This window comes from Streptomyces sp. NBC_01463 (assembly GCA_036227345.1).
Taxonomy (GTDB): Bacteria; Actinomycetota; Actinomycetes; order Streptomycetales; family Streptomycetaceae; genus Streptomyces.
In genome coordinates this window covers 8,852,806-8,909,282 of the sequence record CP109468.1, presented here as the reverse complement: position 1 = coordinate 8,909,282, position 56,477 = coordinate 8,852,806, and the positions used below count along the sequence as shown (strand labels likewise).

Genomic DNA, 56,477 nt, shown 5'->3' with positions numbered 1-56,477 from the left:
CCAGCCGAGGCGCGAGCGCGCCGCCTCTTCTCCCACCTCGGACAAGGGAAGGTCGATGCGGCCGGCGTGCCGGCCGGTCCGCTCTCACACCGGACTCAGTGCGAACGTTTCCGATACGGCACCGGCCAGTGCCACGGTGTCGGCACTCCCGGCCTGCTCCAGTCCATTCGAGCGAGCCGATGACTCAGGTGGGTCCGTCGGGACCCGCGCCTCCCGCAGATGCCGTCAAGAGCGGCCTAGGGTCACGCTCCGAACCGTCACGGCGGATCCCCGCCTGACAATCAGTCCGAGGAGGCCCTTCAGTGAAAGTGCGTCGTGCAAGCAAAGCCGGACTCCTGGTCGCCGTAGCGGCGGCAGCCACAGTGATGTCCCTCGCTCCGACGGCCGCCGCCGCCGCCGATCCGTCCTCGACCACGGTCCAGGCCACGCCCTCCTCGGCGACGGTCGGGCAACTGGTGACCCTCGACGCGACGGTGACCTGCAGCTCGGACCCGAGCGGCGGCCTCGGCGTGTCCTTCTTCGACGGACCGGATCTCCTCGCGACCGCACCCGTCTCCGCCGACGGACACTCCGCACTGACCACCGGTTTCACGGCCACCGGAACCCACACGATCACCGCCGCCTTCAACGGCGACGACGGTTGCAGCGCTTCGAACGACACCACCACTGTCACCGTGTCCCAAGCCCCGGCCCCTCCGGCCGACAATCCGGGCTGCCTGCTCTGCGGGCTGATCGGCTTCCACGTCGGGGACATCAAGAACGAGGTCAACGTCAACAGCCACAATGTGACGAGCATCGACAGGTAGGGTCGGCCCACCGACTGCTGAACACGTGCGAGGGGTGCCACGGGTCCGTGGCACCCCTCGCACGTGTCCGTCGAGAGGTCCTGGGGTCGGCCTTCGAGCAGAGCCTGCCCGCATCAGGAAGAGCACCCGCCAACGCCCCATCCCTGCGCTCAGCGAGCAGCGGAAAGGTGCAGAGCCAGAGCGGGGTTCTGGAGCTGGCCGTTGGCTGTTGCACGTACCAAGCGGTAGGTCATCGCCTCATCGACGCCCGACAGCCGGTCAAGCAGCCATTCGCCGCACTGCCCTGATGCCACGGCGCCGATTTGTGTCTGCTAGTGAAGATCAAGGGCTTGCGGTGACCAGAGAAGCACGCGGCCGCGGTGTGGGAAGGGCGCCGCTCAAGCGCTGCGCCCACTTGTACTGGCAGCTCGATTTCATGCTGCTGTATGGCCGGTTCGAGATGAAGCGGGCACTGGGTCCCCACTAGCCTCACCACGGATTCTCCGTGCTGGACGCCGGCGAGACCACGGATAGGGGGTACGTCCTGACCGGCCGCCAGATCGGTCTTGGCGTCGGGCCCGGCGCGGGCGGCGATCCGCCGCCGCGGAGGCCGTCGCGCCGCAGCCGGCGGAGTCGGGCTCAGGCGGCGAGGCGCCGCACCAGGTTGACAAGGGCCTCGCGCTGGGCGCCCTCCCCCGCTTTCGCGGCGGGGACCAGCATGCGGGCGAGTTGGGGCATGGTGAACCAGGATGCGACCAGCGAGATGACTGCATGCACCAGCTGGCCCGGGGGGATGTCCTGGGCCAGGACGCCGGCCTCCTGAGCCCTTGCCAGGGCGGCCACCTTCTCGACGTAGTGCTCGGTGCGCTCCGCCTCGGCCACGACGGGGCCCCGGCTCTGCAGGCCCTCCCAGGCCAGCAGGCGTACGAAGTGCGGGTGCCGACGGTGGTAGTCGAAGAGCCGGCCCGCGTAGTCGCCGAGGTCGGCGCCCTGGTCAGCGGTCAGCGGTACGGCTGCGGCGATCTTTCGCAGCTCGGATTCCAGTACCGCACCGAACAGTTTCTCCTTGTTGCCGAAGTACTGGTAGATCCGCTCCTTGTTGACGCCCGCCCGGGTGGCGACCCGGGCGACACGGGCCCCTTCGAGGCCGTGCTCGGCAAATTCGGCGACTGCGGCGTCGAGCAGGAGCTGCTTGGTGCGCGCTGTGTCCCAGACCATGCCCCGACGCTACCTCATTTCCAACCATTCGGTTGGACACCGATGCATCCGCATGCCAGACTCCAACCAACCGGTTGGAGATTACGGATCCAGCCGCGAACAGGAGGCATACATGTCCGCGAGCACTGCTCCCGCTGCCCCGTCCGTCCACCGCCGCGCGCTCATCACGTGGCTGGCCGTCTACCCGACCATCACCGTCGCCCTCAGCCTGCTCGGTTCGGTCCTCGGCGGCCTGGCACTACCGCTGGAGACGCTGTTCCTGACCGCGATCGTCGTCCCCCTGGCCGTCTACATCATCGTCCCGGCACTGATGAAGGCCAACGCCCACCTCACCCGCCGCTGACCTGCGACTTACCGCCGCACCGTGCCGACACCCGCGCCGGTGAATCCCAGGATGCACGCCACCGGCATCTACGGAAGGCTCACCGCCACCGTCACCACCTGTTTCGATGCGTGCCTGGTTGTTGCGGTACTTGCGGACGGTTGAGCAGCAGCAAACGGCGGCCGAAGAACGCTTTGCTTCAGGTCAGCCGCCGGGCCGGATGGCCACACCTCGGGCAGCGACACCCGGGACTCCGGCCCCCTTCGGGAGCTCGGACAGGTGGATCGGGTCGGGCCGGCTGGCCGACTGTCTGGCTGTCTGGCTGTCTGGCTGTCTGGCTGTCGGAGTACGCCTCAGAGCGCTCGGCCACGTTTGCAGGCGAACGTGCAGGCGAACGTGCCCGGCCGAGTACCACGGCATCGCACGGAGCAGGTGGCCCGGCAGCGTCACACTGGGCGCCATGACAGTAGATCGGCGGCGCCGGAAACTTGTGTGACAAAGCCGCGAGCCTTTGACACGATCGCTCGGCTGTCCTTCCCTGACGAGTTCTGGAGGAACGTCACGGCCGTCAATTACGAGCTTGCTCCGGCCTGGTTGCCGTGGTCTGCCGTCGATCCCGACCTCATTGCTTTCGACTGGGACGACGAGGAGGGCTCTCAGGTCGCCACAGTGATCGCCTCGATGGTCCCTCCTGCCGGTGCCGGGTGGCGGGAGGAACATCGCTTTACCACCGAGGTCACGGCGCTTCTGGCAGTCCGATACGGCCGATGGGCCTGCGGATGGCATTGGGCGGTCGGCGAGGGCGGTGGTGGTGGCGTCGTCACCAGTTGGTGCTGCACCTCCCATTCCGTGGGTGAGTCCGCAGCGACGGCCGCCAAGGTCGTCGCTTCACTGCTGGAGTGGCGCGACTGGTTGGAGGAGTTGGCCGAGCGGTTCGCGCAGTTGGCGCCGCCCGCCGGGGCGGATGCCGAGGACCGCAGCTGGCACTTGGAACGGGCAGCTGCCCGACTGGTGACGGTGGTCGTGGACCGCACAGGTGCCGAATGCGGCTGGTACGGGCTCTGCCACACGGTCCTGACGTGGTTCCTCTCTTCCATAGGCATGGGGCCGGAGAGAGCAAAGGAAGCGGTCGACGCCGCGATTGGTGGACGGTTCAAAAGCTGGACGGCACCGTCGCGGACCTTGGTCGACGCAGCGGGAGAGGATCTTGCCGTAGGCCTGACCGGTGAGCAGCCTTATCGTGACCGCTGACGCATTGGCTGCCTGGTGCCATGCCAGGAACCAGACCGACTGGGCTTCCGCGGTCGGTGAGACGCCGGCACCGGTCGAGGCGGCCGTGGACGGCCTCGGCGTCTGGTGCGGTGCAGGGGGCCGTTCCTCGAATCCGGCTCGAGGCGACCGATTGCTCGCGGCGCTGGCTCAGTCGCGCTCGGACGCTGCTCGTAAGTGCCCCTTGACCTGCGTGCTTCTGACTGAATGGCAGCGGCTCGTCCTTGGCATGCCTGAGGTTCGGTTCCGACGAGGCGATGCTTTCGCCAAGGGTGGTCGAGAACGCTACGCACTTACGCCGCACACGCAGCGGGACTTTGAGCGCTGTCTGCGCGAGAGCGCTGACCCGAGAGTCCCCCTGGCCTCCCGTGCGGCCCGCGCCTACCTTGACGTGGCCTTCTTTCACCCCTTCCCGGACGGCAACGCTCGCCTTGCCATGCTCACTCTCGCCTATGTCCTGGAACTGGAGGGAGTTCGGCTAGACCAGGCCGGCCCCTTGCAGACCACGCGTTACGCGGACGACGCCGCCGGCGCGGCAGACCTGGCTGCCCTGGTCTCCGTCCTCATCCGCTCGACCCATCACCGGGCAACCAGAGCCCGTCACTGAGAGAGCAACCTCCCATCAGGGTGCTCTTGAACAGTCCGGACGGAAGCTGAGCGGGTGCATTCGCCCCCGGCTGAATACGTTGATGCATACGCCAGCAGCGGTCCGCCCGTCGGTCCGGTACGAGCCCCGCGAGGTTGTCCGGCACGTCGGTGAGTTCACCTCGATCGAGGAGGATCCTGACGACGACGCTTCATTCGTCGCCCCGGACTTGCTCGCCGGGATACGGGATTGGCGGCGGTGGTCATGTCGTAGCGCTGTTCCTCTCCGGCTCATCGTCGGCTGCGAACGGACTGACGGTCGTGATGAGCTACGGCCTCAGCGCGGAACGAGCTGACTTCGACCCTGGAGTGGGCTTGGCATCACAACGGGCGGGCGCGGTCCGGCAGGTCCTGAAGATCACCGCCGCTCGTCGCTTCGTCGTCGGGCTGGATCATCCCTGCCCTGACAGTGGACACCACCTGCCTCAGCCCCTCTGACCGGTGGTGGCAACGATGACGTCGCCGAAGGACGCGGTGAGCGCCCGCGCGATCAGTTCGGGCAGTTTCGTCTTCCCGTCGTCCTCGGCCCAGCGCGTCAGCGCTGTATGCATCGCGGCCAGGCAGGCGCTGGTCGCCGCCTGCGTACGGAACACGGCGTCGGGGTCGGTCGTGCCGTCCCCGAGGGCGTCGACGATGGCCTGTTGCAGCGCGTACTGGCTGTCCAGATGCCGGGCTCGCAGCGCGGGCGTCGAGACCATGAGCCGCAGGCAATCCAGCAGAAATCGCTCGTTCGCCCCCGACCCGTCCCCGTCACCCCCGGTCAACACCGTGGCCGCGTCGACGAGAGCGCCGCCGACGCGGCGTACCAGCGGGTGCGTCACCGACGACGCGGCGACGCGTTCGGCGATGAGCTGGGCAGGGTACTCAAGGAGGACGAGGTCCTCCTTCGTGGGGAAGTGCCGGTACACGGTCATCGCCGAGACGCCGGCCGCCTCGGCAACCTCGGCCACCCTCACAGCGTCGTAGCCCTGTTCGGTGAACAGCCGCACCGCGTGTGCCTGGATCCTGCGCCGCGTCTCGGATCGCTGTCGCTCCCGCAGGGTCGGTTTCAGCTCAGTCATGTGATAGACACTACCTCAATGTTAGCGACTAACACTTTGATGAGGTGGGCGGCGTGAGCAGTCAGGCCGACAGAACGGCTCTGGTGACGGGTGCGTCGCGGGGCATCGGGCAGGCGACAGCGACCCGGCTCGCGGCCGAAGGGGCTATGGTCATCGTGCACTTCGGTACGGACGACAGCGGAGCGGCGGCGACGGTCGAGGCGATAGAACGCGCCGGTGGGACCGCCCAAGCCGTCCAGGCGGAACTGGGCGTGGACGGCGATGTCGAGACGCTCTTCACGGGAGTCGAGCGCGCCTTGGCCGGTCGGCCGCTCGACATCCTCGTCAACAACGCCGCAGCCGCACCCGTCGGCCCGCTCGGCGCAACGACCCGGGCGGAGTTCGACAACCTGTTCGCAGTGAACGTACGAGCGCCGTACTTCATCATCGAGCATGCACTGCCCCTACTGCGCGACGGCGGCCGGATCATCACGATCTCATCGGTGGCGACCCGGATGGCCAACTCCGCCCAGACGTCTTTCGCCATGACGAAAGCCGCAGTCGAGACGATGAGCAGAACCCTGGCCAACCAACTCGGAGGCCGAGGTATCACCGTGAACGCGGTCGCCCCCGGAGCCACCAGAACGGCGACCAACGGAGCCGTATTCGAAGTGCCGGGCCTCGCCGACCACATCGCCGGCCTGACGGCGCTCGGCCGGCTGGGCGGGCCCGGCGACGTCGCCGACGTGGTCGCCTTCCTCGCCTCCGACGCCGCACGCTGGGTCACTGGCCAGGTCATCGACGCAAGTGGTGGCCTCTTCCTCGGTCCACGCGTCTGATCGACAAGGGCAACGCGACGACAAGCGAGCATCGGACAGGACGTTCCCGACTCGGCCCCGACCCGGCGAGGCCCGCTGAAGCAAGTCCAGCAGCATGCGGCTGCGCTGCGTCGGTTCATGCCGCAACTGCTCACCGCTGAGCGTTCACAGCCCATTGCCCACTGGCGCCAGAGCTGAGCCGCGGACCCGGAGAACCTATGCGGTCGCAGCACTTGGGCTGCACATGACTGTCCGCCTCGCCCTGCCTTCCGGCAGGGGTTCCCAACGGCCCACTCTGCGTCAGTGTTCGGCGTTCAGGATCTCCCGGATGCGCGTTGCGTAGGCCCGGGGGTGGGTGGTGTTTCCGTTGTGACCGCCGGGAAATTCCTGCACTTCGCGACCGAGGAGCACGGCCAGGGCCGTCGCGGCCCGGTAGTCGAAGACGTTCCGCGCAGTGATGCGCCCGGCAGCGGGCACGATGCGAGTGCCGACGTCCTTCAGTGCCGCGATGTCGAGGGTGTCGTGGATGACCGCGGTGAAGTCGTGCCGGAAGAAGTAGTCGAAGTTCGCGGTGCGAGTGGCGTTGATCGGCTGAGGCGTCAGGTCGGGTTCCACGTCCTTGGCGGTGAGGTCAATGCCCAGGGTCCTGGCGATCTCCGGGAGTGCCGCGGCCAGGCCCTCGCGGAGGTAGAAGTCCTGAAGCGCGGCGAGTTCGCGCTCGTGACAGACGCGTTCGCCCTCCGGAAGCAGGCGTGGGGCGACGGGCTCGTGAGCGATGAGGGTACGGATCTGCCCGGGATACCGGACGGCCGCATGCATGCCGATGACGGCTCCGAGACTGCAGCCGAGCATGAGGGCGGAGTCGTCGGTGAGAGAGGCCAGCAGGCGATGGACGTCGTCGGCGTGCTCGGTCAACGTCGCGCCTTGGCCCGGGGTCTCGAGCCGGCTGCGGGACAGGCCGCGGCGGTCGTAGGTGACCACGGTGTAGCAATCGGCGAGCTGGGCGACCAGGTCGATGGTGCGGTCGGCGTCACCCTCTCCGCTCTGCGAGATGAGCAGCAGCGGGCCGGTTCCGCGGACCTGGTAGTGCAGAACTGCGCCAGGGACGGTGAGCGTGCCGGTGGTGTCGGGCATGACGGTTCCCCCTCTATGGGCGGCAGACTCTCCGCCGCGTCTGCCAACCAACATAATCCATCGAACTAGATACATCAATACAGATGAATCTGTTTCGATGTATGTTGAGCGTGTGGACGGAGTCGAACTGTTCCTACTGGGACGCACCCTGATGAAGATCGGCGAGGAGGCCCTGCCCGAGCCTCCTGGCGGCGCTCGGCGTTATGCGGGCAGCGCCCGGCTGGTGCTGATCGTGGCCAGCGACATCGCCGCTCATCCCGATACCGCCGTCGGTGAGATCGCCGCCCGCACCGGCCTGCCGCAGAGCCAGGTGTCCACCGCCATCGCCAGGCTCAAGGAGGCCGGTTCGGTGCAGACGGCTCCGGATCCCGTCGACCGCCGCCGGGTGCTGGTGCGTCAGGCCGCCGAGGTGTCCGAGCGGGTGGCGCAGGTCCGCGCCGCCGGTATCGAGGAAGCCCTCACCAGCGCGCTGGGATCTGATGAACCGCGGCGGCTGACAGAGGTCTCGGAGGCGCTGGATGTACTCGCCCGGAACCTCTTGCCGTCGTCAGCGGGTCCGGAGTCCCGCCGTGCAGACACCGCCGAACCACCGGAGTAGGGCCCCGGCTTCGACCAGGTGGCGGATAGCTCGCACCTCCTGACCAATCTGGCCCAAGCAGTCGAACGCGTCATCGGGCGGAATCGCGCCGACCTGAGACGCCCCCTCAGCGACCACGACGCTCGGCCCGACGAAGGCCCTCCCGGTGACGGTTCAGACCGCGGGGAGCTGGCTATCTGATCACTTGGCGGTGGTCCCGCCACCTGCCGCACCGGCTGTCCTCGTGGGCAGCAGCGGCTCCAGAACCGCCCACTCATTGTCCGTAAGGCTGCCCCTGCTGAGCATGACCAGAACAACGAGCCGCCCGATCGAAGAGGTACGTCCTTCAGCGAGCGAAAGCCCCCGGTCGGCGGCCCGGAAATGAGTTGTCCAGGCTGAGGAGCACTTGTTAGCTTCACGCCTGCGCGAGAGACGTGTGTTCAGCGGGACAGGGAGGTTGATGAATATGGCTGCCGTCGGCCGTCTTCAGCATGCCCTCGTCCGGCCCGCGCGATAGCAGAGCGCGGCTCGGGTCGTTCCAACGACCAGGAGAGACACGTGTCTTCCTCTTCTTCACCCGCTCACACCAATGTGATCACCAAGCGCCTGTTCCTGCGGCCCTGGACCACGAGCGAGGCCACTGCGGTCCTCGACGACACCAGGTCAACGCACTGGGCGGGCGACTTTCCCGCTGAAGGCGACCGTGTGGTCGCGGGCCTCTTCGATCAGCACCCCGCCTGGTTCGACGCATACGGCCACCGTCTGATCATCGAGCGCGAGAGCAGCTTGGTGGTGGGCTCGATCGGCCTGTTCTGGCCGCCCAGCGAGGGCGTTCTGGAAATCGGATACGGCATCGTGGCCTCCCGTCGAGGCCGGGGCTATGCCCCCGAGGCCGCCCGGGCCCTGGCCGAGTTCGCCCTCACCGCACCAGAGGTTCACACCGTGTTCGCCGATGTGGAACTGTCCAACCCGTCCTCGGTTCGCGTGCTGGAGAAGGCCGGCTTTCACCAGTGGGCCACCGAAGAGAACGCGGAGAACACGGCCCGGTTCAGGATCACGAGGCCAGACCGCTCACCGCGATGATCCCTGGGGCCCTGGGGCGATGCCTCCGGGGCCCCATCGTGTCGCGGAGCCACGAGACAACCAGCGTTGATCGGAGAGACAGGACCTAGTAGGGCTTTGTTAGGTGGTGTCGTAGGTCTGCCATGGGGTGGGTTGTCGGCAGGTGGGGCAGGTGCCGGTCCAGGTGGCTAACAGGTGCTGGAGGAGGGCCAGGGCCTGGTAGAGGGTCAGGCCCTGGCAGGGACTTTTGGGCAGGACCGCTGTTCGGTCAGGAAGAGGTGGGCGGCAGTCACGAGGGTGACGTGACGGTGCCAGCCGGTGAACGAGCGGCCCTCGAAGTGGTCCAGTCCGAGAGTCGTCTTCAGCTCGCGGTAGTCATGTTCGATGCGCCAGCGCAGTTTCGCGAGGCGGACGAGATCGCGGGCGGGGATGTCGGCGGGCAGGTTGGAGATCCAGTACCTGACCGGCTCGTTCTCACCTTCGGGCCACTGGGCGATCAGCCACCGCAGACCGATGGCACCGTCCGGGGCGGGTTTCGGGCGGCGGCCGGCGAGGCGGACCCGCAGGAACACGAAGCGGGCGGACATGGCGGCCTTCGAGCCCTTGCGCCAGGTGACCGCGACTGCCTTGTCACGTCCCGCGGCCAGGACGTGTTCGCGCAGACTGACCGGGCGGGTGCGGTAACGGGGCAACGGTCTGGGACCGAGCCCGCCATAAGGCGGCTCGTAAGGTTCAGCGGACTCGGCATGGGCTGTCATCTCGCCCTTGACCTGCAGGGCATAGGCCAGCCCGCGGCCTTCCAGACCATGGCGGAAGTCGGCGTTCGCCCCGTAACCGGTGTCCGCGACCAGCGCTGCCGGCCGTAGTCCCAGCGCGGCCAGTTCGTCGAGCATGTCCAGCGCCAGCTGCCACTTCGGGCGGTGATGCTCCCCCTCGGGGATCCGGCAGCAGGCCCGACGGTCCGCAGCCTCCGGCTGGTCCCAGCTGCCGGGCAAAAACAGCCGCCAGGACAACGGACACGACGCGGTGTCCGATGCGGCATGGATGCTGACCCCTATCTGGCAGTTCCCGACCTTGCCCAAAGTGCCGGAGTACTGTCTGGCCACCCCGGGCGAGGACGTGCCGTCCTTCGGGAACCCGGTGTCATCCACCACCCACACCTGCGGGCGGACCACCGCCACCGCCCGGCGGGCCAGCCTGGCGCGGACCTCGTTGACCGGCCAGGTCGATGACGTCATGAACTGCTGCAACTGCTGATGGTCCACACCCAGGCGTCCGGCCATCGGCTGCATCGACTTCCGGCGCCCGTCCAACAGCAGGCCCCGCAGATACAGCCCGCCCTTCACCCGCTGGTCAGCACGCGCCAAAGGCGCGAACACCTCCCCAGCGAACTCCTCCAACCGGCCCCGACACGACACGAGTTCATCTGCCCTCATACCAGCAGGAAACCAGCAGAACAACCACCTGCCTAGATACCTAACAAAGCCCTACTAGTGACCTGAGTCGGAGATTCGTCGTTGGTTAGGTGTGAGTCGTCCTGGACCGAAACTTGCGGCGTTGTCGGTAACTGATGCACAGCGGGCTGTGCTTGAGGGGTGGGTGCGTCGTCGCTCGACGGCTCAAGCACTGGCCTTGCGGTCGCGGATCGTGCTCGAGTGCGCCGAGGGCCACTCGATCGCGGAGGTGTCGCGCCGTCTCGGGGTCGTTCCCGAGACGGTCCGCACATGGCGTCGGCGTTTCCTGGACCGGGGCCTGGATGGTATGTGTGACGAGCCCAGGCCCGGTGTGCCGCGCAAGATCACCGACGCGGATGTCGAGCGGGTGATCGTCAAGACTCTGGAAGAACGGCCGGCGAACGCCACCCACTGGTCAACACGGTCGATGGCGCAGGCGACGGGGATGTCGCAGTCGGCGATCTCGCGGATCTGGCGGGCCTTCGCCCTGGCCCCGCACCGGTCCGAGACCTTCAAGCTGTCCACCGATCCGTTGTTCATTGACAAGGTCCGCGACGTGGTCGGCCTCTACCTCGACCCGCCGGAGAAGGCCCTCGTGCTGTGCGTGGACGAGAAGTCGCAGATCCAGGCCCTGGACCGGTCCCAGCCGGTGCTGCCGATGATGCCCGGGGTTCCCGAACGCCGCAGCCACGACTACATCCGCGCAGGCACCACCACGTTGTTCGCGGCCCTGGAGATCGCCTCCGGCAAGGTCATCGGCTCCCTGCACCGCCGGCACCGGGCCGCCGAGTTCAAGAAGTTCCTCGTCAAGATCGACAAGGAGGTGCCCGCGGAGTTTCAGGTGCACCTGATCCTGGACAACTACGCGACGCACAAGGCTCCGGCGATCAAGCAGTGGCTACTGGCGCACCCACGCTTCCACCTGCATTTCACGCCGACGGGATCGTCCTGGCTGAACCTGGTGGAGCGATGGTTCGCCGAGCTCACGCAGAAGAAGCTCCGACGCGGCGTCCACCGCTCCGTCCAGGCTCTCGAGCGCGACATCCGCTCATGGCTCGCCAACTGGAACGACAACCCTCGGCCCTTCATCTGGACCAAGACCGCCGACGAAATCCTCAACAAAGTCGCCGCATACTGCCAACGAATCTCCGACTCAGGTCACTAGGCAGCTTCTTTCAGATCACCTTGACCTCGATTGCGCCGCCATCAATCAGGGCTTCCTTAACGTGGCACACAGTTGCCTCGCCGATCGTGTAGCGACCTTTTGCCGGTGTTACGGTCGCACGGAGCCGGCCAGCCCGGCCGAGCCAAGGACAACGAGGGGGGAAGCGCCGTGGACGGGTACGCGAGTCCTTATCAGGTCTTCATCGACGTGCTCGCTCACCGGCACGCAGGTGGCCATCGACGGGCTCTGACCGGAGAGTTGATCGCTGCCTATGCGGAGCTGAACCACCTCCTGGCGCGCACCAAAGGAATGCTGGCAAGAGCGGTGTGGGCGGACTGCGGCGATGAGCTCGAGCGGTGCATGAGTCTCTACAGAAGCGCATGGATACGGTTCGTTGCGGTGGTCGGCGATGACTATCCGAACGGTGTGGACACCGTTCCCTCTTCGACGCTGGGCCCGGAGACAACGCAGGCATTCCAGGCAGCTGCAGACGGGCTCCGGGCCGCGCTCGACGTCCTGAGGAGGGAGTCCCACCTCCTCGGCTGTGAGAGCTGGGCGCGCTAGGCGTTGCCTTCCGATCATCGGATCGTTGATCTGATCGTGCAGTTGACCGATGCGCAGTGGGCGCGAATAGAGCCGTTGTTGCCGCACCGGACACCGAAGCGCGGCGGGCGGTGGCGCGATCACCGACAGGTGATCGACGCGATCGCGTGGAAGTTCCAGACCGGGTCGCAGTGGGTGCGCCTGCCCGCCGAGTACGGCTCGTGGAAGGGCGTCTACACCAGGCTGCGGAACTGGGCGATCGACGGCACCTGGGAGCGAGTCTTCACCGCCCTGCTCGCTCGGGCCGACGCCGAGGGCGACCTGGACTGGGTTGTCGCCGTGGACTCCACGATCGTGCGTGCGCACCAGCACGCGGCCGGGGCTCACAAAAGGGGGCACCGGCCGCCGATCCTGACCATCATGCGATCGGACGCTCCCGCGGAGGGCTGACCACAAAGGTTCACCTCGCCGCCGACAGCCACTGCCGGCCGCTGTGCTTTGTCCTTACTCCCGGCCAGGCCAATGATGCGCCGGCGTTTGAGCACGTCATGGCCGCCCTGCGCGTGCCCCGGATGATCGGCCGCCCGCGCACCCGGCCTCTCGTGGTCCTGGCAGACCGGGCCTACTCATCCCGAGCTATCCGGCAGCACCTGCGCAGGCGCGGCATCCGGCCGGTGATCCCGCAGCCTGCCGACCAGATTGCCAACCGACAGCGCAAACCCCGCAATGCGGCCGCCCGCCCGCCTTCGATCGCAAGGCATACAAGCAGCGCAACACCGTCGAACGCTGCATCAATCGCCTCAATAACTGGCATGGCCTGGCCACTCGCTACGAGAAGACCGCCACCGTCTTCCGAGCCGGACTCCATATAGCCGGCATCTTCATCTGGTCCGCCCGCTGATCCGAGAGAAGGGCCCTAGGCACTGTTTCTCGGATCTCCTGACGTGCGTGGGGTGTTGGGGTCAGGCTGTGTGTATGGGACGTGGTGATCTGACGAATGCGGAGTGGTACCGGCTGGAGTCGTTCTTGCCTCCTGGTGGGGCCCGCGGGGGCCGGTGGAGTGACCACCGTCGGGTGATCAACGGGGTGCTCTACCGGGTCCGGACGGGCGTGCAGTGGAGGGATCTACCGGAGCGGTTCGGGCCGTGGGAGACCGTCTACAAACGCCATCGCCGCTGGTCAGCGGATGGAACTTGGACGATGCTGCTGTCGCGGATCCAGGCGGCCGAGGACGCCGCGGGCCAGATCGACTGGGACGTCTCAGTGGACTCGACAGCTGTGCGGGCCCACCAGCACGCCGCCGGCGCGCGCAAGGCGACGGCGGTCGCGGCCCCTCAAAAGGGGATCGCTGGGGGGACGAAACAGGTCGATCCGGTGTTGAGGAATCTGACGGTCCGGCTGGAGGAAGTGGTCAGATCGGCGAGTGTCTGGGACGTTCCCGCGGCGGATTCACCACCAAGATCCACCTTGCCGCCGACGGGCGATGCCGGCCCCTCGCCCTTGTCCTGACACCCGGACACTACGGTGACGGCCCCCAGTTCGAGCGAGTGCTGGAGCAGGTCTCCGTGCCCCGCATCGGAGTCGGCCGCCCCCGGACTCGGCCCGACCATGTCCTGGCGGACAAGGCCTACACCTCTCGAAAGAACCGCCGTTACCTGCGGCGACGCGGCATCCGGCACACCATCCCCGAACGCCTAGACCAGCAGAGACACCGTAAGAATCGCGGTTCCCGAGGCGGCCGTCCCACCGGTTTCGACAGCGAGCGATACAAGAAGCGCAACACCGTCGAACGCGCAATCAACCGCCTGAAAGGCTTCCGCGCCGTCGCCACCCGCTACGAGAAACGCGCCTACATCTACCTCGGCACCGTCACCCTCGCAGCCCTCGTCATCTGGCTCAGAGCATGATCCGAGAAACAGTGCCTAGTTCCACGAACGCATCGAACGCGGCGGCAGCCTTCGCGCCATCGCACGCGACCTCCAGCTCAGCCGCGGCACGGTCAATCGCTTCACACGCGCCGCCGAAGTCGATGAACTCCTCGTCGCAGTCATCAACCGGCCTATCCTGATCGACGACTACCACCACTCCCCGCACCATCGCTGGACGGCAGACTGCACCAACGCTTCCGCGCTCCCGGGAGTCCCGGAGACCCGGAGACCGGGCTATCGCGGAGACGTCAACAGCGTCCGCCAGCACATCAAGCCCTACCGCAGCGGTGCGATCCCGCTACCCCCCCTGGCCCCACCCGGCCGTCCGCAGGGTCAGCGACTGGATCACGCGCCGGCCTGAACACCTCACAGACGTTGAGCGAAAGAGTCTCGACGAACTGTGGGAGCGGAGCCCGGAGCCCCGCGCCGGCGACGACCGGGGAAATACGCACACCGCCCGGCACTCATGATCCGCGAACGTCGCAGCGAACACCTGGCCCTGGACATCTGGATCGCCCACGTCGCCTCGACGGTCAACGAGAACCCCGGGCTCTGGCCAACGACATGCGATGCGAGCACGCAGCGGTCCAGGCCGTCCTCGCCATGACCTGCACCTCCGGGGCCACCGAAGGCAGTCACCAGGATCAAGTCACTGAAGAGACAGATGTATGGCCGGGCCAACTTCGATCTCCCCGACGCCGCTTCCTGCTCGCACCATGATCAAGAATGCGGTACCTCTTAAATCGATACAGAGCTAGAGAGTTGAGCCAGAAACACGACTCGTGGATGAGGCCACCCGGGCGCTAGGGTCAGCGAAATCGGATGGACCGGCATGGAATACGGAGTAAAAGTGATCAAGGGACTCGACCGGCTTGAGGTCATCACGCTCTTCGTCGAGGACGTCGTCGAGGCGAAGCGGTTCTACCAGAACGTCTTCGGCCTCGAGGTGATCTTCGAGAACGAGGACTCCGCGGTGGTCAAGCTCAGCAACACTCTGATCAACCTGCTGGTGACCGAGAACGCACCGACGCTGGTGGAGCCACATCCGATCGCAGCCCCGGACGCCGGCGCGCGACTGCTGCTCACCATCGAGGTCGAGGATGTCGACGCCGTGTGCGCCGAGCTCGTGGAGCACGGCGTGAGCCTTCTCAACGGTCCGACCGACCGCCCCTGGGGTCGCCGTACCGCCGCCTTCGCCGACCCCTCCGGCAATGTCTGGGAGGTTGCGCAGCTTCTCGCCGGTGAGTAGGCGGGACTCGGTTCAGTACCGCAGCACTGTGGTGCGGTACAGCAGCCTCTGACCGACATGCCGGTCAGAGGGCGTACGGGTGAGCATGGTCGCCTCGTTGCTCCACATCACCACAGCGCCCGCGCGCCACTGGTGGGGGTACACATACCGGTCGGCCGTCGCAGAGTCGTGAGACTCCTGGGGCAGCTCGACGCTCTCCTTCCGGTCAAGACCCACGATCCCGCTGATGATCATGCTGCCGAGTAGAAGCGACCTGCGGCTGACGCAAGATCCTCATTCCCCCACGCCTCGCCCACGGCAACCAGTCAACCTCGCCCTTCATGCCGGCCGGTTCGACACTCATCTTCGTCGTAGACCTGCGCGCCGTCGCACCCTGCAACCCCCCAGACACCCGCCGCACGGAGCCAAGCCGACACCGGAGTAACACCCGCCCACCGACGGACCGCGACACCACGCTGCCGCCTCTCGCGCTCGCCCGCCGGGACAGAACACGGACACCACGACACTCGCCCCCTTTGCTGATCCGGTCCCCCGGGGACCCAGACCGGCCCAACTGCGCGGCCATGGAACGAACTTCACCAGGGGACCAGTTCAGCCTGCCGCCCGCTCACCACGCCCCAGGCCCGGAGGCCGACCGTGGTCAAGCCGTCGGCAGGTGCACGGATTCCAGCCGGTTCAGACTCAATCGCCCACCACACCCGCACGGCCGGGATCCCTCGGAACCTCCCCCCTGGGCTCCGGCGGCCCGCACGCCGAAATAACGGCCGGAAGTCAGCTATTGGTGACGGGACGCGGCTTCCAGACGCCGCTCCATGTCAGTGTCGGCCAGGTGCGAGGGTTCGGGATCGCGGCAAGAGGTTGCGGAACACATCACGGGCGTGGCTGCCTGCCGGAGCCAGGAAGACGAAGAGGTGCTGGTCGGGCTCCGGCAGGGCGAGGGTCGTGTACGGGAAGGACTCGGCGCGCAGTTCGGGGTGGAGGATCTCCAGGAAACCCTCGCTGCGCATACCGGCGCGGTGCTGTTCCCACAGCGCGGCGAAGACCGGGCTGGCGGCGGAGAGACGGACCACCAGGTCGGTCAGCCCGCGGTCGCTCGGGCAGTCCGCATGGTGCGCGCGGAGTCCGGCCACCAGGTCGGCGCCGATCGAGTCGACCGCCTCGCGGTTGGCCGGAGTCCGCTCCCCGAAGGGGCAGCAGAAGACTTGCCAGAGCAGGTTCACCTGATGGGCGGGGCGGGTGTCCAGGCCGCCCAGCAACGCACTGGCCATCGGGTTCCAGGCGATCAGGTCGAAGCGGCGGTCCACGACAAAAGCCGGTGTCTCGTGCAGAGCCTCCAGCAGGACACGGGTGTTCACCGAGACGGCTGGCCGCAGCCGCGCGGCAGGAACTTGCTGGGTGTCCCGCGCGCCCAGGCCGGCCAGGCGGTGCAGGTAGACCCGTTCGGCATCGGCGAGCAGTAGGGCCTCGGCCAGGCCGTCGAGAACGGAGACGGTGGGCACTCGTTGGCGGCCCTGTTCGAGCCGGGCGTAGTAGTCAGCCGAGATACCGGCCCGCGCGGCCACCTCCTCGCGCCGGAGGCCGGGCGTGCGGCGGCGCGAACCGGCCGGCAGACCGGCATCGCCCGGGGCGAGGCGACGGCGACGGGCACGCAGGAAGGCTCCCAGCGGAGTGTCGGGCATGCACGAAAGGCTCCCACAGGCCAACTCCCCTATCCAGGACCTGGCGTTCCCGGGATAGCGCGACAGCTGACCGGGTGACCACTGGTCGCAGGAGGCAGTCGGCATCAGGCTCACCTCATGGGACTCCTCGACGACAAAGTCACAATCATCACCGGTGCCGGACGAGGCATCGGTGCCACAGCGGCACGCCTCTTCGCCGCCGAGGGTGCAACTCTCGTCCTCGCCTCGCGGACCGCGAGCGAGGTGGAAGCACTGGCCGGCGAACTACGTGCCGAGGGGGGAGCAGCAATCGCCGTAGCGGCCGACATCAGCACGGCGGAGGGCGCCCAGGCACCGGTCACAGCAGCACTCAAGGAGTTCGGAAGGCTGGACGCCGCATTCGACAACGCCGGCTCCGGCCCCTTCCCCGCACCGCTCGCCGAGCGTACGGAGGCGGAGTGGGACGCTGTCCACGGCGTGAACCTGAGAGGCAGCTGGCTGTGTCTGCGCGCCCAGCTGCAGACCATGGTCGCCGCGGGGCGGGGCGGTTCGATCGTCCTCAACAGCGGTGTCGGCGCTCTGCTGGGCGGATTCGGCGACGGCACCCAACAGGCCGCCAAACACGGACTGACCGGTCTCGTCAGAGCTGCCACCGCCGACTACGCCGTCCACGGCATCCGGACCAACGCCGTCGCCCCGGGCGTGGCCCGAACCTCGTCCACCGAGGACTGGTTCGCCGCAGGGCCCGAGTTCGAGGCAGCGGTCTCCCGTTCCGTGCCGTTGGGCCGCCCGGCCCGTCCGGTGGAGGTCGCCGAGGCCGCGGCCTGGCTGCTCAGTGACCGCGCCTCCTACGTCACCGGCGTCATCCTGCCCGTCGACGGCGGCACCACCGCGGCCCGCACCTTCTTGTGAGTGCCAGCCAGGGGCCAGAGTGGTTGGACGCCTCCTCATGCCCCTTGCCCTCATCGCGACCGCGTACCTGAACCCGGACGCGATACCAGCCCCCGCCGGCGGTGGCGGAGTCCCCGCCTCCTCCTCCACATCACCACCCCGCCGGACCAATCGCAGGTCTCCGCTCGTGCGGTAGACACTCACGTCCACCGCGGCCTCCCACTCCAGCGCTGGAGAAGTCGATTCCTCTGCACAGTGCTCGGTCGTGAGGCGAATCCAGCCGTGATGTCACACCCCACGGCCCGGACGTGGACGCCGAGCGCGGTCGGTTCGGCAACCAGTGCGTCGGCGCCATCCTCGGCCGGACCGCGTCGCGATGCCTGGCGCAATGGTCCTGCGCTGCGCTCCCGCCCAGATCCCGGCCGATGATCTCGCGGTGCATCAGTGCGATCGGTGCCGCCGGTAATGAGGCAACTGGGGGGGCTTCAGGTCGCTGCGGTCTCCTGAAACTGTGCGACGTGGCCGGCGTTCAGTTCCACGTGCCTGCCGGTGAAGCGGGTTCGCATGCGGCGGTCGTGGGTGACGACCACCACCGCGCCTCGGTAGCAGGCCAGGGCTCCTTCCAGTTCTTCGACCAGGACGGGGGAGAGATGGTTGGTGGGCTCGTCCAGCAGCAACAGGTCGACGGGTTCGCTGACGAGGCGGGCCAGTTCGATCCGGCGCCTTTGCCCGTAGGAGAGTTCGCTCATTCTCAGGCGCAGGTCGGCAGGACTGAACAGGCCGAGGGACAACAGCTGGTCGATGTGCTCATCCAGACTGCCCCCGCGGCCGTGGGCGAACGCCTGTGGGACCGTCAGGTCGGGCGGCCATGGTGTCTCCTCCTGTCTCAAGTGCCCGACTCGGCCCCGCGTGCGCGCTGTCCCCTCATCGGGCTGCAGCTCGCCCGCCAGCACCCGCATGAGCGTTGTCTTGCCGGCTCCGTTGGGCCCGGTGACCAGCAGCCGCTCCTCGCCACCGATCCGCAGCGAAGGTACGTGCAGCCGGTCCGCGACACGGATGCCGGTGAGTTCCGCCGCGGCCCGCGCGGTCTGACCGTCGGCGGTGGTCATCCGGGCGGCGAACACCAGTGGTTCGGGCGGCGGCGCGACAGGATTGTCCGCCAGCCGTTCGACACGCTCCTTCGCATTGCGGATACGGACCATCGCCCCGTGCCCACGGCCGCGGGCGCGGAATCCACCGTGGCCGACCACGGCAAGCGGCGCCTTGCGAGGGATCGCCTCCAACCGTGCCACGTTCGTGGCGGCCAACTTCTGATTGCGGGCCAGTTCCGCGCACCAGTCCGCGTATTCCTGCAGACGGCGCCGCCGCTCGGTGGCCTTGGCGGCAAGGTATCCGCCGTAGCCGTCGCCGTGACGCGTCACCCTGCCCTCGCCGACCTCCAGGATCGTGGTGGTGACCCGTTGCAGGAACACCCGGTCATGGGTGACCGCGAGCACCGTGCCGCGATGCTTCCGCAGGTGTGCCTCAAGCCAGCCCACCGCCTGGTCGTCCAGATCGTTGGTCGGCTCGTCCAGCAGGAGCAGCTCCGGCTGCGACGCCAAGGTCGAGGCCAGCGCCAACCGTGATCGCTCACCACCCGACAGCGTGCCCAGAGTCCGATCCCGAGCCACACCCGGCAGGCCGAGCCCGTGCAGGGCGATGTCCACCCGGGCGTCGGCTTCGTAGCCGGAGCGCGCCTCGTACTGGGCGACCATGTGGGCGTAGGCGTCCATCGCGGCGCCGAGCTCTACCCCCGTCAAGCCCGTGAGACCGGCTTCGGCGCGGTGCATCCCCGCTTCGAGTTCGCGCAGGTCGGCAAGAGCCAAGTCCACTGCGGCCTGGACGGTGGCCTCGGGGGGCAGGGCCAACGACTGGGACAGATAGCCAGAACCGCCTGGTGCGATCACGGTCAGTTCGCCGTTGTCGGGCCGGTCCTGCCCGGAGATCAGTCGCAGCAGGGTGGATTTTCCGGCTCCGTTGTCGCCGATGATGCCGACCCGCTCGCCCGGCTTGATGTTGAAGGACACGTCGTCCAGCACGACGTGGTCGTCGTAGCGGCGGGTGATGTTCTGAAGAGATAGCTGTGCAGTAAGCATTTAGTCCCCTGTTCTCGGCCGGGCCGATCGGCATGGGCGGACGGACGCATCCGTACATGCCGGAGACACTCCGCGGCACGCCGAACAGACGTCATCGCGAAAGGACCGGAAGCACGGATGAGAACGCGCGACGGCGGAGCCAAGCTCAACGCGGCCGCACGGGGACTATCACAGGGAACCCATGCGCAACACCGTAGATGGGTAATCCGTGTGGCTGCAAGCCGTTTCTTTGGTGAGGTGGTGGCAGAAGGGTGCAGCAACACAGCGGCGGGTGAACCCCCGCAGCGACCGACGGCGACGACAAGTACGAGTACTGCACCGGCGCTGACGGCATGGAAGGTCAGCCTCTTCGCCGGGAGGGCGGGTCCCGCCTCGCGTCCCCGTTGAGCTTGAGCGGCTCGTCACCGTCACCCAGCTCCTGGCCAGGCACCCGGTACAGCGGCCGTCCTCCGCCGGGAACGTACAGCGTCCTCAACGAGATCAACGACCGGCACTTCGGGACGGCACCACCCAGCCGTGGTCGGGACCGCGCGCATGAGGCTCAGGTCGACGAGGCGCAATCCGCAGCAGGCGCGATCACTCCGCTGCGCATCACCGCCACGTCGCGGATCCCACGTCGCGGAACTCGTCGCCCAGGACCACCTGGAGGTGGTCGAACGCTACAAGGGCCGACCGACGCTCGCCTCGGCTTCCGCGCGCGACCTCCACGACGCGCCGCCCATCCTCCGGCGCCGCACCCGAGATCAGTTGCATAGACGTCGCTTCACGGAGCCGGGTCTGGGCATCGAAGGCCATGGAGGCCGGCGGGGGTTGCCCAGCCGCGCAGTACGGCATCGATCGTCGAGCGGAACGCGGTCTCGGCTGCGGTGCCGTCGAGGGCGCCGGCGAGTTCGAGGGTCACGAGCCCGTGCAGGGCAACCCACAACGAGACGGCGATCAGCGTGGTGTCGCCCTCGAGGATCTGATCCGCCACGGCACGGTCGATCGCCGCGACGAGCGGTCGCACCGGGTCTCGGTCGCCGACCCAGGTCGACGGTACGAAGGACTGTGCGCCACCGAACAACACCGCGTACAAGTGGCGGTGTTCGCGTCCCCAGCGGCGATACGCCACGGCCAATGCGTACAGGTCCTCCAGGGCGGCCTCGGAGCCGGGAACGGCCGTCAGGTCCTGGAACAGGCCGGCGACCGCCTGGGCGCGCACCTCGCGGATCACTCCGTCCTTGCCCCGGAACAACGTGTACACCGCAGCCGTCGACGTTCCGGCGGCGGTGGCCAGCGCGCGGACCGTGACCGACTCCTGCGGGCGGGTGGCGAACATCTCGGTCGCGCACGCGATGAGCCGCTCTCTGACGTCGGCGTCGTTCGTTCTCGGCCTTCCCATGAAAACCAGTTTACCCATGCTGATAACATCGTTTCAAAACGTCGTTCCAAAACTCTGGGGAGATCATCATGCCGTCGTCCGCCATACGTCCCTTGCGCCTTGCCGGCCGCCTGCTGGCGGCCGCCGCCGCGGTAGTAGGGCTGGCCGCCTTATTCCTCGCGTTGCTCATCGCCACCGACGGCGCGGGATCGGGGTTCGCCGCATGGTCCGTGGCCGTCGGGATCGCGGTGGTCGCGGCGATGTGGCTGACCCGCGGCCGCTCCTGGCGGGCGCGGCTGGTGCCATTCCTGCCGGTCCTCGTCGCAGCGGCCCTGACCCTGTCGGTGTGCATACCCACCGTCCCCACAACGCGCCACCACCCGTCTGCCCTGTCGTTCGTGGCCACCGAGCACTGGCGCTTGTCCACCGGCAGCAGGGTCGCGGTGTACCACTACCCGCCCGCCGGCAACAGCTCCCGGCAACGCGTCCCGCTCGTCTACCTCAACGGCGGCCCGGTGCGCGGCATCTCAGTGCTCGACCACCGCTTTCTGCACCGGCTCGCAGGGCAGGGCTACGACGTGTACGCCTACGAGCAGGCCGGTGGCGGACGGAGCGACCTGCTGCCCATGAACGAGTACTCGATCACGCGGTCCGTCCACGACCTCGGCGCCTTCGTCAGCAAACTGGGCAAGGGCCCCGCCGACGTGCTGGGATTCTCCTCGGGTGCGGTCGTGCTCACCCGCGCGCTGGCCGAACCGGCCATCGCCGACCATCTGCACCGGGCCGTCATCGCCGAGCCGGGCCCAATGGACGGCCCCACCGCCCGGATGGCCGAGCAAAAGGGCCGGCCATCGGCCCGCGGCATCGCGCCGGCCATGACCGGGCCACGCTCCACACGCGTCCCGCGGTACGCCGTCGCCTTCGGCCTCATGCGGCTCGGACTGCTCAGCCCGGACAACGGGCTGGTAGGACAGGCGGAAGGCGACAACGCCTTCACCGCCGCCGATCTCGGCAGCGACACCGCGTCCGCCTACTGCGCGCGGGACGCGCACCGCATCCCGGTCGAGGACACGGAGCGGAACTTCTCGTTCAGCGCCGCCGCCAGCCTCCGCATCCAGCAAACGATCAAGGACTCCCCCTCCATCGTCCCTCAGCTGAGGCGGTCCCGGACACCCGCGATGCTGATGATCGCCGAGTGCTCCTCCCAGGTCCGGCAGTGGCAGACAACCGTCCTCGCGGACAACCCCGCCATCCAGCGGACCCAGTACATGCCCGGTGTCGGCCATCACATGTGGAACGGCCTGGATGAGAACGACCAACGAGCAGCAGCCGTCATCACCGCGTTCCTCCAGGACAAGCCCGCACCGTTGCCCGACTACCCGACCCGAGCTGACATCCCAGCCTTCCTCAGAGACCACAAGTAGGCGAGCAGGCCTTGGACGTCGCGCTCAAGCTGCAGGGACAACTTGGCGGGATCCACGGGCCAGGTCTTACCGGTAGCAGCGGCGACACCACGCATCTGCTGGCTGGTCAACTCACGTCGTTCCCTCACCACCACGGCAGGGCACGAAGCACCCCAGGGGAGCACTGGCCCGCGCACCGCCCACAGCCCGATCCGGTCAGCCTGGCACTCGACCAGTCCGGTGCACGGCCCCGGAACCTGCCGATCAGGCAGGACACCGCAGGCGGCGGGGCACGGTCGGCCGGCAGCCTCCGGCCTTCGACCGCGAGGACCACAAGGCTCAGCACGCAGTCGAGTGCGGGATCACCCAGCTGAAACGGGGCCGGGCGGTGGCCAGCCCACCCGGTTCGACAAGCTCGCGGTCCGTTTCGAAACAACCGTCCTCATCCCCGCGATCAACGAATGGCTGTGACCTGCCGGGGGTGTCGGTCCCGTATGTCATTCTGGCCGCGATCAGGTCAGCGGGCTGAGGGGAGACAGGGGCGATGAGGGCTGCGTACTACCGGGCCGAGAGCGAGAGCGGTGACCACATCGAGGACCCGTCCGAGGACGCGCTGTTCATGCTGATCGACGACCTCAACGCCGTGGACAATACCTTCGTCGTCATCCAGCCCGACGAGGACGACCCGGTCTGGTTCACCTCGGTCGCGGTCCTGGACGAGGGGGGCTATGAGGTCGTCCGCCGCGACACCTCCCGCCGGGAACACGACATCGCCGCCGCGACCAGCATCGACCAGATCGCCCGTGACCTCACCATCTGGATGGCCGCCCGCGACTTCCCCGGACGGCCATCCCAGCACACCGGCGACTTCTGAAACTCCCCCCTAGCCCCGCTCGCACTGACCGACCTCGACATCAACCGCTGACAGTTGATCAAGACCCAACGCAGTCAACCACCACCAGCACGAGAACCCGCGAGCCCTGCCGCACCAGCACCGTCGAGCAGAGGTTTCAAGATGGTGGATCTACGCTCCGGCCGACTGCCTGCCTGTCTGCCTGTCTGCCCTGCAGTGTGGTGCTTCATCTCCGTCGCAGTGCCTGGCGGAGCTGGACGCCAGGCCGGTCGCCGACTGTCAGTCGATGCCTTCGACGATGCGGAAGTCGCGCTCGACGCCGTCGGAGAGGGCGACCAGCGCCTCCTGGTAGGCCTCGCTCTCGCGTGTCGCGAGGGCCTGTTCAAAGCTGTCGAACTCGATCAGTACGGTGCGCTCGGCGATTCCGGCGTCCTGTGCGACGACCCGGCCGCCTCGGACGAGGAGCCGCCCGCCCCCGGCCCGGACGGCCGGACCGGCCAGTTCGTTGTAGGCCGCCAGTTTCTCAGGGTCGGAAATGGTGCGGTAGACACTGACCCAGTAGCCCTTGGGCATGGAACCTCCTGTATTCGAAGAGCACATCTGACTTCGTATTCGCGATTCGGTTCGGTCACACCCGGCGGCAGGTCGCCGGGATGATCCGGAGCACGAGCTGGTCGGCTGCAACCCTGCGATCGACCGTCGCAGGCTCGCCCCGAATGCCGGAGCGTGCAGTCGCGTCGCAATTGCGACGCTGGGATCCTGCGATTCGACCGAGGCGGCTGACTCGGTTTCTCAGGATGGGGAGATGCTCAGAAGCATGCTCAGATCCATGGCCGGCGCGCTGTGGGTCAGCGCGCCAATGGAGACGGCATCGACACCGGTTTCCGTGGCGGCGCGCAAGCCGTCCAACGTGATCGTGCCCGAGGCCTCCAACTTGATGTCTGAGTCGGGGGCCAGTTCGCGTCGAAGGCGGACGGCTTCGGCCAGCTGCGGCACGGTCATGTTGTCGAGCATGATCCATGACGGCTCGGCCCGCAGCGCTTCACGGGTTTGGGCGAGCGTGGCCACCTCCACCTCGATGGCCAGGGTCTTGCCCTCCGACGCCATGTTCTTGCGGACGCTGTCGATGGCGGCAGTGACGCCGCCGGCGGCCGCGATGTGGTTTTCCTTGAGGAGCACCATGGCGCCCAGGTCCAGCCGATGATTGTGCCCTCCGCCGGCGGCGACCGCGTACTTGTCCAGTAACCGAAGTCCCGGGGCGGTCTTACGGGTATCCAGGATGCGGACAGGCAGATCGCGCACGGCGGCCACATACCGATCGGTGAGTGTGGCGATGCCGCAAAGCCGCTGGAGAAGGTTCAGCACCGTCCGTTCGCCGGTGATGATCTGGTGTGCCGGGCCGGACACTCTCGCCAGGACGTCGTTGGCCTCAAGTCGAGTGCCGTCGGGCACCGATTCGTCGATCCGTGTCTCGTCGCCGATATGGGCGTAAACCTCGGCAGCCAGGGGCATCCCGGCAGCCAGGCCCGGTTGGCGGGTGATGATGACTGCCGTCGCCCATTGTCGCGGCGCGACGCTCCATCGAGTGGTGACGTCATCAGCGGCCGCGTCTTCGGACAGCGCGAGTGTCACGATGTTGCGCGCTGCCGTGTGAGGTAACTGCATGCGGGGTCCTCAGCTTCGGGTTCGATCGGATGGGGCATGCCGGTGATCGCGGCTCAGGCCGTTGCCGGTGCCGAAGACACACAGGCGTCCTCGGCTCCGACAGCGCCGGTTCCGGCGGCATCTGTGGCAAGGGCTCGGGTTTGACGGTCAATCACGGCGTAGCGGTACGACGCGTGCCTCCAGCCGGCTCCTCGATCGGGTCGGCCTCGGGCGAGCGGTGGGCATGGGCGAGTGCGAGTGCGTGGCCGGCCAGGGTCCTGATGGCCCCGCGCCGATGCCGACCAGCGCCGCCGTGGTGTAGGCGCCATCGCTCGGGAAAAGGGTGGTCGGTGCCGACGGCCACGACCGGCCACCCTTGGCGCTGCCCAGGGCGTACCCGCCGCTGCAGGCAACGTAGTTGACGCTCCTGGCGCTCGACGTCTCGCTCTTGGGGTGACGCCGGGCATGGCGGCCGCAAAGCTGCCGACGCCGAAGCCCAGCACTCCCCTGGCCACGAACAGCTCGGCCAGGTTGGACCGGCCGCCACAAAGAGGACGAGATCCATAACCGCCGAGGACGGCGCGCCGACCAAGGGCAAGGGCACGTCGATCCGCATCCGAGCCCGAGGCGTGGGCGTGACTGCGCCGAACCCCAGCACGCAGAACGGAACGAGGACCAGCCCCACCACGAACATGGAACGCCACGCGGCCAGGAAAGCAATGGCGGTGACGAACAGGCCGAGGCCATGGGCGGCGCGCACCCCGCCGAACTGGGTGAGCAGGCCGGCGAGGGGGTAGCCGACGCCGGCTCCGATGATGGAGACCACCGAGATCAAGGCGATCGTGGCCGCAATGCGCCGCTCGGGAGAATGATCGCGGACCACGCCCATCATCAGCGCCGTGAGACCGAGTCCCACGCCTTGGGCAGTCCTGCCGACAAGCAGCAACGCCAACAGCCGCGGGAACACGGTGAGCGTGCCGCCGACCACGGCGATCACCGGCGTGGCGAGAATCGTGGCCCGCCGGTGCGGACCGGCTCCGAGCCGGCCGAGGACGGGCGTGGCGACGGCACCTCTCAGCAGCACGATGGTCAGCGTCCACTGCGCGCTGTCGAGGGAGACGTGGAAGGTGGTTGGTCGCCACGCGGGTCATGAGCGGTGCCGCGAAACTGGCGACCGCCGCCACGACCAGGGCGACGAACATCAATGGGGGAAGCCAGCAGCCGCGTCTCGTAGCGCTCCTGGGCAGTGCTCATCAGTCGGTCCCGGTCGTGGCGGGGAGAAAGTCGGCGAAGCGGGGCGCGCCGGGCTCGTGCGGCACGCGCGTGGCGCGCGCGGCGAAACTGACGGCGTGGTACCAGCCGCACAGCAGAAGCAGATCGAGCAGCTGGAGCTCGTCGAAGGCCGACACGAGTTGTGTCCACAGCGCGTCATCGATGTCGGAACGCTCGTGCAGTGCGTCGACGGCGAGGATGAGCAGCCGTTCCCGCTCGGACGTCCAGCACTCGTCAGCGGGGTCGCCGTGCACCAAAGATGCCGCCTGCTCGCGGGTGAGCCCGACCCGTTCGCCGAACGTCATCATGTGCACGCCCCACTCGTACTCGCAGCCGCACAGCACGCATGTCCGGTCGATGGCGATCTCGCGTTCCCTCATGGTCAGGGTCAACTGTCGGCCCAGCTCATAGCGCCCCCATCCGTGCATGGCGCCGGCCAGCGGGAGGTTTCTTGCGAACATCCGGAACAGCCCGATCGGCGGCACGTCCCCGGGCATCATGCGCGCAAGCAGCGCGCCGGCGTCGTCGGTGTACGGCGGTTCCAGCAGGGCTATTCGCGGTACCGGCGCTTCCGTTGCGGGGAGCGCTTGGTCGATCTGTGTGGGGTGCGGCGGGCTGTGCGGTTCGCTGCGCATCATGCGGCGGGCCTTCCTGCACCTGCCGGTGCTTCCACTGCCAGTGCTTCTATTTTCGAATCACACTATGATGCTTCGAGAAACGAAGCGCAAGGAGAAGAGGGGAACATGGGAGGCAGAACACCGCGGCCCGGCCTACCGGTGCGGGGGTCCACATCGGGACGCCCCGTCATGGCAGCACTGGACCTGTTGGGGCGGCGCTGGACTCTGCGCATCCTGTGGGAGCTGAATCAAGCCCCGGTCGGTTTCCGCGAGTTGCAGCGCCGGTGCGAGGGCATGTCCTCCAGCGTTCTCAGCACCCGGCTCGGCGAACTGACCGACACCCGTCTGCTGACCCTGCGCGAGGACGGATATCAGCTCACCCAGCTCGGCGGGGACCTCATCGACGCCCTCCAACCACTGACCGCATGGAGCCGGCGATGGGCAGAGGAAACGGACGCCGGTCCGGCACAAGGATCACGGCACTGCGATGATGAGTAGGCATGATGCCGGTCAGGTTCTCGGCGGCGGGCTGCCAGGGAGTGGTCTCGTACGCCTTGAGTCAACTCACTCAGGGCGTAGGCGCCACACCAGCGCACTGGCACGTGTTCGGACACCAAGCACAGGCGTCCTTGATCTGCACGCGGCCGCTTCACAGTTTCGACGAGTCGTCGCGGTACCGCCGGCCACGCTCCTGATCGGCGCAGCTGTACCCCGCCTCGCCCGCTGCCTCGACAAGCACCCGGGCGCTCCAAGCGAGGGGCTTTCGCCGGAGGTAGGCCGGAAGCTCCTTGTCCCGGCATCGACCTTCGCGTGATTTCCGCGTTTCGAACCGCGCTTTCAGCAACAGGGCTTCGAGGAGCACCGGTCACGGCTGCGTCCTCTCACGGGACTCGGCAGCGGGTGCGAAGGGCGCGGATAACTGGATCCCAGGCCGGGGATTTGTGTAACTACTGCTATTTCGGCGCCAGTTGGCTGACCACCCACACCAAGGCTTCTACATCAGGAATGAGTTGGTCACGCTCAGCCATGCCATTCTGCCGGAACCCCTTGAGGCGCACGCGTCGCGCGGTACTCCGTTCCAGTTGCTCGGGATCCATGCCCCGTGACGTAGGGGGCCACGGCTGCAGTCGTGACAGGTCTCCCGTCGGGCCTCAGATACCACCCAGCTCTGGAAGGCAGGTGCCGTCGGCGGGCAAACGACGGCCTCCGCATCAACCTGACCCGTACTACCGAGCGCGCGTACGAGCCCGTGCGAGGATCTCGACGTGAACGATCTACGCTTCCGCCTCGCCGAGGCAACCGACCTTGCCACTCTCGTCCGACTTCGTGACGAGGCCGCCCACTGGATGCTTGCCCGAGGCATCACCGGCCAGTGGCAGCCCGGTCAGCTCGACGAGGATCATTTCCGCAGGGTCATGACCGGTGGTGAGATCTGGATCGCCGAGGCTGATGACCGTGTGGCCGGTGCGTGGGAGGTGTGGTGGGAGGACGTGGATGCCTGGGGAGCGCAGCCACCGGTGGCCGGCTATGTGCACCGGCTGATGGTCGACCGCAGCAACACCCAGCCGGGGACGGGACGGCTCCTGCTGCGGGCCGCGGAGCGCCGTATCGCCGCGGCCGGGCGGGCGTTCGTACGTTTGGACTGTTTGGCCGGCAACGCACGTCTGAACTCCTACTACCAGGACGCCGGCTACCAAGTCGTCGGCCACAAGGCCGGCAAGCCCCAGCCGGGCGGTGAACCCAAGTCGTTCACGCTTCTGGAGAAAGCATGCGGACCGGCCGCGGGTGCCCAGCGACCGCGGCCCGAGGAAGTAGACCTGCACTGAAGACGTTCACGACGGTAGAGGTCGGTTTGGGGCCCCGACAAAGGCGTGGGGCGTCGTGGCGGTGGGTGATGTGGCATGACGTGGCCCAGCGATGCTTCGTGGATGTCGTCGCATCGTTCCCCTCCGAATCCGGAGACGTCGGAAGCCGTGGGGCGCCGACAACCGTCCACGGCCGAAGCCGGTCGTGGACGGCGGCCCCTGCTACGCACGGTCGCTCCCTTCAGGAAGAGAGACGACGACCCGCCACTCCAGTAACAGCGTTCACGCAACTCATTGACAGCACCATCCGCACAGGGAACCATCCACCCTTGAGGCGGTTGACAACGTTGTCCAACGGAGGCTTCATGGGTTCGCATGAGCAGCAGAGTGGACTGTCGCGACGGCAGTTGATCCGGGCAGGCACTGTGGCGGGGCTGACCGCGGCAGGAGCGGCGGCCGGTTCGCCCGGTTTCGCTGCGCCCCGGAGCGCAGCGGGCGGGCGGCCCGCCATCGAGTTCGGCGGCGGCCAGGACCCGCTGCTGGGCGGGGCGTACCGGTCGGCGCTGAATAACCTGCTGGACATCAACACGGTGCCCTACGATCCTGCGCAGTACAACCAGACAGGACTGATGACCGACTCCCCCGGCACGTTCATCCGGGCCGGCGGGGGTTATGAGCAGCCGTGGACCCGGGATGCGTCGGTCAACTCGTGGAACGCCGCCAGCCTGCTGTCGCCCGACGTTGCCCGCAACACCCTGTGGGCGGTGTGCCGTCGGCAGGACGACGGCTCGCTGATCGTCCAGCAGGACAACCAGTGGTGGGACCAGATCGTGTGGGCGGTCGCCGCCTGGCAGCACTATCTGACCACCGGGGACCGGGAGTTCCTCAACGACGCCTACCAGGCCGCCGCCAACACCCTGCGAGCCGACCGGTCCCAGCACTTCAACGAGAAGTACGGGCTGTTCGAGGGACCGGCGTTCCTCCAGGACGGTATCGCCGGTTACCCGAGCCCGCCCTACGACCCGGGCAACACCTCTTCGTTCGTCCTCGATCACCCGGGTACGGACAAGATGATGTGTCTGTCCACCAACTGCCTCTTCCACGCGGGGTATCTGGCCTGCGCCGAGATGGCGGACGAGACCGGTGACCGGCGCTCGGCGGCCGGCTTCCGGGTGGCTGCCGCACGGCTGCGCACCGCGATCAACACCCGTATCCGGCGGCCCGGCACCGGTGGTTACGGGTACTTCATCCACGGCACGGGCGAACGGGCAGGCGGGTTGGAGACGTACCAGGAGGCCAACGGGCTCGCGTTCGCCGTGCTGTGCGGCGTGGCATCGCCTCACGAGGTGCGTGCACTGCTCGGCGCCACCCATCACGAGCCGCATGGCGTCGTGAACGTCTGGCCGCACTTCTCCCGCTTCGACGACGCCCATCCGGGGCGGCACAACGTGATCGTGTGGCCCATGACAGTCGGCATGTGGGGGCATGCGGCAGCGATCGGCGGCCGCATCGACCTGCTGGCGCAGGCGGTGACAGACATCGCCTCCCTGGAGCACCGCGACGGCCGCTTCTGGGAGATCCACAACGCCCGCACCGGCGCGGTGGACGGGGGCTGGCAGACCGGGCACCAATGGGACTCGCAGCCGGACCAGACCTGGTCGGCCACGGGCTACCTGCGGCTGATCCACCAGGGCGTGTTCGGCATCACCCACGAACGGGACCGCCTGCGGTTCGCTCCGAGCCTGCCGCCCGGCTGGGGCCCGGTCACCTTGAGCGGCCTGCCCTACCGCAGGGCGACGCTCGACATCACCCTCACCGGAGCCGGTCACCGCGTCGCCTCGTCCACGGTCGACGGCCGTCGCCGCACCACCGTGCCATCCGACCTGGAGGGGCGGCACCAGGTACACATCGAGCTGACCTGAGAGCGGCTGCACCCGACATCGATCGTTTGCACGCGTAGCGCGCACACAGCAGCAGTGCCGTAGGCGGTGTCTGATGGGACGTCCGAGTGGACGACGAAGAAGCGGTCCAGGCCGACGACGCGCAGAGTACGGGTGTGGGGCATGCGGCAGCGATCGGCGGCCGCACCACTGTCGAGGAAATCTTGCGCGCCGACGTCCCGGCCTCACACCTCTCTCCCGCGCTCTTCCCTCCGCTCCCCCGTCCTCGGCCGAGCTGCCTCTGGATGCGCCGCCACCGTCTGCCAGGCCATGGACATTCGCCAAGGGGTCGAGATCACGCCGCCGGTCATGAGTCCGGAGCCGTGACACCGATCGCGGTCGGCCGTCAGGATTACGCAGATCGCCCTTCGTTGACGTGGTCCGGGGCGGCCAGCGCTTCCAGGTAGGCGTCGAGGAGCTGGACCTGCCGCTGCGGCGGGAACACGGTCGGGGCGAACAGTGCCTGAACGACCAGGCCGAGAACAAACGACTGAGCCCCGGCCGCGACGTCCGCGGCGTTGCCCGGTGGCAGTTCGCCGAGGTCCTGGGCCGCGGCCACCCGATCGGTCAGTCTGTCGCGGCTCAGTGCGTACTTGCGGGCATGGTCGGCACTCAGATCGGGGTCGGCAAGCGCGGCATCCCAGGAGGACACCCAGATCCGGTTGCCGTCAGTGGCCTCGGGAGTCATCGGCAGGATGTCCAGCAGCGCATTCCTGAGGGCGGCCAAGCCCCTCCCCGAGTCCCGGCGAGGGCGGGAGAGCGTGCGTTGTTCGAGCAGGTCGAGGGCGTACTCCACCAGGGCCCGTTTGGTCGGGAAGTAGTGCGTGAGAAGGCCGGTGGTCGCACCGAGCTCGGCGGCGACGGCGCGCAGAGTCAGGCCGGCGAAGCCGCGGGCGGCCATCACCTGCCAGACAGCTTCGGAGACATCGCGTCTGCGTGCCTCGTGATCTCCCTTGGTGCGTGGCATAGCACCACGGTACATTCTCACAACACTTGTTATGCGAATGGGGAGGTCCTCATGTTCTCGTTGCCGCTGCGCGACGACGCCCACCTCGGCCCGCTGGAGGTCTGGCACGCCCAAGAGTTCGCCGAACACCTCGACCGGGCGCGTGAGCACATCCGTCCTTGGGTCGGGCCGTCCTTCGTCACCGACGACCTGGCCGGCGCGCGCGCCACACTCCAGCGGTATGCGGGATTCCAGGCGAGCGACGGTGCCCGCCTGTACGGCATCCGGCTGAATAGTTTGCTGGTCGGTGGCGTGATGTTCACCAGCTTCGACGCCGCCTTCGGCTCGTGCGAGGTCGGCTGCTGGCTGGAGCCTTCCGCCGAGGGCCACGGTGTGGTCACGCAAGCATGCCGCGCGCTGCTGGACTGGGCGTTCACCGTGCGGGGACTGCATCGGGCAGAGTGGCACTGCCGGGCCGACAACGACCGCAGTGCGGCGGTGGCCAAGCGGCTCGGCATGACGCTCGAGGGTGTGCGACGCGAAGCATGGCCCTATGAGGGCAGGCGCTACGACAAGCAGGTCTGGGCTGTCCTCGCTCCCGAATGGCGAGACTTGGAACGATGACCGGAACCGGCCTGGCCCGACGGTCATGCCGTCTGCCTGATCGGCGAACAACTGGAGACTCTTCGCGGGTCAGCGCGTGAACCGGTCTCCCCGGGGCCGCCCGCCGCACATGGGCGGCCCCAAGCCGGCATGGCAAACGCCTATCGCCCGGCTCCGACACTCAGCCCGGCATCGTCAGAGTGGGGGTGGAGAAGACTCGCTGTGAGTGAGGGCTGAGCCGTCACGTGCTCCGAACAGCCAATAGTCGGCCGGACACGACGGACATGCTCGCTGCTGCCGACTCCCGCCAGTCCGGATGCTCTTCGACACCGCCAGGCCACCCATGAGCCAGAGACATTCACCGACCCGCGCCTCTCGCGGCCATCGTCGACCACATCGCGTTCGGCGGCCACATCAGCGAGACCGGCACGGATTCACTGCACTCGCGAGCCGGATCAGCCGTTATGGCCTGCCGAGGGATCCGGCTGACCAAAACGAAAGATGAGCAATCGTCAAGGCCTGTGGATCAGATAGTCAGAAGAATCCGATCGTGTCCTTGAGGAGACGAAGGGATTTTGCGCGAGATGTGGCGCTGGCGCGCCTGGCCTTCTCTGCGTGCACGCTGGTGATTGTGACGCCCGCCCTTCCGGCCGAGTTCTCCGCGGGCGCCAGGTGGCCGCAGGCGATGAGTGCGCCGATACGGAAGAGCGCGATGTCCAGCTGGCGGGCGGCCTCGGGCTGGGACAGCCAGGCATCGTCTGCCACCCGGGGAACCGGCAGGAGCTTGGGGTAGCGGCGCTCGTCTTTAGGTGTCATCAGGCGGCCCCTGGTTCGGAGCGTTCGACGAGGTGACCGTTCTCGAAAGATCACCGAGGCGGACGCGCTGGCGAAACTGCACGGCGTCGACACGGCCGGCCGCGCAGTGGGCACCGCAGCGACCGTCGAACCATTCGCCGACGGCCACCTGATGGCGATCCTGGCCCACAATGTCGAGCACGACGACGACGAACCGACCAGGTCCAGGGCACAGCACATCCTCCAACCGTGCGCCTCGGCCTGGTCAGCGTTCGGATTCATTGGCTGATGCCCCGCCGTCACCAGCCGACCAGTTCGCCACAGCCACCTCGTCCTTGCGCAATCCCCACGACGGGGGGCCACCGGGCCCGGCCAGCACCTCCAACGTGAAGGGCGCATAGTCGTTGCGGCTCTCGCGCACCGTGAACCCTGCCGAGACCAGAATCGCCGTGATCGCCGCAAGCATCGCCTCCAACACGACTTGTTGATGGGAGAGCACAGGATCGTCCAGGAGGTTGTGCTTCACCGCCCGGAGCACACAGCTCTGCAGTCGTGCGCTGGATCTCCAGGCCACGGAAACCCCGCCCGCGTCGTCATCGAACGGGTCGATGGTGACCTCAATGCCTTGTGACAGCACCGTATACAGCCCTGGCGCGACGACCGGCAAGGCGGCGGCCACCAGTTCGTCCCGCACCCGGGCCGCGATGCGCTCACGCTCGGCCAGAACCTCAGCATCCACCTTCTCCAGCATCCCGGCACCCTACCGAGGGCTGCCCACGCCGATCAGAGAGCCCCTGCCCATGACCGACACCAGCAGCACCCTCTCCCCCATTGCCCGAGCCCAGCCGCGACCTCCTGTGCGGCTCTGGACGAGGCAATCGCGCTGACGCGCAAGCTCCCGCACATCCCACGCGCCTAAACGATGTCGTCCCGCTCGCCAAGGCCCAGCGACTCGCCCGCGAAGCCCGCCGGCGGCTCACGAGCATGAGCATCCTGAACACGGCAAGTTCGACCGAAGCTCGTTCACGGCGCCTACCGGGTATTGCCCTCGTCTAGATGAAGCTCAGGGAGGCGTCACAGAACAGCCGTCTCGCTGGCTGCAGAAGCTGCATCTCAACGGTTTGGACGTGGACTGGCACGAGTTCCGCCTTCCCCCCGCCAGTAGTAGGAGGCTGAACGTCGAACGGCGAGTCTGCTTCATCGCCGCCTCTGCGGTGTCCCGCCCTTCGGTGATCTCCACTCTCACGGCCGTCATCGTGGCGTATCTGTCGCCGGACTCGCAGTCGTGACCTACCTGAACATCCCCGATCCATCTCCCGAGGACCTCGCCAACAGGCTGCGCCGGACGAGCAGCGGGTCGCCTGGCCCGGTTCCCGCTCGTGCGATGGGTGCTCGCCCCGCGTACGACGTGGCAGGCGCGGCTCCCCCACCGAATTGGATGGGGGCATGTACGCCCGGACTGCCTGCGGGTAGTTGGATCTTGACGAGTCCGGCGGCCTGGCTTTCCGACCGGGGCTCAGGCTTCCAGGGTCGCCCTCTCCTCGGGCGCCCCCGTGCGGTGGGGCGGTACACCCTCCGCTCTCTGAAGGAGGACGTCATTGCCGTCGGCTCGAATGCTCGCGACGAGCCTTTGGAGTTCAGCCAGAGTGTCCTCCTTGAGGAGCGAAGGGTCCGTCTCAAGCATCAACGCAACCTGCTCCCCGATGCGCTGGGGTGTGAGATCGTCTGTCGCCTCCACCTCAACCGGGCCGTTCTCTCCCTCGTCCACGACCCTGGCGTTGCGCAGCAGCCGCAGCTGCCCGTCGCTGTAGATCCTGGCCGCCACCGCCGCGGCGAACCGCTGTCGCGCCTCTGCGCCGCTCATGACCTTTCGCCGATCCCGCGGAACGGTGATGGCATCCTGCAGATCTCCCGTCGCCTCTGCGCGGCGGTCGCTGACGCGGCTTCGCACGCTGGCCCACTTCGTCTTCACGGACGGGAGCGCCTGGCCGTTCCACTTCGTCCTCATCGCCGGAAACGCTTGTTCGGACCACCACTTCTTGACGTGGGGCGCGGCCTTCTCCGCCACTTTGAGACCGATTTGGAAGATGACCTCTGCCAGGAACTCCGCGTTCTCTCGACGCTCCTGCTCCAGGGCCTCCGATGCGTGTTGGTCGGAGTCGGGCCAACCGTGCGGGCACTCCACCACCGGGTCCGGCCCGTTCTCCTCCTTCAAGAAGATCTCGGCATGTCCCAGCTCGTTGTCGGGGTCGCGTGTCATACCGCGACGAGCACCTGCGGTCTTGCTCGACTGCAGAAGACGCGCGCCCTTCGGGACTCTGATGGTGGCGTCGAGCTCGTCGTACTCGCTGTTGTCCATGCCCCCGCCTTCGGCTTGTGGTCACCGCCCCGCGCATACCGTGAGCGAGCCGCTGAATACTCTACGTCCGGTCATCCGGCGGCTCACCTCATACGGACCGATAGCCTGGGTCAGCAGCAGCCGCCGAGTCCTCACGAGGCCACCGGCGCCGGTGTTCCTCGGCAACGCGTCGGGCAAACCGTGAACATGCGCTAACGGACCCAGGCGTCGGCGCCCGACCACCCACACAACTGCCCGCCCGCGTCGCCCCCTACAGATCATTCGGGCTTGAAGTTGCTCGTGGTGGTTTTCGGGAGGGGTTAGGTGAGCGGCTCCGCACACTCCGCGCGTCCGCCACCTTCCTGCCGCGCGGTGCTCCTCGGGCGCCCCTGCGACACGGCGGTGACAGCGAACTGTTTGTATCAGCGCGTTGATGACGCTTTCGTATCTGCACGAGCGCCACCCGATCCGCGGTGGCGCGCCGGCACCAGGGGTGGGATCAGCGTTGAGGAATACGTCAGGAAGACGCAGCAGACTGACGACAGTGCTGCTGGCGGGCGCGCTGGCCGGGTCGGCGCTGACGGCGGTTCCCGGTACCGCGTCCGCGGACCAAGGGACCGTTGCGGGGGCCGTGGTGCAGTCGGGCCCGGGTATGGAGCTGTCGGCCGCGTCGTTCACCCAGATGACGGTGGACGAGGCCAGCCAGCGCGTGTGGATCGCGGGCGACCGGGTCTACCCGGACGGGTCACGGGACGGCGAGCTGGTCGGACTGCTCTACGGGGGCGCCGGGCCCGCCGTCGCGAGCGCCCACATGGCTGCTCCCCTGTCCGGCGTAGCGGTGGAGCCGGACGGCTCGAAGGTCTACGCCGGGCAGTCGGACCACATCGCGAGCTACTCCCACTCCAGTGGTTACTTGTACCCCCTCGACCCGGTCCCGGCGCCGGCCGACGGCTGTGGGCGGGAGCTGGTGCACACCGGCGGGCGCCTGTTCTTCACCAGCCGGCCGTCCGCGTCGCCCGAGGGTTGCGTCGATGGTCTGGGCAGTATCGGCGTCGCCGCGACGGCCGACGGCGGCGAGGCCGAACAGGTCATGTATTCGAGCTCTCCCGTCCATCTCGAGGCAGGGCCCGGAGGTCTGCTGGTGACCGCTCCAGAGCGTTCATCCCCGACCGACGACCCCGACCTGGGGATCTACCGGGTGACAGACGGGGCGGACGAGGCGGACGGGAACCTGCTGGAGTTCCTGGGCGAGCGCCGGTTCGCCGAGGACGGCACCGGCCGGGGCATGGACTTCCGGGACGCCGACTTCTCCGCGGACGGCTCCGTCCTCGCGGTGGCCGACGGGGTCCGCGGAACCGTACTGCTCTCCAGTCAGGACGCCAGCTTCCTGGAGAACCACTACGCGCCGTTGCCGGAGGGTGTGACGCCCACGGCCGTCGCCTTCAGCCCGGACGGCAAGTGGTTCGCCCAGGGCGGCGCGGCATCGGGCGATGCAGCCGACCTGACCCTGGCCTTCGCCGACCCGTCGGTCGACCGCCAGCCGTTGCGCATCAGCTTCGAGGACGAGGCCGCGGGCCAACACGTCGTCCCCCGGGGCATGGAGTTCTCCGGGAACGGAGAACAGCTCTTCGTCGTGACGTCCAACCAGGAGGGCACGAAGTTCTGGCTGCACACGATTCAGACCCGAGAGGCCCTGGCTCCGTCGCGCTTCGTGGATGTGACGCACGGCCCGGCCGTCGCCGGAGAACCTTTCAGGGTGACGGGACGACTGGACCTGGACGGACTGGCACCTACCGAGGCGCCCCGGATCACGGTCCAGCGGCTGAACGGCTCGGAGGTCGCCGACCTGCCGCCGGTCCCGGTCGCCGAGGACGGGACGTTCGTCCTGGAGGACGTCCTGCCGGGCCAGGCCGGGAACGTGCAGTACATAATCGGCTATGCGGGTGACGAGGTGCACTACCTCTCGGAGCACTGGCTTGTGGTGGACACGGTCGAGGCATCGAGCACAGTGAACCGAAGCAGCCGGTAGCCGGGCCGCCGCGCGGCGGACTTCCTCGCGGCGGCCTTGCGGGTCTTGTCGAAGGTGACCGGCCCCGGCCGGCGTCCGAGGTGTTCCGGTCATCATCGGCACGATCCGCTCCGGACCGGGCCGGGCCGGAACCGTCGACAGGGCCTTCTCCCGTTCGGCCGATGTCCAGGCACTGTCCGCCGCGCAGTGACGAAAATCGGAGGCCGCCTCGGCGTTCACCGCTCCAGGCTTTCCGCAGTTCCGGGCCGGCCGTCCTCATCCCTCGGCAAACCCCCGGACGACCCTGGCGCGGCCGAGGGGCGTCACCCTGCAAGGAAGGTCGCTCTCGGGCATGCGAGGCGTGCCATTTCCTGTCGTCCACCCGCTGAATCGGAATCCGCCTAACGGCGGGTGAGGTGAGTGAGGGTGACTCCGTTGGGGAAGGCGGTGCGTTCGGCGACGTCGAAGACGGTGGGGTCGAAAGAGCCGTCGACCACCGCGACTCCGGTTCCGGCGATGACCGGATACGTCTTGATCAGGAGCTCGTCGATCTCGGACAACAGGGCACCCGCGAGCCGGCCGCCCCCGCAGAGCCAGATGTCCAGGCCGGCGGCCGCCTCCTCGCTCTTGAGTTCGCGGACCAGGCCGAGCGGGTCGCCCGGCACAACGGTGACGGCTGGGTCGGTGTCCGGTGCGAGCGTGCTGGACACGACGTACTGGCGCAGGTGTCCGTACGGGCTGGTGATCCCGTTGTCGAGGGCCGGACGGTAGGTGCCCAGGCCCATGACGACGGTGTCGAATCGTCGGTTGGGCGCGTCGGCGACTCCCACGGCCTCGCGATATGCGGTGGGGATCGTCTCCGGGTACAGCGCGTTCACCCAGGTCGAGTAGGCGGCGGCCTGCCTCTCGTCTCCCTGGGGAAAGAAGTCGAACTCACCACTGGGCCCGGCGATCCGACCGTCGAGCGAGATTCCGATGTAGTACACGAGCTTTCGCAAAGCGTTCCCCCACACGTAGTACTGTACTTGTAGTGGTTCGAACGTAGTACTACACCTGGAGTGGTGTCAATGGTGAGACGGAACGATCAGCGGCGCGCAGCCCTCGTTGACGCGGCAATCGAAGTACTCGCCCGGGAAGGCGCACGCGGCCTGACCTTCCGGGCCGTGGATGCCCAAGCCGGTGTGCCCGCCGGCACAGCGTCCAACTACTTCGCCAACCGTGACGACCTGTTCACTCAGGCCGGCGCACGCGTGTACGAGCGGCTCCAGCCCGACGAGGCCACGATCGCCCGCCAGCAGGCGGCCGGCCGTGACCGGGAGGCCTACGCGGAGCTGATGCGCGAACTGGTCGGCCGCGTCGCCTCCTTCCGCAACGGTTATCTCGCGCTGCTGGAACTCCGTCTGGAAGCCACCCGCCGCCCCGAACTGCGCAAGATCCTCACCGAGCGCGTCCGAGCCGACGTGGACGCCAACGTCGCCTATCACGAGGCGTCCGGCCTCCCCGGCGACACCACGGCGGTCAAGTTGCTCATGCTGACGCTGAATTGGCTGATCGTGGAACAGCTCACCCTGCCGGACGTCTTCACGGAGGCCGAGCGCGAACAGCTGGTGACGGCCGCAGTGGAGCGCATCGTCGCTCCGCATTAGCCTCCCGGACCCAGCCCGGCTCGAAGGCATCTGCGGTGGAAGTCAGCACCGGCTCCGGATCTCCGTACCGGAGGTTCACCCCGTCTCCGCCGTTCGGACAGGAGGTGGGCGAGCCGTGGGCCGATGGTCGTCGTCGCGGCGGGCTGCCGTAGGCAAGAGCAGGAGTCCGGCGGACGCGCAGAGGGCGGCGGATCACGTCGGCCGGTAGCACACTGAAGCAGCGCCGAAAGGCCTTCTGATCACTGCCGCTGCGATGATGGAGGCATGTCTGATGGGGAAGTCAGGGTGCCGGCGTCTTCGCGCGGGTACGCAAAGGGGCGGGCGCGCCGTGAGCAGATCGTGACGACGGCCGGCGAGGTGTATGCGGACGTGGGCTATCACGGCGCTTCACTGCGGGAGATCGCCAAGCGCGCCGGCATCAGCCACGTGGGCCTCCACTACTACTTCCCCAGCCGTGAAGCGCTGTTGGCGGCGGTGCTGGAGCGCCGGGACGAGGAGGACACCGCACGGCTCGGACCGAAGGAGTACTCCCCCACTGCGGCGGTGCAGCATCTGGTCGATCTGGCCGATCACAACGCCCGGCATGCGGGGATTGTGGAGCTGTACGCGCGTCTCGCGGCGGAGGCCTTCTCCGAGGATCATCCCGCGCACCAGTACTTCACGGATCACTACAGGACGACGCGGGAGTATGTGCACTCCGCGTTGCGGGAACTGGCGGATCAGGGGGCGCTGCGGGAGGGTGTCGATCCCCGTGCGGCGGCGACCGGGTTCGTGGCACTGATGGACGGGCTGCAGGTGCAGTGGCTGGCAAGTCCCGATGAGGTGGACATGGCCGGGGTGCTGCGTGCCCATGTGGAACTGCTCCTCAAGGAGCCTTCCGCGTAGTTGCGTGCAGGCGCCGCAGGAGCAGGAGGGCGACTGCCGCGGTGGCGACTTCACCGGCTGCCAGGGCGGTCCAGACGCCTGTGGTGCCCAGTCGGCCGAGTGTGGCGATCAGGGGCACCTTGATCAGGAGCAGGGTGCCGATGGAGATGAGGTACGCGGGTGCCGGGCGCCCCAGTGACTGGGCGTATGCCGCTACCAGGGGGCCGATTCCGGCGACGGTGAGGCCGATCGCGATGATCGGCAGTGCCTGCCCGGCGGCGGTGACGGTGTCGGCATCATTGAGGAACAGGCCGGCCAGGGGTCTGGCCAGAGCGGCCAGGGCGGCGGCGGTGAGCAGTCCGTACAGCACTGAGGCGATCAGCGAGTAGTTGCGGGCTTTGAGTGCGCGGCCGGGCAGTCCGCGGCCGGTGTTGTAGCCGACGATGGGCTGCAGCCCCTGGCTGATGCCGGTGTGCGGCATCATCACGAAGGTCTGCAGGCGGGCGCAGACGGCGTAGGCGGCGAGCGCGGTGGCCGATCCGGCGGCCGCGAGGGTGGCGTTGACGAGAACCGCCAGGAGTGTGACGCCGGTGCCGGCGAGGAACGAGGGCAGGCCGACACCCAGCAGTGCTCGCAGCGTCGGTCCGTGGGGCAGGAGGTCCTGTGGGCCGATGCGGTAGGGGCGGCGCCTTTGTACGAGGAAGAACCACAGGCTCATCGCCGCGGACACTGCCTGGCCGCCGACGGTGCCGAGCGCGGCGCCCCGTACACCCATGTCGAATCCGAAGATGAGCAGTGGGTCCAGGGTGATCTGTACGGCGACGGGCACGAGCCACAGCAGGGTTGAGAACCCCATGCGGCCTTCGGCTCGCACCAGGCTGGAGAAGCCGGTGGACACCAGGGCGCCGCACAGGAGCACCACGGCGTAGGGGCGGGCGGTCGCGCCCAGTTCGCCGGTGGCTCCGAGCAGGGTGAGCAGCGGGTCCAGGAAGGCCAGGCCGAGCGCGGTGGTGGCTGCGGCGCAGGCCCAGAAGAGGGCGAAGGAGTTGCCCGCCGCGCGGGCGGCGGCCCGGTGGTCTCCGGTGCCCAGGGCGCGGGAGATCAGGGAGGCGCCGCCCGCGCCGACGGTGGTGGACACCGCGCCCAGGAGCAGCAGGAGCGGGGCGACCAGGTTGACCGCGGCCATGGCGTCGTCGCCCACGCCGCGGCCGACGAACCAGGCGTTGGTGAGGGCGTAGATGCCGTACACGCCGACTGCGGCGGTGGTCTGGGTGCAGGCGCGCCACAGCAGCCGGCCTATCGGGTCGGTGCCGAGCCGGGTCGTGTGGTCGGTTACGGGAACCGCTTGCGCGGAGGTCACCGGCGGGTGCGGCCGAGCAGAGCCATGGCCTCGTCGAGGCGGGGGCGCGCCCAGTCGTACTGCTCGGTGTCGGTGTGCCCGCGGTACACGGTTTCGATGACCATGATCAGTGCCAGGTAGAGGCAGTACAGGCGGCGGCGTGTCTGCTCGGTTCCGGTCAGCTCGCCGTGTCCGTAGCCGTGCATGAAGGGTGCCGGGTCACCGAAGGCGGCCATCTGGGAGCCGGTGAAGCCGGCCTCGATCAAGGGGTCGCCGTAGAAGGCGCGTTCGTGGTCGATGATGCAGATGATCTTGCCGTCGCGGACCATGACGTTGCTGGCCCACAGGTCCCACTCCACCAGACGGGCTTCGGTGACCTCGTCGAGGCTGTCGGCGTGCGCGGCAATGGCCGCGCGCACGGTGCCGTACTCCCAGCCGATGTCGACGCCACGGCGCTCGCCGTCGACGAGCACGTTCTCGATCATCGTGGTGAACGCCTGCCGCCAGGTGGCATGGCCAGGTCCGGCCAGCGGCCCGAAGTGCGGACCGCGGACGGAGTTGATCTCCCGGTTGAACGCGCCGAGCTGCGCCATCAGGTCATCTCGCTCGGCCGCGGGAAGCGACTCGGCGATGATGCCGAGGTTGTCGGCGTCGATGTACGGCATGAAGAAGTAGTCGGCGTCGCACAGCTCGCGGCTCCGGTCGGCGAAGTCGACGGCGGGGACCGGCACGGCGGTCCGTGTTCGCAGCAGGTCCAGCGTGGTGAGTTCGATCGACATGGCGCCGTGCTCGTAGGTCATCACCTCCACAGCGGGCGGCGGGGCGATCTTCAGGACGACCTCGGCGCCGTCGCGCAGGCGGATGCGGTAGGCGACGTTGAACCACCCGTGCCCCAGCTCACTCGCCCATCCGTCCCCGGCCGGGACCTGCCCCGCTCCGTAGGCACGCTCGATCATGGCGCGCAGCACCTCGGGAGACTGCCTGTTCTTGGTGATGCTCTCCATGATCATTCCTTCGTTGATGGCGAGTCGGTGGCTTCTGTGCGAGAGAAGGGACGAGACCCCCGACGCGCGGGCGGCTGCGAGCGTCCACAAATACTTACCACGTGGTAGAAATTCTTCGCCAGGGGTGGGCGCAGGTTCTCGCACCGGTCTGCGAGGTGAACGACGGATGCGGGGACTCGACGCCTTTGCGGGCGATGCGATGGCGGACTCCACGACAGCGGAGCCATCGGCACAGGTGATCGCAGTCGTAGCCCCTGTCCGCGTGCAGTTTCGTCGGCCGTCGGCGTCGCGGCCCGGTGCGTGAACAGATGGGCGGAACACCGCACAGCGGCCCCTCCGACCCCTTCCCTGACTGGTGCGACATGGCCGGCCAACAGTCGGCGGAGGGCGGATGCCCCGCCTGCCCCGTCGCAGCGCAGCGCGGGCCCGCCCCCTTCCGGGAAGAGATTCCGGGACGAGATCAAGACCTGACGTACGCTCGGAGCGAGGGTTCGATGCCGGTGACGGCAGCCCCTTCCCGACCGCCGGCCTGGCCGCCTGCGCCGGACTCGCCCCACGACCCGCAGTTCCGGCCGCTCGATCCGCGGCGAACAACCACCCACACGCGGAAACAAGGAGCTCGAACGGGCCCTCTCCCTCGCCGCGTTCACCTCCCTGGGCGACCCGACATCGCGGACCCACTACGACAAGGGATCGCCCAGGGAAGGCACCGCAAGCAGGCCTCGCTCTGCCTCGCCAGACGGCGGGCCGACGGCCTCGTCGCGATGGAATTCTCCATGAGTCCCGTCCCGCCACAGCGACTTGAGACCCTCTCGTCCTGCGGACAGGTGCGGGATCAGCTTCGGAGATGGGGCCCGGGAGTCCGAGCACATGAGACTCATCCACCGTTGGCTCGCCGGCGAGGTGGTCAACAACGCCGTTGACATCGAGGTGACCGGCCGCTCAGCCCACGCACTGGCACGGGAACGCAGCCGATCAGCCGGGCAGGGGCGCCGAACGTACAGCGCGGATCTGACGAAGACCGAGTGGCGGGAGATCCGTCCGGCGCCGAGGAGATGGACGGGGAGATCACGTTGTCTGTGGCCATCCGGGGGTAGCGTGCTCGCCATGGACCTGCGCACCACCGTTGAGCGCGCTCAACGCCTCAATCAACTGCACGCCGAGTACAAGCCGCTCGTACTGCCGACCGTGTGGGACGTCTGGTCAGCGCGGACGGCATCCGATGCCGGGTTCTCCGCGCTGACCATCGGCAGTCATCCGCTCGCCGACTCCCGAGGGGCCGACGACCACGAGGGGCAGACCTTCGAGGAGGTACTCGCTGCCGTCAGACAGATCGTCGCGTCGGTCGACGTCCCGGTCTCGGTCGATTTGGAGGCCGGGTACGGACAGGAGCCCGCGGACCTCATCGCCGGACTCATCGAGGCCGGCGGCGTTGGGCTGAACATCGAGGACACCGTCCACTCCGACGGCGGCCGCGTGCGCAGCACGCAGGAGCACGCACAGTACATTGCCGGCCTGCGCGCGGCGGCCGACGACGCGGGGGTTCCTGTCTGGGTCAACGGACGCACCGACCTCTTCCTGCACGCGGAACGCCCTTCGGACGTCCTCGACGAGGCGGTCGAGCGGTTGCGGGCCATGGAGCAGGCGGGCGCCGACAGCGTCTACCCCGTGCGCATTCAGGACGACGACGATCTGCTCACCGCCGTGACCGGGGCCGTGACCATTCCCGTGAACTCCACGGCTCATCCCGTGAAGCACGATCTCGAGCGCTTCCGGCGTCTAGGTGTAGGCCGGATCACCTACGGCCCGCTGCTGCAGTTCGCCATGACCGATGCGATGAAGGACATGCTCGCGCCGTGGGCTCCCTGAAGAGTTGAGCGAGCGACGGGGCGCCTTGAAGAAGAGGTGCCCCGTCGCACCGGCGGTGGCTGCCCGGTCGCTCCACCTGACTGACGGGGTCAACAGTTGACGCCCCCCGCCGGGACTGTCCCAAGTTCTGCGCTTCTCTTCCGTGACGTCAGCGGCTACACCCGACTCCGGAGGAGTCCGTGTCCGGTGTCCGCAGGTCAGACCAGGGAGCGGCCTCCCGAACGAGGCGTTCCTGCTCCCCTTGACAGAAGTCGAACCAGACCATCACCCGTGAGCGGAGCCACTCGCCCTTCTGGCGACCAGTCATCCCTCTACGATCCCTCGGCGCCGGCGTCCTCGGCTCGCGCCGCAGCTGCGGCCTCCAGCAGGGACCAGCCGTCGACCTCCACCGGCTTCCGCTCCTCCGGTTGCCAGCCACGGGCCAGCACCACATCGAGCAGGGCCCGAACGGCACCCGGCTCGTGCAGGTTCAGATCCGGCCCGCGGATGAAGCCCACGTCCCCCGAGCCCAGGGGCGCCCCGCCAGGAACGTATCGGCCGGGGCCCTCGTCAAAGACAATGCGCAGCCAGCCACAGGTGCCGGCCGGCTGGGGGGACAGGGTGAGGGTCTGGCGACAGTCCACGGACCGCCCGTCCTGGTCCTTTCGGTGGCTGTGACGCACTGTCCACATGTACACACGTCCGTCGGCGACCAACCGGCGGGGCTTCTTCGAAGAGCGAGGCACGCAGTCGAGGCTACGCGGCCTGACCCGCAAGACATCCCCCGGGCCGGAATGCGGTCGGCGCCCTCACCCAGGGCTCAAGTCTCGGCGCGTTCCCGCAGCAGGTGCTGAACGGTCACGATTACCCGGTCGGCCTCGTACACACCCCTGCCGAGAGGCAGGGCGAGGCGACTCCCGGTGACCTGAGGTACGCAGCGGGTCCCGGCCTCCATGCCTCGGCCCGGAACTCGCTCGCCGAGACCCGCGCTATGCCCGCGGACTCCGGGAACCCTGTTGGTCCAGGTACCTGATCACAGGCGTGGCGGTCACGCCGTGCAGGAGCACCGAGGCGAGGACCGTGAACGCCGCAACCGCCCACAGCTCGTCGGCGTACCTGCTGAACGGCCCCTCTCCCAGCGCGTACGCGAGATAGAAGAGCGATCCGATCCCCCGGATGCCGAACAGGGCCGTGACCGCTCGCTCGCGCCGCCCGACCGGAAACCCCAGTTGGGCGGCAGCACCGGCGAGCGGGCGGATCACGATGATGAGGACGATTCCCAGGAGAACTTCGCGCGGACCGAGGACCGACAGTCCGTCGGCAACCAGGTAGCCGCCGAGGAGAAAGAGCAGCACGGCGGTCAGCAGTCGCTCGATCTGTTCACTGAAGCCGTGCAGCACTTGGTGGTACCCGTGGCTGCGTTCGGCGGTCCGGATGGTGCAGGCCGCGACGAACACCGCGAGGAAGCCGTATCCGTGTACCAACTCGGTGACCCCGTAGGCGGTGAAGGTGGCGCCGAGGGCCGTGAATCCTTCCATCTGGTGCGAGAGGCGCACGTGTGGGGAGCGGAAGAACAGCCAGCCGAGCAGACGGCCGACGGCCACTCCCGCGATCAGCCCGACGGCTGCTCGCAGCAGTACGTCGACCAGCAGCCAGTGACCGATCCAGTCCGCGGACCAGCCATCACCGGCCGCGGTCGCCAGCGCTATGGCGGCGAGTACGAACGGCAGGGCCAGGCCGTCGTTGAGACCGGCCTCGGACGTCAGCGTGAACCGCACCTCCTCCTCGTCCTCCTCGTCCTCGCCGCTCGTGGGCTCCCCGACCCGTACTTCGGCGGCCAGCACAGGATCGGTGGGCGACAGCGCCGCCGCGAGCAGCAGGGCCACCGCCGGGGGCCAGTCCATGAGCCACCAGCCCAGGACCCCCATGGCGGCGATGGTGAGCGGAAGGGCAACACCCACGAAACGCCAGGCTCCTGCCCACGCACGCCAACCGAACGGCCTGTCGATCGCCAGACCCGCGCCCATCAGCGACACGATCACGCAGACCTCCGTCGCATGCTCGACCCAGACCCGGTCACGTACGGGGTCCACGACGGGCACGCCCAGCGGCAGCAGGACCGCCGCGGCGCCCGCGATCAGGAACACCATCGGAAGGGAGAACGGACGCCGGTGCACCACCGGGGGGAGGACTGCGGCCAGGAGGATACCAATGCCTGCTGCCACGTATATGCCGTGCGCCAACGTCATCCAGTCCCCGGGCCTTCTGTCGTTTCGGGCCGCAAGCAACCGCACGCGAAAAGCGCGCTGACTGAGATTGCGGCAGGAGTTACATCCGGTACCCCGCCGCTCGGCACCCACGCACGCTCCACGGGATGTCCTCCCCGAAGCGGATGGATCTCCTCCGGCTGCGCGGCACGCACTCACTGCTCGGCAGCAGCCCTCGGACCAAACTCCACCAGCACGGTCAACCAGTCGTGACGGCCCCGATGGACAACGCCACCATGTCCACCGTGAGCTTGGCGGTGCGGATGCTGTCCAGCATGGCCCGCGAGGATCTCATCACCGTTGCGCATCGGATCCCGTGATGCACGGTCGCCGATCGGCGAACCGGTCCCGAAGGACTCCGTGGCCCCGTACGCCCGCACGAAGGTGTGGCCGACCGCGAGATCTCCTGTGTCTCGGCCGCGCCGACCTTACGTGTGCCGAGCCGCGAGCGCGCTTGCATCGGCCCGTGACGAGATCAGCGGCGTGCGCCATCGCGTGCCGGAACACAGCCGGCGCATCGAGCGGTGGCGCCGGGACCGGCACGCCCGTCGGCAGTACCCATCAGTTCCACGCGGACACGAATGCCGTCGTGAACGTGCTGGGTCAGCAGCACCTCAGCACCCCTCCCGCCACTCGACTTCGATACTCGATCAACTCCAACCGGCCCAGCACGTAGGCGGGTTCAGGAAAGTTGAGAAATCCTCATGTTTATCTGTCCGGACCGTTGACTGTGCCGGCGGTGGTCGCGATTCTGATAACTCGTCAGTAACTTCAGTGGACATGTCAATCAAAGTGGGTGATGGCCATGGCTCGACCTCCGCGCCGCAGATTCAGATCCCTCACGGTGGTGTCGCTGCTCCTCGCCGTGTTGTCCCTGGTCCTCGGCCCGATGCCCAGCTCCGCGGCGGAGCCCGACCCCGGTTGGTGGAACCCGACCTCGCGGCCCGAGCCCGACGCACAGATCAACGTCACGGGTGAGCCCTTCAAGGGCACCGACACCCAGGGGCGCGTACGAGGCTTCGTCGACGCCCACGACCACATCATGGCCAACGAGGGCTTCGGCGGGCGGCTCATCTGCGGCAAGCCGTTCTCGGAGCAGGGCGTCGCCGATGCGCTCAAGGACTGCCCCGAGCACTACCCCGACGGCTCGCTCGCCGTCTTCGACTTCATCACCAAGGGTGGCGACGGCAGGCACGACCCGACCGGGTGGCCCACCTTCAGGGACTGGCCCGCCCACGACTCGCTGACCCACCAGCAGAACTACTACGCCAATATCGAGCGGGCCTGGCGCGGCGGCCAGCGGGTGCTGGTCAACGACCTCGTCACCAACGGCGTGATCTGCTCGGTCTACTTCTTCAAGGACCGCGGTTGTGACGAGATGACCGCCATCCGTCTCGAGGCGAAGAAGTCGTACGACATGCAGGCCTTCATCGACAAGATGTACGGCGGCCCGGGCAAAGGCTGGTTCCGGATCATCACCAGCAGCGCGCAGGCCCGCGCGGTCATCGAGCAGGGCAAGCTGGCCGTCGTCCTGGGGGTCGAGACATCCGAGCCGTTCGGCTGCAAGCAGATCCTGGACATCGCGCAGTGCAGCAAGGAGGACATCGACCGCGGCCTGGACGAACTGCACGAGCTGGGCGTGAGCAGCATGTTCCTGTGCCACAAGTTCGACAACGCCCTGTGCGGGGTGCGGTACGACTCCGGCGCACTCGGTACGGCGATCAACGTGGGCCAGTTCCTGTCGACGGGCACCTTCTGGAAGACGGAGACCTGCCGAGGCCCTCAGCATGACAACCCCATCGGAAACGCCGTGGCGGCGGAGGCGCAGAAGTTGCTGCCGAGCGGGGTGGCCGTCCCCACGTACGCCTCGGGCGCGCAGTGCAACACCCGCGGGCTGACCAGCCTGGGTGAATACGCGGTACGCGGAATGATGAAGCGCCACATGATGCTGGAACTCGACCACATGAGCGTCAAGGCCGCGGATCAGGCCTTCGATGTCCTGGAGTCCGAGTCGTACCCGGGCGCCGTCTCCTCGCACAGCTGGATGGACCTGGGCTGGACCGAACGGCTCTACAAGCTCGGCGGGTTCGCCGCCCAGTACATGAGCGGCTCCGCGGCGTTCAGCGCGGAGGCCGAGCGTACGAACGCGCTGCGCGAGAAGTACCAGGTCGGCTACGGCTACGGCACCGACATGAACGGTGTCGGCGGCTGGCCGGCCCCGCGGGGCGGGAGCGTCCCCAACCCGGTGGAGTACCCCTTCCGCAGCACGGACGGCGGCTCGGTGATCGACAGGCAGACCACCGGCGAGCGCACGTGGGACTTCAACACGGACGGCGCGGCGCACTACGGCACAGTCCCGGACTGGATCGAGGACATCCGCATCGTCGGCGGCCAGGAAGTCGTGGACGACCTCTTCACGGGAGCCGAGTCGTATCTGCGCACCTGGGGGAACGCCGAGAAGCACCGGTCCGGAGTAAATCTGGCCTCGGGTTCGGCCGCCTCGGCGTCCACGTCGGAGTGGTGGAATCCGGTCGTCAGCTTCGCCCCCGGTCAGGCCGTGGACGGAGACCATGGCACCCGCTGGGCCAGTGAGTGGACGGACGACCAGTGGCTGCGGATCGACCTCGGGTCCGCGAAGCCGATCAAGCGCGTGACTCTCGACTGGGAGGCGGCATACGCGAAGTCGTACCGCATCGAGCTGTCGCAGGACGGCAAGAACTGGCAGACCGCATGGTCCACGGCCTCCGGTGACGGCGGGCTGGACACAGCATGGCCCGCCCAGGCTCAGGCGCGCTACGTACGCATCCACGGCCTGGAGCGCGGAACCAAGTGGGGCTACTCGCTCCAAGAGGTCGGCGTCTACAGCGACTGACGACACCGAGGAAACCGTCCCGGACGGCCGGATCAGATCCCGATCCGGCCGGACCGGCTTCTCCTCAGCCCGGGCGCCGGAACTCGCCGCCCAGGCCACGCCGGTGCCAGGCCCGCTGCTCGCACGCCGGTTCCTGCTTGTTGATGCACCGCTCGACCGTGGTCGAAGGCCAGCGGGTGACAGCAGTTGTCGGCTGCCAGGCGGATCCTCGTTGTCAGACGCACGAGAGGCCTGGTTCGAATGCACCGCCGGCAGGTTCGTGATCAGCACCTCCGCACCGCCCGCCGCGAGGCCGGCCAGAGGTGGCTGCCTGCCGGCCTGGCGACCGCTGAACACCCCGAGTAGCAGGGGGTGACTGCCCCTCAGCTCGCGTCCACGGAGTGGAGCGTGCCCCCTCTACATCACCGAAACATTGATGTACGGTCCACTCGCATGCGTACCCGACTTGTTCTCGCGTGGACCTCAGCCGTGACGGCCGTACTCGCGGTCGCGGCCGCAGCCGGCCCCGTGGCCGCCGCCCCGGCCGGTCGCTCGTCCGTGACGCCGACGGCCCGCTGCCCCCAACTCTCCGACGATCTCCCCTGGTACGGCGGCAACCGGGCCCAGCTGCAGCGCGTGATCGACGAGCGCGGCACCTGCCACGGCAGGGGCGGGCCGCGCCCGGTCGCGGCGTTCGACTGGGACAACACCATCACCAAGAACGACGTCACCGATGCCACCATCAGCTGGTCCCTGCGGCACGACAAGATCCTTCGGCCCGCCCGCTGGAAGGACACCAGCAAGTGGCTGACCGACACCGCGAACAGGGCCCTCACCCAGGCCTGTGGCACCGACGTCGCGGTGGGAGCGCCCCTGCCCACCTCCACCAACGCCCGCTGCGCCGACGAGATCCTCCAGATCCGTGAGGACGGCACCACGATGAGCGGCGAGGCCGCCTTCGCGGGGAAGTGGAACCACCGCCGTACCGTCCCGCAGTACGCTTGGGTGCCCCAACTGTTCGCCGGACACACCGTCCCCGAACTGCGCGCGTACACCGCGGCCGCCCGCACGGAGGCCCTCGCCGCGCCTGTCGGTGCGACCCGCACCGTCGGCACCCACGTCCTTCCGGCCTACGTCCGGTACTACGAACAGCAACGTGACCTCGTCCGTACGCTGCAGAAGGCCGGATTCGACGTCTGGATCGTCTCGGCGGGTTCCGAGCCGGTCACCGAGGTCTGGTCGCGCGGTATCGGAATCGACCGCGCGCACACCGTCGCCATCCGCTCCGTGCTCGACGCCAAGGGCCGCATCACGACCAGGAACGAGGGCTGCGGCGGGGTGGGTGTCACCCAGGGCGAGGCCATCCCGTACATCGACGGCAAGCGTTGCTGGATCAATCAGGAGATCTACGGGATCAAGGGCCGGGCCGCCTGGAACCAGCAGGCCCCCCACCGGCGGATCACGCTCGGCGGTGGTGACGCCGACACCGACGTGACGTTCGTCGGCGACGCCACGGGCGCGCACCTCGTGCTCAACCGCAACAAGAACGAGGTGATGTGCCGCGCCTACGACAACGCCGACGGCCGCTGGGTCGTGAACCCGATGTTCATCGAGCCGCTGCCCCGCAGGACCACGGCCTATCCCTGCTCGTCCGCCGCCTACACCGAGCAAGACGGCACGTTCGGCCCCGTGCGGCGTGGCGACGGCAGCGTCGTACCGGACCAGCAGGACACGGTGTACTGACGCGGGGCCGGCACCAGGCCGCGCCGTCCGCGAGGCATCCCCACGTTTGCGGGGGTTCCTTCATCTCTAGGAGATCTGGCTGACAAGCCGAACGGCTCCCCGGATCAGCTCGTCGATGAAGGCGAGCTGGTCACGGTGACGCTCGTCGAGATCGGCCCACCTGCGCACAGGGTGCGGTGAGCACCGCGACGCGGTTCGAAGGCGGCCGTCATCGATGACATCGGCCTGGTACGCCGCTGCTGCTACCGGCAGGGCACCGCGTCCTCGCTATGCGCTTCCGGTTGCAGGGGCCGGAGGCGCAGGAGGTCGCTCGATGGTGAATGCGCGAGTGGCCGGATTGACCCGGGCGGGCAGCACCGTCCCCTGAGTGGCGCTGCCGAACCGGTACTTCAGGACTTCGTTCGCACACTCGAAGGGTTCGAAACCGGGGCCGCTGATACGCATCAAGAGCCGGACCTGGTAGTGGTCGTCGTTGGTCGGCGGGGCGGAGGCGACTGCCAGAACCAGGGCCGTCGCGTCGACGCCGAGGGCGGCCAGCTGGAGCGTCGCCCGTCGTTCCTCGCGGGCGGAAAGGATGGTGGACATCCCGACGCAGGCGACGAACGCCGCGGCCAGGGCGAGGCCGGCGCCAGCCCACACCCACCCATCGCCGGGCTCGTCGAGGTCGGCAACAGTGTGGACGCCGACATAGACGAAGGCCCCTCCCGCACCCAGGAACAGGACCGCGCCCACGGTGCACGCGATCGCTGTGATCACCGGGCCCTTGGGATCCAACAGGACGGGTTCGCGGGCGCGGGCGGTGGCCATGGTCGCACCCTAGCCGAGCAGACGCGCTGCGCTCCGTCGAGAACGCGAAGTCAGTGGCTACGAATGCTGTGAGCGGTTCGCACCAGGAGACGGCGCGAGATCGCCTGCACGAACATCAAGTCACATGAGAATCCTCTACGCCTTGATGGGTGCGGCCGACCTGGCGGCCTGCTCGATCTTCGCGCAGTACGCCGCACGGGCTTCCTCGTCGATCGGCTGCTCGCTCTCGGGCCGCAACCCGGTCCGGCCGTCGACGCCCTCGCGCAGGATGTCGGCATGACCGGCATGCCTGATGGACTCGCCGAGGACATGGACCATGACGGCGAACAGGTTCGTGTTGAGATAGGGCTCCGGCCACCACGGCACATGGCCGGGGGCATCGAGGGCAAGCTCGTTGATCGTCGCGTCCGAGTGTTCCCACGTACGCCGGTAGAACGCGATGATCTGATCGCGGGTCTCGTCCTCAGTCGCCCACTGATCGCTGCCGTCGGAGTCCTGCCATCGGGAAAGCGGTTCCGGGGAAGGGCGGTCGAAGACCTCGCCGAAGTACCTGGCCTCGACGGTGGCCACGTGTTTGACCAGGCCGAGGAGGTTGGTCCCGGTCGCTGTCAAAGGTCGGCGGGCGTCGTATTCGGACAAGCCGTCGAGTTTCCAGAGCAGCGCCTTGCGGTCCCGCCGCAGTCTCCCGTGCAGGTTGTCTTTCACGAACTCATCGATCATGCGACATGAGCCTGCCATGGGCTGCTCGTGGTCTCAAGGTCCCGCACGTGATGCGGCAACGCCTGACGGAGCCGAAGCCTGGCCATGGCCGCCGCCCTGACCTGCTGCACCGAGCTCCCGAAACCTGCCCCGCAAGACAAGCTCCGAGCCGGCGACCGAGAGCTCTCTCGGCTCCTGAAGGAGCAGCGGGAAGGGCGAGTTGGGTACGGATCAACCCGGCCGCTGACCGAACGTCAGCGATGCGGAATCCTTGGGTCATGAGCGAAGAATCAGAACGCCTGGCGAAGGCTCTCATCGAGTTCCGGGAAGCCGAGAACATCTCCGTGAGGGAGCTTGCGCATCGCACCGGGTTGAGTCAGGCAACTATCAGGCTCCACGAGAGTGATCGCGGACAACCTCCGGTTCCCATCGCGGCCCGCCGCTTCGAGGAGGTTCTCGGCTGGATGCCGGGCAGTATCGTGCCCGCGTCGCGCGATCTGACGGATCTCGAGCTTCCGCCTGACCCCCTGGAGGCCGTACCCGATCAGACTCAGCTCCCCAGCTGTTCGGTGTCGCATCCGAGGCCGGAGAGTGGGTGTTCGTCCGCTGGAACCGCTGAAGGGGCGCCGGCGGATCCGGCATGACCGGTCCTGTGACAGGGAGGCGGCGGGTGGCAGCGGTGATCATTCGGGACCGGCATGTCTTGATGGTGCGTGAGCGAGGCATGGGTCCATCGGGCCGCCACGACGGACAGGAGTACTGGACACTTCCGGGAGGCGGTATCGAGCCCGGCGAGTCACCGGAGGACGCGGTGATCCGCGAAGTGGCCGAAGAGACCGGCCTGGCCGCGATGTCCGTGCGATACGTGTACGACGTTCCGTACCCGTCAGGATGGACTGCTTGCTACCGCATGGACGTGGCACCGGGCGAGCCCGTCCTCGGCATGGACGACGGGCTCGGCTGTGACTGTCCCCGGATGACAGGTCTCACCTGGGTACCGCTGCCTGAGAACGCGTCCGGTAGAACGTACATGGTGCCGCCTCTGCTGATGTCCACCGGCCACACCAGCTGACACGCCGGCCGACAGACAGATCACCCAGCCGCCCCCAGAATGCCGGCGCGGGCCCGCCGAGTGGAGATCGCTCAGAACGCGGGCCTGCGATCCGTCTCTCCCCCAAGACCTTCGTGTCGTCGGTGCGCTCATCTCGACCCACGTGCCCCGGGGTTCACACACTCCCGTACGCATTGCTCTGTGCCGACGCCATCAGGACGGTGGTGCGGTCTGCCAGCTGCAGGCACTGGCAGACCGCTGATCCCGCTCCGGCCCGACGAGAGGAGAACTTCGGCCGGGACGAGACCTGCGCACCGAACGGCGGTCGTCGCCAAAGGAGTTCCGGCTCCTCGGGCCGCGAACAGGGGCCGACGGCGTCGGCTCCGGGGCGCGGTCCTGTGGTGGCCGAGTACCGCCGACAGGTCCGGTGCACGCGTGGGGTGGTGCACGCCCGGGGCCGGATCCTGCCAGGTCACGAACCCGGTCCCGAGCGTTGACGCGGGCCTCTCGCCGAGAAGCCCGCTCCATCTGTCATTCGAAGACGCAGAGCTTGCGGATTGGACGCGGGCGAATGCAGCCGCGACTTCACCCGTTCGGGTGCGGCACTGGTCGATCTCGCCGCCCTGCTGACCGAGCGCCCGGGGATGGCGAGGGCCCACCTGTCACTGCCGGTGCCTAAGTGGTCGGCTTCGGACGTCTTTCGGGGGTTGACGCTGAAGGACCAGGTGTGGGTCCGGGACTGACATGAAGGGCTGCGGTGATTGCTTCCCGTGCCCATGTGGATCGTTTCCAGGTGCGGTTCAGGTTGCCGGGGCTGCGGCGATGACGGTGTCGAGCATGGTTCGCGAAGCGTGCAGCTCGTTGATGGCGTGAGTGATGCGTTCGCGCTCGCGCCGTAGCTCGGTGATGGTGTCGGAGCACACGGGGGTGAGGGTCGGCCCGTCGGTGCAGACGCAAGGCAGGATCCTGGCGATGACCGCCGTGGACAGGCCGGCGGCCAGCAGGCTGCGGATGCGCTGCACCGTGTCGATGTCGACGTCGTTGTAGACGCGGTAGCCGCTGGGGAGCCGGTTCGGGTGGAGCAGTCCCTGTTCCTCGTAGTAGCGAAGCAGGCGTTCGCTGACGCCGGTTCGCCGGACCATCTCTCCCATGCGCATGTGACCTGCACCTCACCGCGTTGACTCTCACATTGGTGTGAGACTTTAGCGTCGATCGCATGACGACGAACAGCGCGGTCTCGCTGACCGCCATCCCGCCCGCGCCGGTGCGGCGGCGCGCGGTACTGGCTCTGCTGACCGCCTGCGTGTTCGTGGTGGGGACCGCGGAGTGGGTGATGGTCGGGCTGCTGCCGGAGCTTTCAACGGATCTGCACCGTCCACTGCCGACCGTCGGAGCGCTGGTGACGGTGTACGCCCTGGTCGTCACCGTCGCTGGGCCTCTGGTGACCCTGGGGATGCTGGGCATCGCCCGCCACCGCACACTGCCGATCTTGCTGGGCGTGTTCGTCGCAGGCAACGCCGCCGCAGCGCTGGCCACAGGGTTCGGCGTCTTGGCAGCGGCAAGGATGCTGACCGCTCTGACGCACAGCACCATCTTCGCGACGGCGTTGGTGATCGCGGTAACCGCGGTTCCGGCAGGGCACCGCGGGCGTGCCATCGCCGTGATCACAGCGGGCTGGAACCTCGCCACGGTTCTTGGCGCTCCACTGGGTACCTGGATCGGCGATCACTATGGCTGGCGTACCACCTTTGCCGGCATCGCCATCCTGGGCGCCGCCATCCTCACGGCCACCACTGTGCTGGTCCGTCCGGCGGCACCGGAGACAGCCGGCCGTCCCGGCAGCGAGGTCCGGGAGATGTTCAAGCCCAAAGTGGCCGTCGTGCTGGCGATCATCGTGGTCACGCAGGCCGGCCTGTTCACCACCTACACCTACATTGCCCCGCTGCTGCGCCAAGTGAGCGGGTTCACCGCCTCCGGGGTCACCATGCTGCTCGCGCTCTTCGGCCTGGGCTCCGTAGTCGGCAACGTCCTCGGCGGCCGCCTGGCCGACCGCGCTCCGTGGGCAGCGTTGTGCGCGCTGCTTGGTGCACTGGCCACGGTGCTGGCCGCCTTCACGCTCACCGGCCAGAGCCGCTGGGCGGCCGCTGCCACCGTACTCGTCCTCGGTGTCATCGCCGCCGCCGTGATCCCGTTGCTGCAAGACCGCGCACTGGCGTCCGCCCCCAAAGCACCCACCTTGGCCACGGCGGTCAGCGCCTCCGCGTTCAACCTCGGGGTCGCAGCCGGCTCCACCCTCGGCGGCCAAGCCGTCACCGCCGGCTTCTCACTCGACGACCTGCCGTGGATCGGCGCGCTGGTGACACTCGCCGCCGTCGGCCTCGCCGCCACTGCTGCCCGGCGCCGCCACGCTCAGCCACGCACCCCGCTGACCCGCTCCACCCCGTAACCCCCCTGAGAACTCGAAGGAGAGACATCCCCCATGTCCTCAACTGCTCTGCCCTCTTCCTCCCTTGGCCGCATCGTGCGCGGCACCGGCCCGGGCCTGCTGCTCGCCCACGGTGCCGGCGGCGGCATCGACGCCAACTTCGGCCCCATCCTGGCGAGTCTCGCGGCTCACCACACTGTCGTGGGGCCCGACTATCCCGGCACCGGCCGCACCCTCCGCGCCGAAGCCCCCCTCGATCTGGACGTCCTCGCCGACGCCCTGGTCGCCGCCGCCGTCGAGGAGAACGTGGACACCTTCGCCATCGCCGGATATTCGCTCGGCAGCCCGGTCGCCATCCGCGCCGCCACCCGCCACCCCGACCGCGTCACCGGCCTCGTCCTGACAGCCGGCTTCGCCCTCCCCAATCCACGGTTCCTGCTGGCTGCCCGGCTCTGG

General features: G+C 68.1%; 53 protein-coding genes and 5 pseudogenes (1 of these 58 running past the window's edge). 31 read left to right on the top strand and 27 right to left on the bottom strand.

Annotated elements, in window-relative coordinates:
* Positions 1-308 precede the first annotated feature (308 nt).
* Positions 309-806, top strand: a complete 498-nt coding sequence (locus OG521_39105; protein WUW26453.1) for an Ig-like domain-containing protein — start codon at positions 309-311, stop codon at positions 804-806.
* Between the two features lie 618 nt (positions 807-1,424).
* Here OG521_39105 and OG521_39100 read toward each other — a convergent pair.
* Entirely contained in the window at positions 1,425-2,003 is a 579-nt protein-coding gene (locus OG521_39100) for a TetR family transcriptional regulator (protein ID WUW26452.1), read from the bottom strand.
* A 112-nt stretch (positions 2,004-2,115) separates the two neighbouring features.
* On the opposite strand from OG521_39100, the gene OG521_39095 reads away from it, so the two are divergent.
* The 3 genes from OG521_39095 (at position 2,116) to OG521_39085 (ending at position 4,201) form a co-directional block, all read left to right on the top strand.
* Positions 2,116-2,346: a hypothetical protein gene (locus OG521_39095; protein ID WUW26451.1), complete on the top strand. Its 231-nt coding sequence runs from the start codon at positions 2,116-2,118 to the stop codon at positions 2,344-2,346.
* A gap of 471 nt (positions 2,347-2,817) precedes the next feature.
* The gene (locus tag OG521_39090) at positions 2,818-3,576 is read left to right on the top strand and encodes a hypothetical protein (protein ID WUW26450.1); all 759 of its coding nucleotides are present in this window, start codon (positions 2,818-2,820) and stop codon (positions 3,574-3,576) included.
* Positions 3,566-4,201, top strand: a complete 636-nt coding sequence (locus OG521_39085) for a Fic family protein (GenBank protein ID WUW26449.1) — start codon at positions 3,566-3,568, stop codon at positions 4,199-4,201. The genes OG521_39090 and OG521_39085 overlap by 11 nt, the downstream gene beginning before the upstream one ends.
* 463 nt (positions 4,202-4,664) lie before the next feature.
* On the opposite strand, the gene OG521_39080 is transcribed toward OG521_39085, so the two are convergent.
* A complete protein-coding gene (locus tag OG521_39080; GenBank protein WUW26448.1) occupies positions 4,665-5,300 on the bottom strand; it encodes a TetR/AcrR family transcriptional regulator in 636 nt (211 codons plus the stop codon).
* 53 nt (positions 5,301-5,353) lie between these two features.
* On the opposite strand from OG521_39080, the gene OG521_39075 reads away from it, so the two are divergent.
* A complete protein-coding gene (locus OG521_39075; protein WUW26447.1) occupies positions 5,354-6,118 on the top strand; it encodes an SDR family oxidoreductase in 765 nt (254 codons plus the stop codon).
* Positions 6,119-6,397: 279 nt separating this feature from the next.
* Here the strand turns inward: OG521_39075 and OG521_39070 are convergent, their stop codons facing one another.
* A complete protein-coding gene (locus OG521_39070; GenBank protein ID WUW26446.1) occupies positions 6,398-7,231 on the bottom strand; it encodes an alpha/beta hydrolase in 834 nt (277 codons plus the stop codon).
* Between the two features lie 112 nt (positions 7,232-7,343).
* Here OG521_39070 and OG521_39065 point away from each other — a divergent pair, with 112 nt between their 5' ends.
* A complete protein-coding gene (locus OG521_39065; GenBank protein ID WUW26445.1) occupies positions 7,344-7,829 on the top strand; it encodes a MarR family winged helix-turn-helix transcriptional regulator in 486 nt (161 codons plus the stop codon).
* A gap of 537 nt (positions 7,830-8,366) precedes the next feature.
* Entirely contained in the window at positions 8,367-8,891 is a 525-nt protein-coding gene (locus OG521_39060; GenBank protein ID WUW26444.1) for a GNAT family N-acetyltransferase, read from the top strand.
* Between the two features lie 206 nt (positions 8,892-9,097).
* On the opposite strand, the gene OG521_39055 is transcribed toward OG521_39060, so the two are convergent.
* A complete protein-coding gene (locus tag OG521_39055; protein ID WUW26942.1) occupies positions 9,098-10,306 on the bottom strand; it encodes an IS701 family transposase in 1,209 nt (402 codons plus the stop codon).
* 91 nt (positions 10,307-10,397) lie between these two features.
* Between OG521_39055 and OG521_39050 the strand changes: the two genes are divergently transcribed.
* From OG521_39050 to OG521_39035, 4 genes and pseudogenes are all read left to right on the top strand, one after another.
* On the top strand, positions 10,398-11,489 hold the full coding sequence (locus tag OG521_39050; GenBank protein ID WUW26443.1) for an IS630 family transposase: 1,092 nt from the start codon (positions 10,398-10,400) through the stop codon (positions 11,487-11,489).
* A gap of 168 nt (positions 11,490-11,657) precedes the next feature.
* The gene (locus OG521_39045) at positions 11,658-12,053 is read left to right on the top strand and encodes a hypothetical protein (protein WUW26442.1); all 396 of its coding nucleotides are present in this window, start codon (positions 11,658-11,660) and stop codon (positions 12,051-12,053) included.
* Between the two features lie 30 nt (positions 12,054-12,083).
* Positions 12,084-12,933 (top strand): annotated as a pseudogene (locus tag OG521_39040) (IS5 family transposase).
* 74 nt (positions 12,934-13,007) lie between these two features.
* Positions 13,008-13,939 (top strand): annotated as a pseudogene (locus OG521_39035) (IS5 family transposase).
* On the opposite strand, the gene OG521_39030 reads toward OG521_39035, so the two are convergent.
* Complete coding sequence (locus OG521_39030; protein ID WUW26441.1) at positions 13,929-14,117, bottom strand: hypothetical protein; 189 nt, start codon at positions 14,115-14,117, stop codon at positions 13,929-13,931. The pseudogene OG521_39035 and the gene OG521_39030 overlap by 11 nt on opposite strands.
* Before the next feature lie 693 nt (positions 14,118-14,810).
* On the opposite strand from OG521_39030, the gene OG521_39025 reads away from it, so the two are divergent.
* Positions 14,811-15,209 carry a VOC family protein gene (locus OG521_39025; GenBank protein ID WUW26440.1) on the top strand — a complete coding sequence of 133 codons (399 nt, stop codon included), beginning with the start codon at positions 14,811-14,813 and terminating at the stop codon, positions 15,207-15,209.
* A 12-nt stretch (positions 15,210-15,221) separates the two neighbouring features.
* Here the strand turns inward: OG521_39025 and OG521_39020 are convergent, their stop codons facing one another.
* On the bottom strand, positions 15,222-15,443 hold the full coding sequence (locus OG521_39020; protein ID WUW26439.1) for a TauD/TfdA family dioxygenase: 222 nt from the start codon (positions 15,441-15,443) through the stop codon (positions 15,222-15,224).
* A gap of 23 nt (positions 15,444-15,466) precedes the next feature.
* Here OG521_39020 and OG521_39015 point away from each other — a divergent pair.
* Positions 15,467-15,568 (top strand): annotated as a pseudogene (locus tag OG521_39015) (FKBP-type peptidyl-prolyl cis-trans isomerase).
* 456 nt (positions 15,569-16,024) lie between these two features.
* On the opposite strand, the gene OG521_39010 reads toward OG521_39015, so the two are convergent.
* Positions 16,025-16,888 carry a helix-turn-helix transcriptional regulator gene (locus OG521_39010; protein WUW26438.1) on the bottom strand — a complete coding sequence of 288 codons (864 nt, stop codon included), beginning with the start codon at positions 16,886-16,888 and terminating at the stop codon, positions 16,025-16,027.
* A gap of 117 nt (positions 16,889-17,005) precedes the next feature.
* Here OG521_39010 and OG521_39005 point away from each other — a divergent pair, with 117 nt between their 5' ends.
* Positions 17,006-17,779 (top strand): SDR family oxidoreductase, encoded by a 774-nt coding sequence (locus OG521_39005; protein WUW26437.1) that lies wholly within the window; start codon positions 17,006-17,008, stop codon positions 17,777-17,779.
* Between the two features lie 464 nt (positions 17,780-18,243).
* Here the strand turns inward: OG521_39005 and OG521_39000 are convergent, their stop codons facing one another.
* Positions 18,244-19,893 (bottom strand): TlrC/CarA/OleB/SrmB family ABC-F type ribosomal protection protein, encoded by a 1,650-nt coding sequence (locus OG521_39000; GenBank protein ID WUW26436.1) that lies wholly within the window; start codon positions 19,891-19,893, stop codon positions 18,244-18,246.
* A gap of 763 nt (positions 19,894-20,656) precedes the next feature.
* Entirely contained in the window at positions 20,657-21,274 is a 618-nt protein-coding gene (locus tag OG521_38995; protein ID WUW26435.1) for a WHG domain-containing protein, read from the bottom strand.
* Between the two features lie 68 nt (positions 21,275-21,342).
* Here OG521_38995 and OG521_38990 point away from each other — a divergent pair, with 68 nt between their 5' ends.
* Positions 21,343-22,677, top strand: coding sequence for an alpha/beta hydrolase (locus OG521_38990; protein WUW26434.1), 1,335 nt, complete (start codon positions 21,343-21,345; stop codon positions 22,675-22,677).
* A 523-nt stretch (positions 22,678-23,200) separates the two neighbouring features.
* Positions 23,201-23,530, top strand: a complete 330-nt coding sequence (locus OG521_38985; GenBank protein ID WUW26433.1) for a hypothetical protein — start codon at positions 23,201-23,203, stop codon at positions 23,528-23,530.
* Between the two features lie 258 nt (positions 23,531-23,788).
* Here OG521_38985 and OG521_38980 read toward each other — a convergent pair whose 3' ends face one another.
* The 4 genes from OG521_38980 to OG521_38965 all read right to left on the bottom strand — a co-directional run bounded on the left by OG521_38980 (position 23,789) and on the right by OG521_38965 (position 27,063).
* Positions 23,789-24,082, bottom strand: coding sequence for a DUF1330 domain-containing protein (locus OG521_38980; protein WUW26432.1), 294 nt, complete (start codon positions 24,080-24,082; stop codon positions 23,789-23,791).
* A gap of 219 nt (positions 24,083-24,301) precedes the next feature.
* Positions 24,302-25,174 (bottom strand): carboxylating nicotinate-nucleotide diphosphorylase, encoded by an 873-nt coding sequence (nadC, locus tag OG521_38975; GenBank protein ID WUW26431.1) that lies wholly within the window; start codon positions 25,172-25,174, stop codon positions 24,302-24,304.
* 151 nt (positions 25,175-25,325) lie between these two features.
* Positions 25,326-26,237, bottom strand: coding sequence for an MFS transporter (locus tag OG521_38970; protein ID WUW26430.1), 912 nt, complete (start codon positions 26,235-26,237; stop codon positions 25,326-25,328).
* A 169-nt stretch (positions 26,238-26,406) separates the two neighbouring features.
* A complete protein-coding gene (locus tag OG521_38965; GenBank protein ID WUW26429.1) occupies positions 26,407-27,063 on the bottom strand; it encodes a carboxymuconolactone decarboxylase family protein in 657 nt (218 codons plus the stop codon).
* Positions 27,064-27,168: 105 nt separating this feature from the next.
* Here OG521_38965 and OG521_38960 point away from each other — a divergent pair, with 105 nt between their 5' ends.
* From OG521_38960 to OG521_38950, 3 genes are all read left to right on the top strand, one after another.
* The gene (locus tag OG521_38960) at positions 27,169-27,540 is read left to right on the top strand and encodes a helix-turn-helix transcriptional regulator (protein WUW26428.1); all 372 of its coding nucleotides are present in this window, start codon (positions 27,169-27,171) and stop codon (positions 27,538-27,540) included.
* Positions 27,541-28,307: 767 nt separating this feature from the next.
* A complete protein-coding gene (locus OG521_38955) occupies positions 28,308-28,868 on the top strand; it encodes a GNAT family N-acetyltransferase (protein ID WUW26427.1) in 561 nt (186 codons plus the stop codon).
* 344 nt (positions 28,869-29,212) lie between these two features.
* Complete coding sequence (locus OG521_38950; protein ID WUW26426.1) at positions 29,213-30,769, top strand: hypothetical protein; 1,557 nt, start codon at positions 29,213-29,215, stop codon at positions 30,767-30,769.
* 370 nt (positions 30,770-31,139) lie between these two features.
* Here the strand turns inward: OG521_38950 and OG521_38945 are convergent, their stop codons facing one another.
* Positions 31,140-31,754 carry a TetR family transcriptional regulator gene (locus OG521_38945; protein WUW26425.1) on the bottom strand — a complete coding sequence of 205 codons (615 nt, stop codon included), beginning with the start codon at positions 31,752-31,754 and terminating at the stop codon, positions 31,140-31,142.
* A 51-nt stretch (positions 31,755-31,805) separates the two neighbouring features.
* Here OG521_38945 and OG521_38940 point away from each other — a divergent pair, with 51 nt between their 5' ends.
* Complete coding sequence (locus tag OG521_38940) at positions 31,806-32,357, top strand: GNAT family N-acetyltransferase (protein ID WUW26424.1); 552 nt, start codon at positions 31,806-31,808, stop codon at positions 32,355-32,357.
* Between the two features lie 513 nt (positions 32,358-32,870).
* Here OG521_38940 and OG521_38935 read toward each other — a convergent pair.
* The 4 genes from OG521_38935 to OG521_38920 all read right to left on the bottom strand — a co-directional run bounded on the left by OG521_38935 (position 32,871) and on the right by OG521_38920 (position 35,490).
* The gene (locus tag OG521_38935) at positions 32,871-33,152 is read right to left on the bottom strand and encodes a DNA-binding protein (GenBank protein WUW26423.1); all 282 of its coding nucleotides are present in this window, start codon (positions 33,150-33,152) and stop codon (positions 32,871-32,873) included.
* Positions 33,142-33,378 (bottom strand): hypothetical protein, encoded by a 237-nt coding sequence (locus tag OG521_38930; protein ID WUW26422.1) that lies wholly within the window; start codon positions 33,376-33,378, stop codon positions 33,142-33,144. Before OG521_38930 ends, OG521_38935 begins: the two co-directional genes overlap by 11 nt.
* An 18-nt stretch (positions 33,379-33,396) precedes the next feature.
* Positions 33,397-33,882 carry a hypothetical protein gene (locus tag OG521_38925; protein WUW26421.1) on the bottom strand — a complete coding sequence of 162 codons (486 nt, stop codon included), beginning with the start codon at positions 33,880-33,882 and terminating at the stop codon, positions 33,397-33,399.
* A gap of 765 nt (positions 33,883-34,647) precedes the next feature.
* Positions 34,648-35,490 carry a hypothetical protein gene (locus tag OG521_38920; protein ID WUW26420.1) on the bottom strand — a complete coding sequence of 281 codons (843 nt, stop codon included), beginning with the start codon at positions 35,488-35,490 and terminating at the stop codon, positions 34,648-34,650.
* A gap of 523 nt (positions 35,491-36,013) precedes the next feature.
* Here OG521_38920 and OG521_38915 point away from each other — a divergent pair.
* Positions 36,014-37,498, top strand: a complete 1,485-nt coding sequence (locus OG521_38915) for a hypothetical protein (protein ID WUW26419.1) — start codon at positions 36,014-36,016, stop codon at positions 37,496-37,498.
* 380 nt (positions 37,499-37,878) lie between these two features.
* On the opposite strand, the gene OG521_38910 is transcribed toward OG521_38915, so the two are convergent.
* Entirely contained in the window at positions 37,879-38,475 is a 597-nt protein-coding gene (locus tag OG521_38910; GenBank protein ID WUW26418.1) for a dihydrofolate reductase family protein, read from the bottom strand.
* Positions 38,476-38,544: 69 nt separating this feature from the next.
* Here OG521_38910 and OG521_38905 point away from each other — a divergent pair, with 69 nt between their 5' ends.
* Positions 38,545-39,123 carry a TetR family transcriptional regulator gene (locus tag OG521_38905; GenBank protein WUW26417.1) on the top strand — a complete coding sequence of 193 codons (579 nt, stop codon included), beginning with the start codon at positions 38,545-38,547 and terminating at the stop codon, positions 39,121-39,123.
* Positions 39,124-39,387: 264 nt separating this feature from the next.
* Complete coding sequence (locus OG521_38900; protein ID WUW26416.1) at positions 39,388-40,008, top strand: TetR/AcrR family transcriptional regulator; 621 nt, start codon at positions 39,388-39,390, stop codon at positions 40,006-40,008.
* Here the strand turns inward: OG521_38900 and OG521_38895 are convergent.
* The 3 genes and pseudogenes from OG521_38895 to OG521_38885 all read right to left on the bottom strand — a co-directional run bounded on the left by OG521_38895 (position 39,989) and on the right by OG521_38885 (position 42,616).
* Positions 39,989-41,347 (bottom strand): MATE family efflux transporter, encoded by a 1,359-nt coding sequence (locus OG521_38895; GenBank protein ID WUW26415.1) that lies wholly within the window; start codon positions 41,345-41,347, stop codon positions 39,989-39,991. The genes OG521_38900 and OG521_38895 overlap by 20 nt on opposite strands.
* Positions 41,344-42,330 carry an aminoglycoside phosphotransferase family protein gene (locus OG521_38890; protein ID WUW26414.1) on the bottom strand — a complete coding sequence of 329 codons (987 nt, stop codon included), beginning with the start codon at positions 42,328-42,330 and terminating at the stop codon, positions 41,344-41,346. Before OG521_38890 ends, OG521_38895 begins: the two co-directional genes overlap by 4 nt.
* Positions 42,331-42,502: 172 nt before the next feature.
* A pseudogene (locus OG521_38885) lies at positions 42,503-42,616 on the bottom strand (IS5/IS1182 family transposase).
* Between the two features lie 237 nt (positions 42,617-42,853).
* Between OG521_38885 and OG521_38880 the strand changes: the two are divergent.
* Together OG521_38880 and OG521_38875 are read left to right on the top strand one after the other, a co-directional pair.
* Positions 42,854-43,097: pseudogene (locus OG521_38880) on the top strand (transposase).
* Between the two features lie 340 nt (positions 43,098-43,437).
* A complete protein-coding gene (locus OG521_38875) occupies positions 43,438-44,199 on the top strand; it encodes an isocitrate lyase/phosphoenolpyruvate mutase family protein (GenBank protein ID WUW26413.1) in 762 nt (253 codons plus the stop codon).
* A 311-nt stretch (positions 44,200-44,510) separates the two neighbouring features.
* On the opposite strand, the gene OG521_38870 is transcribed toward OG521_38875, so the two are convergent.
* Positions 44,511-44,870 carry a hypothetical protein gene (locus tag OG521_38870; protein WUW26941.1) on the bottom strand — a complete coding sequence of 120 codons (360 nt, stop codon included), beginning with the start codon at positions 44,868-44,870 and terminating at the stop codon, positions 44,511-44,513.
* Between the two features lie 297 nt (positions 44,871-45,167).
* On the bottom strand, positions 45,168-46,427 hold the full coding sequence (locus OG521_38865) for a cation:proton antiporter (protein WUW26412.1): 1,260 nt from the start codon (positions 46,425-46,427) through the stop codon (positions 45,168-45,170).
* A 125-nt stretch (positions 46,428-46,552) separates the two neighbouring features.
* Between OG521_38865 and OG521_38860 the strand changes: the two genes are divergently transcribed.
* From OG521_38860 to OG521_38850, 3 genes are all read left to right on the top strand, one after another.
* Positions 46,553-46,765, top strand: coding sequence for a hypothetical protein (locus OG521_38860; GenBank protein ID WUW26411.1), 213 nt, complete (start codon positions 46,553-46,555; stop codon positions 46,763-46,765).
* A gap of 479 nt (positions 46,766-47,244) precedes the next feature.
* A complete protein-coding gene (locus tag OG521_38855; GenBank protein WUW26410.1) occupies positions 47,245-49,317 on the top strand; it encodes a discoidin domain-containing protein in 2,073 nt (690 codons plus the stop codon).
* 432 nt (positions 49,318-49,749) lie between these two features.
* Positions 49,750-51,039 carry a haloacid dehalogenase-like hydrolase gene (locus OG521_38850; protein WUW26409.1) on the top strand — a complete coding sequence of 430 codons (1,290 nt, stop codon included), beginning with the start codon at positions 49,750-49,752 and terminating at the stop codon, positions 51,037-51,039.
* Between the two features lie 267 nt (positions 51,040-51,306).
* Here OG521_38850 and OG521_38845 read toward each other — a convergent pair whose 3' ends face one another.
* Positions 51,307-51,846 (bottom strand): hypothetical protein, encoded by a 540-nt coding sequence (locus OG521_38845; GenBank protein WUW26408.1) that lies wholly within the window; start codon positions 51,844-51,846, stop codon positions 51,307-51,309.
* A 135-nt stretch (positions 51,847-51,981) separates the two neighbouring features.
* Positions 51,982-52,566 (bottom strand): DinB family protein, encoded by a 585-nt coding sequence (locus OG521_38840; GenBank protein ID WUW26407.1) that lies wholly within the window; start codon positions 52,564-52,566, stop codon positions 51,982-51,984.
* A gap of 619 nt (positions 52,567-53,185) precedes the next feature.
* On the opposite strand from OG521_38840, the gene OG521_38835 reads away from it, so the two are divergent.
* A complete protein-coding gene (locus OG521_38835; GenBank protein WUW26406.1) occupies positions 53,186-53,617 on the top strand; it encodes an NUDIX hydrolase in 432 nt (143 codons plus the stop codon).
* A gap of 779 nt (positions 53,618-54,396) precedes the next feature.
* On the opposite strand, the gene OG521_38830 is transcribed toward OG521_38835, so the two are convergent.
* The gene (locus tag OG521_38830; GenBank protein WUW26405.1) at positions 54,397-54,753 is read right to left on the bottom strand and encodes a MerR family transcriptional regulator; all 357 of its coding nucleotides are present in this window, start codon (positions 54,751-54,753) and stop codon (positions 54,397-54,399) included.
* A gap of 59 nt (positions 54,754-54,812) precedes the next feature.
* On the opposite strand from OG521_38830, the gene OG521_38825 reads away from it, so the two are divergent.
* Positions 54,813-56,042 carry an MFS transporter gene (locus OG521_38825; GenBank protein WUW26404.1) on the top strand — a complete coding sequence of 410 codons (1,230 nt, stop codon included), beginning with the start codon at positions 54,813-54,815 and terminating at the stop codon, positions 56,040-56,042.
* A 33-nt stretch (positions 56,043-56,075) separates the two neighbouring features.
* On the top strand, positions 56,076-56,477 hold the 5' portion of the coding sequence (locus OG521_38820) for an alpha/beta hydrolase (protein ID WUW26403.1). Its footprint extends 396 nt past the window's final position; the window shows 402 of its 798 coding nt (coding positions 1-402); it begins with the start codon at positions 56,076-56,078; the stop codon falls past the right edge of the window.

What these genes read in the sequence shown, in the direction of transcription:
- OG521_39100 (WUW26452.1), bottom strand. Translation starts at nt 2,003, where the DNA reads ATGGTCTGGGACACAGCGCGCACCAAGCAGCTCCTGCTCGACGCCGCA.
- OG521_39095 (WUW26451.1), top strand. Translation starts at nt 2,116, where the DNA reads ATGTCCGCGAGCACTGCTCCCGCTGCCCCGTCCGTCCACCGCCGCGCG.
- OG521_39080 (WUW26448.1), bottom strand. Translation starts at nt 5,300, where the DNA reads ATGACTGAGCTGAAACCGACCCTGCGGGAGCGACAGCGATCCGAGACG.
- OG521_39070 (WUW26446.1), bottom strand. Translation starts at nt 7,231, where the DNA reads ATGCCCGACACCACCGGCACGCTCACCGTCCCTGGCGCAGTTCTGCAC.
- OG521_39055 (WUW26942.1), bottom strand. Translation starts at nt 10,306, where the DNA reads ATGAGGGCAGATGAACTCGTGTCGTGTCGGGGCCGGTTGGAGGAGTTC.
- OG521_39020 (WUW26439.1), bottom strand. Translation starts at nt 15,443, where the DNA reads ATGATCATCAGCGGGATCGTGGGTCTTGACCGGAAGGAGAGCGTCGAG.
- OG521_39010 (WUW26438.1), bottom strand. Translation starts at nt 16,888, where the DNA reads ATGCCCGACACTCCGCTGGGAGCCTTCCTGCGTGCCCGTCGCCGTCGC.
- OG521_39005 (WUW26437.1), top strand. Translation starts at nt 17,006, where the DNA reads ATGGGACTCCTCGACGACAAAGTCACAATCATCACCGGTGCCGGACGA.
- OG521_39000 (WUW26436.1), bottom strand. Translation starts at nt 19,893, where the DNA reads ATGCTTACTGCACAGCTATCTCTTCAGAACATCACCCGCCGCTACGAC.
- OG521_38995 (WUW26435.1), bottom strand. Translation starts at nt 21,274, where the DNA reads ATGGGAAGGCCGAGAACGAACGACGCCGACGTCAGAGAGCGGCTCATC.
- OG521_38990 (WUW26434.1), top strand. Translation starts at nt 21,343, where the DNA reads ATGCCGTCGTCCGCCATACGTCCCTTGCGCCTTGCCGGCCGCCTGCTG.
- OG521_38985 (WUW26433.1), top strand. Translation starts at nt 23,201, where the DNA reads ATGAGGGCTGCGTACTACCGGGCCGAGAGCGAGAGCGGTGACCACATC.
- OG521_38980 (WUW26432.1), bottom strand. Translation starts at nt 24,082, where the DNA reads ATGCCCAAGGGCTACTGGGTCAGTGTCTACCGCACCATTTCCGACCCT.
- nadC (WUW26431.1), bottom strand. Translation starts at nt 25,174, where the DNA reads ATGCAGTTACCTCACACGGCAGCGCGCAACATCGTGACACTCGCGCTG.
- OG521_38965 (WUW26429.1), bottom strand. Translation starts at nt 27,063, where the DNA reads ATGATGCGCAGCGAACCGCACAGCCCGCCGCACCCCACACAGATCGAC.
- OG521_38960 (WUW26428.1), top strand. Translation starts at nt 27,169, where the DNA reads ATGGGAGGCAGAACACCGCGGCCCGGCCTACCGGTGCGGGGGTCCACA.
- OG521_38950 (WUW26426.1), top strand. Translation starts at nt 29,213, where the DNA reads ATGGGTTCGCATGAGCAGCAGAGTGGACTGTCGCGACGGCAGTTGATC.
- OG521_38945 (WUW26425.1), bottom strand. Translation starts at nt 31,754, where the DNA reads ATGCCACGCACCAAGGGAGATCACGAGGCACGCAGACGCGATGTCTCC.
- OG521_38940 (WUW26424.1), top strand. Translation starts at nt 31,806, where the DNA reads ATGTTCTCGTTGCCGCTGCGCGACGACGCCCACCTCGGCCCGCTGGAG.
- OG521_38935 (WUW26423.1), bottom strand. Translation starts at nt 33,152, where the DNA reads ATGACACCTAAAGACGAGCGCCGCTACCCCAAGCTCCTGCCGGTTCCC.
- OG521_38925 (WUW26421.1), bottom strand. Translation starts at nt 33,882, where the DNA reads ATGCTGGAGAAGGTGGATGCTGAGGTTCTGGCCGAGCGTGAGCGCATC.
- OG521_38920 (WUW26420.1), bottom strand. Translation starts at nt 35,490, where the DNA reads ATGGACAACAGCGAGTACGACGAGCTCGACGCCACCATCAGAGTCCCG.
- OG521_38905 (WUW26417.1), top strand. Translation starts at nt 38,545, where the DNA reads ATGGTGAGACGGAACGATCAGCGGCGCGCAGCCCTCGTTGACGCGGCA.
- OG521_38900 (WUW26416.1), top strand. Translation starts at nt 39,388, where the DNA reads ATGTCTGATGGGGAAGTCAGGGTGCCGGCGTCTTCGCGCGGGTACGCA.
- OG521_38890 (WUW26414.1), bottom strand. Translation starts at nt 42,330, where the DNA reads ATGGAGAGCATCACCAAGAACAGGCAGTCTCCCGAGGTGCTGCGCGCC.
- OG521_38875 (WUW26413.1), top strand. Translation starts at nt 43,438, where the DNA reads ATGGACCTGCGCACCACCGTTGAGCGCGCTCAACGCCTCAATCAACTG.
- OG521_38870 (WUW26941.1), bottom strand. Translation starts at nt 44,870, where the DNA reads ATGTGGACAGTGCGTCACAGCCACCGAAAGGACCAGGACGGGCGGTCC.
- OG521_38865 (WUW26412.1), bottom strand. Translation starts at nt 46,427, where the DNA reads ATGACGTTGGCGCACGGCATATACGTGGCAGCAGGCATTGGTATCCTC.
- OG521_38860 (WUW26411.1), top strand. Translation starts at nt 46,553, where the DNA reads ATGTCCTCCCCGAAGCGGATGGATCTCCTCCGGCTGCGCGGCACGCAC.
- OG521_38855 (WUW26410.1), top strand. Translation starts at nt 47,245, where the DNA reads ATGGCCATGGCTCGACCTCCGCGCCGCAGATTCAGATCCCTCACGGTG.
- OG521_38850 (WUW26409.1), top strand. Translation starts at nt 49,750, where the DNA reads ATGCGTACCCGACTTGTTCTCGCGTGGACCTCAGCCGTGACGGCCGTA.
- OG521_38845 (WUW26408.1), bottom strand. Translation starts at nt 51,846, where the DNA reads ATGGCCACCGCCCGCGCCCGCGAACCCGTCCTGTTGGATCCCAAGGGC.
- OG521_38840 (WUW26407.1), bottom strand. Translation starts at nt 52,566, where the DNA reads ATGATCGATGAGTTCGTGAAAGACAACCTGCACGGGAGACTGCGGCGG.
- OG521_38835 (WUW26406.1), top strand. Translation starts at nt 53,186, where the DNA reads ATGACCGGTCCTGTGACAGGGAGGCGGCGGGTGGCAGCGGTGATCATT.
- OG521_38830 (WUW26405.1), bottom strand. Translation starts at nt 54,753, where the DNA reads ATGCGCATGGGAGAGATGGTCCGGCGAACCGGCGTCAGCGAACGCCTG.
- OG521_38825 (WUW26404.1), top strand. Translation starts at nt 54,813, where the DNA reads ATGACGACGAACAGCGCGGTCTCGCTGACCGCCATCCCGCCCGCGCCG.